This is a genomic window from Bradyrhizobium sp. (assembly GCF_035309285.1).
Lineage (GTDB): Bacteria > Pseudomonadota > Alphaproteobacteria > Rhizobiales > Xanthobacteraceae > Bradyrhizobium.
Genome location: NZ_DATGFH010000108.1, coordinates 1 through 44,166, shown reverse-complemented (window position 1 = coordinate 44,166; position 44,166 = coordinate 1). Strand labels below are relative to the sequence as shown.

Genomic DNA, 44,166 nt, shown 5'->3' with positions numbered 1-44,166 from the left:
AGGCGCGCGATTCCGTGGAGGCCGCTTCGAACGCGGTCGCCGCCGCACGATTATCGGGCTACCGGTGGAAATTGCAGGGGATACCCGCGCGGGTTGCAGAATTGCAGTCGCCATCCCATAGTAGATTGGTCCGGTCGATTCCGTCCGATTATCCCTGACCATTGCAACTTTCAGCGCTCGCGATTGCGTCACCCCCGGTTTACGCCCTCCGCCTCAAGCGGGGCAAACATGTAGAGAATGGCCAATAAGCACCTTCAACCCTCGCCTGCTTTGATGCTCAAGGTCGAGAGTGCATTTCTCGCCCATGGCTACAGCCGCCTGACCATGGAAATGCTGGCCGGGGCCTGCAGTTTCTCGCGACGGGCGCTCTACTTCTACTTCCGTAGCAAGTCGGATGCCTTTCGGGCGGCAATCCGCTTTCGTAACGAGCTTGCGCTGACCACGGGCTTTGAGGCCGGACGCAAACACTGGTCAAGGGGCCGCGACGCGCTCGATATTCTGGCCGCGATCATCGACATTCGCTATGGCGACATATGCCGCGTCGCCAACGCCTCGCCTCATGTCGTCGAACTGAACGCCGAAGCGTTCACGCGGTGCATCGATATTGTCAGGGATGTCGCGCTCTATTTCGAGGCTGAGCTCGCGAAGTTTATTGTCGAGCTGCAAGGCGGCGGCGTGGTGAAGCTTCGCCCGGGCGTGAAAGCCGGACGATTGGCGCGGGCGCTTGCCGACGGCGCCCGCGGCGTCAATCAGCGGCTTCCAGCAGTGCCGTCGCGTGAGCTCGCCACGCGTTATCGCGAGATGTGCCGCTATGTCCTCTATGGCGGTGCGGAAATGCCGGTCACGACCAAGCGGAAGAGGCTTCGGAGAGGCAGGGGCTGAACGACGACCTCGACTTGCGCGTTCGGAGCCGGCGGTGCAGCCGCCGGCGTCACGCCACTTCACGCGCCCGCTTCTTCTCCGGGATGCCATCAAGGAAGCCGACCAGCCGCTGCCGGATGATCGCTTCGGCCTCAAGCATGATGCGATCGATCAGCTCCTTTACCGTCGGAACATCGTGGATCAGGCCGACCACCATGCCACAGCTCCAGGCGCCCGCGTCCATGTCGCCGTCGATCATCACCTTGGGATAGACGCCGGCCACCTGCTCGAGGATGTCCTCGATCTTCAGCGCCCTGCCCTTCTCGCGCTCGATCTCGATCAGGCGCTCGACGGCCTTGTTGGTGAGCACGCGCTCGGTGTTGCGCAGGGCGCGCATCACGAGCCGCGTGTCAAGCTCGGTCGCCGCGACGATCGCCTGCTTGACGTTTTCATTTACGGGCGCTTCCTTCGTTGCGATAAAGCGCGTACCCATGTTGATGCCATCAGCGCCGAGCGTGAGCGCGGCAACGAGGCTCCGCGCATCGGCCATGCCGCCCGAGGCGACGAACGGAATGCTCAGCTCCTCTGCCGCGCGCGGCAGCAGGATCATGTTCGGCATGTCATCCTCGCCGGGATGACCGCCGCATTCGAAGCCATCGACGCTCACGGCGTCGCAGCCGATCCGCTCGGCCTTGAGCGAATGCCGCACCGAGGTGCATTTGTGGATCACCTTGATGCCCGCCGCCTTCAGCGCCGGCATATACTGCTCGGGGCTGCGCCCTGCGGTCTCGACGATCTTGACGCCGCCTTCGCGGATCGCGGCGATATACTCAGGGTAGGGCGGCGAGCTCAGCGTCGGCAGGAAGGTGAGATTGACGCCGAACGGCTTGTCCGTCATGTCGCGGCAGCGCGCGATCTCTTTTGCCAACAGCTCCGGCGTCTTTTGCGTGAGCCCCGTGATGATGCCGAGCCCGCCGGCATTCGACACGGCCGCGGCCAGCTCCGCAAATCCGACATAGTGCATGCCGCCCTGGATGATCGGGTGCTCGATGCCGAACAGTTCGGTGATCGCTGTCTTCACGAAAGACTCCTGTGCCCTGTTGCGCGTGAGACCATGGATGATTTCGCGCTGTCTCTCATTACCACTTCTCGCCAAAGGGGCGGATTTCGAGCTCGAACGTCCAGGCGCTCTTCGGCTGCTGATAGAGCTGCCAGTAGGCTTCCGCGACCGAGGCGGGCGGCATCAGAAGGTCGGGGTTGTCCAGCGCGTTCGACCCGAGCGCCTCCAGCCGCCGCTGACGCACCCATTCGGTGTCGACGCCGGAATCAATGATGAGGTGGGCGACATGGATATTCTTCGGCCCGAGCTCGCGCGCGGTCGCCTGCGCCACGGCGCGCAGGCCGAATTTGGCGCTGGCAAAGGCCGCGTAACCGATGCCGCCGCGCAACGACGCGGTTGCGCCGGTGAAGAAGATGTTGCCCTTGCCGCGCGGCAGCATCAGCCTGGCCGCTTCGCGCCCGGCGAGGAAGCCGGAATAGCAGGCCATTTCCCAGACCTTGCGAAACACACGCTCGGTCGTGTCCAGGATCGGAAAATTGACGTTGGCGCCGATGTTGAAGATGCAGACTTCGAGCGGGGCATGCTTGTCGGCATCGCCCAGGAAGGAGATAACCTCCTCCTCCTTCCGCGCATCGAGCGAACGCGCGTGGATTTCGCCGCCCGCTCCCTCGATCGCCTTCACCAGCGGCTCGAGCTTGGCGCCGTTGCGCCGGCCGGCGAACACCGTAAAGCCCTCGGCAGCGAACTTCTTGGCGATCTCGCTCCCGATAAAGTCACCCGCGCCGATCACGGCAGCGGTTGCATTTCTCCTGGACAAGTCTGTCTCCGTCGTTGGAACCGCGCCTAGGTGAGCGCAGTCATTTTCTCGGGCTGTTTCAGTGATTGAGCAAGCTGATGCTTCAAGATCTTGCCGGTTGATGACGCCGGCAAGGCGGCGAGCAGGATAATTTCCGACGGCCGCTTGTAGGCGGCGAGTTCGAGCCTGAGGAAGTCGGCGAGATCCTCCGGCGTGGTGTTCGATCCCTTGATCAACTGGACGAACGCCACGACTTCCTCGTTGCCCTCGACCGGACGGCCGACCACCGCCGACTGCACGACGTCCTTGTGCGAGCTCAGCACCGCTTCGATCTCTGCCGGGTACACATTGAAGCCGGAGCGGATGATCATCTCCTTGGTACGCCCGACGATGTAGAGGCAATCGCCGTCAAAGCGCGCGAGATCGCCGGTGTTGAACCAGCCCTCGCTGTCGATCACCTTGGCCGTCAGCTCCGGCGCGCGATAGTAGCCGCGCATGACATTGCGCCCGCGCACATGAAGCTCTCCAACCTCGCCATGGCCGAGCGGCAGGCCGTCGAGCGTCCTGACGCGCGCTTCGACGCCGGGCAGCACGGTACCGACCGCATCGTCGGACCGCGGCGCATCGAACCGAACGCCGGAAATTCCCGGCGAGCATTCGGTGATGCCGTAGCCGTTGGAAAGCGGCAGCCCGAATTCGGTTTCAACCCTGGACTTCAACGCGAGATCCAGCGGCGCGCCGGCGACGGCGATCAGCCGCAGCGAACCGCGATCGAGCTGCTTCAGACCCGACAGCGCCTTGTATTCCAGGAGGCGCTGGTAGGTCGCGGGCACGCCGTTGAGGACCGTGACGCCCTCTTTCGCAATCGCCATGGCGAGTGCCGCCGGATCATATTTGCTGACGAGGCGCACCGTGCCTCCGACCATCAGGGTCATGGCAAGGAGCGAGATGCCGACGATGTGCGAGATCGGCAGCACGACGTAGACCTTGTCGCGCGCATCGAGCTCGCGGAAATGCGCCGTCGTCGCGGCGCTGATTAGGAGGTTTTCGTGTGACAGCATCACGCCCTTCGGCGTGCCGGTGGTGCCTGAGGTATAGATCAGGACGGCGATCTGCTTTGCGGGATTGTCGTCGACAGGCTCGGGGGCGGTTGCTTCGTTCAACGCGCTCACGCCGATTTTCTTCAGGGGGCCGATCGGCTGCGTCGCCGCACCGAGGCGCGCAGCATGCGCGGCGGCTTCTTTGGAGACCGCCGCGGTGAAGAACGTCCGCCGCGCCCCGCTGTGATCGCGGATTTGGTCGATCTCGCGGGGGGACAGGCGCGGGTTGGCCACGATCGCCCAGGCATCAAGCCGGCTTGCTGCGAGTAGCAAGGCCGCCAACGCAATGCAGTTCTCGCTGACGATCATCATGCGATCGCCCGCCCTGATGCCAAGCGCGGAAAGCTGGCGCGCGACCTCGCGAACGCGATGATCGAGGTCGCGGTAGCTCCACGCGACACCGTCCTCGGCGACGGCGGCATGATCGGGGGTCTCGGCAACGAAGCGGTCGATCACCGCGTGCAGACGGCGCGGCAGGGAAGCAGCGAGCTCATCGATGTCGATCATTTGCGAGACGTCCGTCACGGCTGACCTCCACGAAAAACATCCCGGCCGCAGCGCCGGCTCATCGGTCCGCATCAAAAGTTCTATTTTAGAACTTGTCAAGCGCGATTCGGGCGCCGCCGCCCGGAGGTCAGCAAAAGGTGATGACGCTGCTGGATAACGCGAGTACGAGGGAAGGAAATTCCTGTTTACAAGTATCGGTCGTCGCTCTATCAATAAGGTATCAAATTAGAACTTATGGGAGTGGCGATGTCCGGCAACCGTGGCGTGGCGATCCTTGTCGGGGCGGGCGACGCGATCGGGGCCGCGGTAGCGCGGCGCTTCGCGAAAGGCGGCTATGCCGTCTGCATCTGCCGCCGCGACGCGGCCAAGTCGCAAACCCTGGTTGATGAGCTGAGAGCCGAGGGCCACGAGATCCACGCCATCAGCGTCGACGCTCGGCAGGAGAAAGAGGTCCAGGACCTCTTCACCCGCGTCGAGAAGGAGATCGGGCCGATCGAGGTCTGCTTGTTCAACGCGGGGTCCAACGTCAACAAGCCGCTGATCGAGACCACCGAAAAGCTGTTCTTCAAGGCATGGGAGCTCGCCTGCTACGCCGGCTTCCTGGTCGGCCGCGAAGCCGCACGCATGATGGTTCCGCGCGGCCACGGCACGATTCTCTTCACCGGCGCCACCGCAAGCCTCCGCGGCGGCAAGGGCTTTGCCGCTTTCGCGGCGGCAAAATTCGGCCTGCGGGCGGTGGCCCAGGCCATGGCGCGCGAGCTCGGGCCGAAGAACATTCACGTCGTGCATCTGATCATCGATGCCGCCGTCGATAGCGACGCCATTCGCGCGCGGCTGAAGGCAGCGAGCGGCATCGAGGCCAAGGACATTGCGCCGAATACACTGACCAGGACGGCCTCCATCGCGGAAGCCTACTGGTTCGCGCACCAGCAATCGAAGGATGGCTGGACTCACGAGCTCGATCTTCGGCCCGCCGTGGAGAAGTGGTGACATGGCCGGGGCTCCCGACCTGACGTTGTGGGGCGTGGGCACCAGTCGCACCATCCGCGCCCATTGGGCCATGCATGAATTGAACCTGCCCTACACAACCAAGCCGATTGGTCCTCGAACCGGCGAGACCAAGACGCCGGAATACACCAGGCTCAATCCCCGCCAGAAAGTGCCGCTGCTGCAAGACGGCGACTTCTGCATCGGCGAGAGTGCCGCGATCGTCGCCTATCTGTCGCGGACCTATGCGAGTCCGGGACGCACATTGATCCCGGAAACGCAGCGCGACTACGCCGCCTGGCTCGAATGGTGCTTCTTCATCGTGACAGAACTGGACTCGACCAGCCTTTACGTGATGCGCCGGCATAGCGCCGATGCGCTCGGTCCGATCTACGGCATCGCCCCCGACGTCGTCGCCAAGGCCGGCGAATATTTCCGCGAGCAGCTCCGGCATGTGGAGCACGCCCTGCGCAATGGCCGTACCTATCTGATGGGCGACCAGTTCACCAGCGCGGACATCCTGCTCACGACCTGCCTCGACTGGGCGATAGCCTACGGTGTCGGCGTCTGCGACAACGCGCATCCCTATCGCGAGCGCATTCACGATCGGCCTGCCTTTAAGCTCGCCGTCGAAGCCAACCGGCCTCTGGCGCCGATCACACCGACGCCATCCAAGACGTGACCCCACAACGTCATTGCGAGCCAACGGGTCCGCGCGAAGCGCGGCCCGATGACAAGCTCCCCGAAGCAATCCATCTCCTTCCACGACTCGGTCTGGATTGCTTCGTCGCTGTCGCTCCTCGAAATGACGGATCTGATTGTGGCGCCATCGCTCGCTCTAGCTCGCCAGCCGCACCGCCTTGTCCTCGACCATCTTGTTGATCGCATTCTCGTCATAACCGAGCTCGACGAGCACGTCGCGGGAATGCTCGCCGATCCGCGGAGCCGGGCCTGCGATAACAGCTTCATTCAGCGCAAAGCGCGCCGCTGGCTTCGGCTGCCGCACCTTGCCAACGGTGGGCTGATCGATCTCCGCGATCAGGCCGCGCGCCACCACCTGCTCGTTATGAATGATCTCCGAGCGGCGCAGGATCGGCGCACAGGGCACGTCTGCAGCATCGAGCCGCTCCAGCCATTCGGCTGTGGTATGCTGGGCGATATACTCTTGCATCTTGTTGATGCGCGCGGTGGCATTGACGCTTCGCGCGCCCGGTGTAGCGAAACGCTCATCCTTGGCGAGATCGCCATCGCCCGTGGCGCGGCAAAATCCCTGCCACTCCGAATCCGAGATCGTGCCGCAGGTGAGATAGCCGTCACTTGTCTTGAACACGAGATCGGGCCGATCATTGGGATCAGCCGCGTTGGCCTCGGAACCGACCACCGTGTACTGCATCATGCCTTCGGGCCAGAGATAGGAGATCATCGTATCCAGCATCGCGACCTGGATGTGATCGCCCTGCCCGGTCTTCTCTCGGGCATAGAGCGCGGCCGCCACCGCCTGTGCGGTCATGACCGCGGTGGTCTTGTCGCAGACGATGGTGCGGATCATCTGCGGCCGGTTGGTCACCGGTTGCGATTGAATGTCGGCAAAGCCCGACAGGCCCTGGATGATCGGATCGTAGACCCGCTTCTTGACGTAGGGGCCGGTGTCGCCGACGCCGGAGATCGAGACATAGATCAGCCGCGGATGGCGCCGGCGCAGTTCCGCGACGCCGAGGCCGAGCCGCTCCATCGTGCCGGGACGGAAATTCTGCACCAGCACGTCCGCCTTCGCGACCAGCTTCGCCAGCACCTCGCGCCCGGCGTCGCTTTTGATATCGATGGCGAGCGATCGTTTGCCGCGGTTGGAGGAGATGAACAGCGCCGAGAACTCGCCCTTCTTGTCGATCGATGCCCGGCTGCGCCGGGTGATATCGCCCGAGATCGGCTCGATCTTGAGCACATCGGCGCCCTGATCAGCCAGGAACATGGTCGCGAACGGACCGGACACGACGCCGGTCAGATCGAGCACGCGGACACCATGGAGTGGACCGGGCATAACGCTCTCCCTATTTTCCTTGTGCTGACCGCCGAGGTTGTCGTCTCACCCGGCTCGTGCCAACCGCCCTTGCTGCGCCGAAATTTCTTCCTCGACGTCGCGGAGCTGGTCCTTGCCGAAGAACATCTCGTTGCCGACAAAAAAGGTCGGCGACCCGAAGGCGCCGCGCGCCACGGCATCGTTGGTGAGCTCGATCAGGCGTTTCTTGACGTCGTCCTGCTGCGCCCGCGCGATCAGGCGCTCGATATCGATTCCGGAGGATTTGAAGGCCGCTTTGAAGATTTCGACATCATCCATCTTCTTCGGCTCCTCCCACATGTGGTGGTAGGCGGCGCGGAAATAGGGCTCGAACAACCCTTCGAACTGGGCCGCGACCGCGCCGCGCATCAGCATCAAGGTGTTGACAGGAAAGAAAGGATTCTGGCGGAACCTCGTGATGGCGTGGCGGCGGATGAAGCGCTGCGTCTCGAGCGCCTGATACTCCGGCTTGTTCTTGATGCCGCGCAGCGATTCGGCCGGCGAGGCGTTGCCGGTCGCCTTGAAGATACCGCCGAGCAGCACCGGCACATAGTCGAACTGCACGCCGGTTCGCCGCTCGATTGACGGGATCACGCATTCGGCCAGATAGGCGTTGGGACTGCCGAAATCGAACAGAAATTCCACTTTTGGGGGATTTGCCACCGGCCTCTCCTGGCGAGCGTGGGTCGCGTCCTGAGCGGGTGACAGCCGCAGGCCTCACCCGCTTATCGCTTCTATAGTTCTAAAAATGAACTGTCAATTCCCATTGGCGCGATCGGGCGATTAGGGCAGCGGTAAATTCCGCGACAAGTGGTTGTTTCATCATGAGTACCTATTTAGAATGCTGTCGCGCGCCCGGATGATGAGCGGCAACTGGAGAGCGGAATGAAGTGGGATGCCCTGGAAGAAGAGCCGTGCTCGGTGGCGCGGACGATCGGCGTGATCGGCGACCGCTGGACGCTTCTGATCCTGCGCGAGTGTTTCTTGCGCACGCGGCGCTTTGAGGGCTTCCAATCGGCGCTCGGCATCACCCGCCATTTGCTCGCCGAACGGCTGAAAAAGCTGGTCCGAACCGGCATCCTGCGCCGCGTCCCCTATCAGGAGTCGCCGAAGCGCCATGAATACATCCTCACCCAGAAGGGGCTCGATCTCTATCCGATCATGATGGCGATCGTGCATTGGGGCGACACGCATATGGTCGACGAGCGTGGGCGGCCGCTGCTGCATGAGCACAAGAAGTGCGGCAAGCTGTTCGATCCTGTGATGGTCTGCTCCGAATGCGGCGAACCGTTGATGGCCAAGGAAGTCGTAACCCACCCCGGCCCCGGCGCGCGCCCGTCCGTTGCCAAGCGTACGACCGAGCGCAACGCCAAGGCCGCCTCGCGCACCGGAGCAGCCTGAGGTCACCGCGCCGGCAACGGAGTTAATGCAGCGCGTCATCGACCGGCGCTGATCATTCGGATGCCGCATCGAGCACCTCACCGAACAGCTCCCAATGCGTGCCGGTCCAGCGCTGCAGCCGCATCTGGGTGTAGTTGGTGTTCACCTTGGCCGATGTGTTGATCCTGATCCCAGGCTGCACCGTCGGCAGCACGACGTCGTGGAAATTCCTGGCCTGCCTGACGACGTTCTCGCGCGACAGGTCGTCGCCACATTGCCTGATGAGCTGCTCGAGCAGCATCCCCTGCGTATAGCCATACAGGTAATTGTTGTCGGCGATGTCGATGCCGGGCATGTATTTGTCAACGAAGGCTTTGAAGCTCCCCATGCCCTCATCCTGCTGCCATTGCGGATCGGTCGCGTCCTTGGTGATCGTGCCGACGACAACGCCGGTTGAAACGTCGAGGCCAGCAGGCTTCAGTGTCGCGCCGACCGAGCTCGATGGATAGTTCAGGATGATCTGCGCATTCCACTTCAGTTCATGCGCCTTGCGGATCGCCTGTGCGGCGAATTTCGGCGTGCCGGCCAGAAGTAGCGCGGCGGCGCCGGTAGCCTTCAGGTTGACCACTTCCGACTCAACCGTCGGCTCGGTCACCTCGTAGGATGCGGTCGCAACCTTCTTGTCGAAATCGCTCTTCAACACCTCCTTGAACGCGTTGACGTAGTCCTTCCCGAGATCGTCGTTCTGATAAAGGATCGCGTATTTCGCATCCGGCAGCGTCCTGGTCAGAAACTTGGCGTAAATCTTTCCTTCGGTGTCGTAGCTCACGAGGCTCGTGGTCGTGAGCGGGAAGTTCGCAACATCGGTGAACTTGCTCGATCCGGAAACGATGGCAATCGTCGGTACGCCCCTCGCCTTCAGGTACTTTGCCGTCGCCGCATTGCCGGGCGTGCCGAGCTGGCTGAACATGAACGCCACCTCGTCGCTTTCGACAAGCTTGCGGGCCTGCTCGACCGACTTCGGCGGACTATAGGCATCGTCATAGGCGATATAGTTGATCTTGCGTCCATTGATGCCGCCGCGGTCGTTGATGGATCGCACATAGGCCAGGATGGCCCGGCCGACCAGGCCGATCGATGACGCCGGCCCGCTGAAGGGAAAGATCCCGCCGATCTTGACCTCGGTCGCGGTCACGCCGGGCGCATCGCCGGCGATGGCCGACGTCGCCAGCGCGAAGATCAACGCGCAGCCGGTCGCGAATGCTCTGAACATTTGGGCCTTCCTCCTCCGCTATGGCGATCGGGGCCCGCTGCCTTGAGGTGCTGTCTGCTTCCCGATGCGGCGGCGATCCTACAGTTCTATTTTTGAACTTGTCAAGCAATAAGCTCTATTTCTCTTGTCATACATTAAGTTCTATTTTAGTATCCGCGACCACTACGAGGTTGACGCCATGACAACACGATCGGTCGACACCGGCACTGACGAACTGCTCTGCGAGATCGAGGAGCGGGTTGCGACCATCACGTTGAACCGCCCCAACGCACGCAACGCGCTCTCGGACCGGCTGACGCCGGCGCTGCGGCGCATGATCACGCAATGCGGCGACGATGCGAGCGTTGGGGCCATCCTGATCACCGGCGCGGGCGCCGCGTTCTGCGCCGGCGGCGACGTCAAGGGCATGGGTGATGCCGCGCCAAAGACGGAGATCTCGTTCGAGGACCGAGTCGCAAACTTGCGAGTCAAGCAGCGGACATTGACAGGCTCGCTAGTCGCGGTCCGGAAGCCGACGATTGCCGCGCTTCCCGGCCCGACGGCCGGCGCCGGCATGGCGATCGCGCTCGCCTGCGACATCAGGATCGCTGCCGAGTCAGCCTTCATGTCGACAGGCTATGCCCGCATTGGCCTCTCCGGCGATTACGGCATCGCCTGGCTGCTGACGCGGCTCGCCGGCCCTTCGCGGGCACGCGAGCTGATGTTCTTCTCCGAACGGCTCGATGCGCGCCGCTGCGAGGCTCTCGGTCTCGTCAATCGGGTCGTGCCGGATTCCGAGCTGCGCGCCACCGCGTCCGCGCTGGCCCGGCAATTGGCGCAGGGGCCGACCTCAGCCTTCAGCCGGATCAAGGACAATCTCGATCATGCGCTGATGTCGGACCTGCTCGCTTCGATGGACCAGGAAGCGGAAAACATGGTGCTGGCCGCGCGCACCAGCGATCACAAAGAAGCTGTGCGGGCGTTCGTGGAGAAACGCCAACCGACCTTCGCGGGCAATTAGGCCGTTAGCCATGTAGCCCGCATGAGCGCAAGCGACATGCGGACCCGAAATCACTAATCACAGGCCGTCGTGATACGCACCTCGGTCGACGATCGTTTCGAACCATAAGTTGCCGGGGGTATGGATTCCGGGCTCAGCCCTTGCGGGCTGCCCCGGAATGACGGCGTGATCGGTTTTTGCCCTCGCGGGGAACATCGCTGCACACAAGCGAGACGACGTGCCTCGAGCCCCGGCACAGGAGCGGCGCATGCACGAGTTGCGCTGGATCATCCCGTTGAAGCGCGGCTGCACCGCCTTCATCTTGCTGTTTGCGCTTGCAACCACCCGCGCCATCGGCGCCGACATATCGCTCGCACCGGCGAACATGCCCCGCATCGGCATCGTCGACGAGCGCTTCCAGTCCTACAACATCGAGATGGTGGAGGTGACGGGCGGCCCATTCTGGAAGCCCTATGCCGCGCCAGCAGACCCCGCGCCTGTCGGGCTTGTTTCGGAGCGGAAGCCGAAAGATCTCGGCAATGCGCGGTTGCGAAAATTGGCGGCGGCGCTGGCGCCCGCCTTTGTCCGCATCAGCGGAACCAGCGCGAACACGACGTACTTTGCGGACTCCGACGACGCACCGTCGGCGCCGCCGCCCGGTTTCAAGAGCGTGCTGACGCGCCGTCAATGGCAGGGCGTCGTCGACTTTTCACGCGCGGTCGGTGCGCCGATCGTGACGTCATTTGCGATTTCTACTGGTGCGCGCGCCACGCACGGCGTCTGGAAGGCGGACCAGGCGAGACGCCTGCTCGCCGCGACAAATTCAATGGGCGGCCGCATCGCGGCAGCTGAGCTCATGAATGAGCCGGACCTTCCCACCATCGGCGGCGCACCCGATCATTACGATGCCGCCGCGTTCGGACGAGACTTTGCGGCCCTTCGCGCTTTCATGAACCGCGAAGCGTCCGGCGTAAAGCTGCTCGGCCCCGGCACGGTCAGCGGTCCATCGACCGCAGCCAGCCACTTCGCCGCCGCGGCGCGCGGTGTCGACGCCGTCTCCTATCACTTCTACGGCGCGCTATCGAAGCGCTGCGGCGGGAAGCAGACGCCTGAGGCGGCGCTGTCGGAAGCGTGGCTGTCGCGAACCGATCGGACGTTTGCTGTCTATCGCAGGCTTCGCGACCGTCTTGCACCAGGAAAGCCGATCTGGCTCACAGAGACGGCGGAAGCCGCCTGCGGCGGCGATTCCTGGAGCGCCACGTTCCTCGATACGTTCCGCTATCTCGATCAGCTCGGGCGATTGGCCAGGGCCGGCGTCCAGATCGTGATGCACAACACGCTCGCCGGCTCCGACTACGGCCTGCTCGACGAAGCGACGTCCATGCCGCGGCCGAACTATTGGGCCGCACTGCTGTGGCGGCAACTCATGGGCAGAACCGTGCTGGATTCCGATGTGCCGATCCAGCCGGGCCTTCACGTTTATGCGCATTGCGAGCGGCAGGTTTCGGGCGGCGTGACCTTGCTTGTGATCAACAACGACCGCACCGCCGCGCGCACACTGGTCCTGCCCGAGCCTTCGGAGCGCTACACGCTGGACGCGGCATCGTTGCAAGACGCGGCAGTTCGCCTGAACGGCGTAACGCTGGTACTCGATGGGGCAGGCGAAATCCCGCACCTCTCCGGCGTCAACACGGCTGCCGGCGCGCTCAACGTCGCACCGGCGACCATCACTTTTCTCATTATCCCCAGCGCCCGCAACGGAGCATGCCGATAAAAGGTAGCGCGTGATCCAAGCGCGATGAGGTGAATCGTCATCGTGTTGAAAGGCGCTGCATGGCGCCCGGCTCAGCCTGAGCCGAGCGCCCGAAGGCACTCAGGCGTTGCCGTAGTTCACCTCGTGCGCAATCTCCTTGTTGGTCTGGTCGGGGAGCAGCAGGGCCGAGCAGATGCTGATCGCCGCGCAGACGCAGACGTAGAGGCCGATCGGGAACGCGGATTTGTACGTCGAGAACAGCCAGGTCGAGATGAACGGCGCCGGTCCGCCCGCAATGATCGAGGCGAGCTGATAGCCGATCGAGGCGCCGCTATAGCGCAGCCGTGGCGTGAACGCCTCGGCGATCAGCGCGGCTTCCGGGCCGTACATTGTCATCACCGGAATGAACGAGAGCGCGATGGCGACGAATATGAGCACCGGCTCCTTGGTGTCCAGCATCGCAAAGTAGACGAACGTGAACGCGGCGACGAATACGCAGCCGGCCATGAAGACATTCCTGCGGCCGACGCGATCCGACAATGCGCCGGCAATCGGGGCCGTGATGAAGCCGAGCCCGGTCATGGCGACCAGTCCGGTGAGCAGCAGATTGCGGGAGGCTCCCACCACCAGCGTGCCGTAGGTGAGCACGAAGGCGTTGAAAATGTATCCGGGCGCCTGCTCGGCCATCCGCACCGTCGCGGTGAGGATGACCTCGCGCGGCTGACGCTTGAGCACTTCGATCACGGGAGCGCGCTCGATCTTGTTCTCGGCGATGAGGCGCTGGAACACCGGCGTCTCGAGGATGCCGAGGCGGATCCATAGCCCGACGGCCACCATGACGATGCTCATGAGAAACGGGATGCGCCAGCCCCAGGTCAGGAACTGATCGCCCGAGTACCAGCTGAAGAACAGCACCGCGAGGTTGGCGAGGAATAGTCCAGCCGGCGCGCCGAATTGCGGCCATGAGGTGAGGAAACCACGGTTCTTGTTGGTCTTGGCCCACTCCATCGCCAGCAGCACCGAGCCGCCCCATTCGCCGCCGACGCCGATGCCCTGGATCAGGCGCAGCACCGTGAGGATGACCGCACCCCAGATGCCGATCGAGGCGTAGCCCGGCACCAGCCCGACCGCAGCGGTCGAAATCCCGGTCATCAGCAAGGTAATGATGAGGGTCGCCTTGCGGCCGACGCGGTCGCCGTAGTGGCCGAAGATGACGGCTCCGATCGGCCTCGCGACGAAGCCGATGAAGTACACGCCGAACGCCTGCAGCGTGCCGATCCAAGGGTCGGAGCCCGGGAAATAGATCTTGTTGAAGACCAGCCCCGTCACCGTGCTGTAGATGAGGAAGTCGTACCATTCGATCGTGGTCCCCACGGTGCTCGCGACTACGGCGCGGCGCAGGGCCGACTGATGCTCGACCTCCGATATTGGATCAAGGGCGATTGTCGTTGCAGTCATGGTGGTGCCTCCCTCGTTTATTGTTCGATGACGTTTCCCCGTATTGTCTTGCTGCTTGTCGAGTTGTGCGGGCATTCCCGGACCCGCGGGAATGCGACAGAACAATGACCGAATTCGGCGCTGCGGGCTAGGCCTTTGATGGACAGCTTGCGAGTCAGGTTCGGATGGCGCGCAAGTTGCGCGTGCGACGATGGATTACCATCGACGCCCTCACATACCGCATCGCAACAGACAGTGCGTTTCGGAAGACGCGTCGCATATTCGACCCGACGATGGTGATGACTTCACTAAGGTCAGCGCGCTCATGCTAGCGCGGCGCAAAGCACGCGCACATAACTTCCTCCAGCGAGCCTCCGCTCCCGGTGCTTGCGACAACGCGTGTGGCGCCAAGCGGCTAGCTCTCTTCGAGCAGTTCGCCGGTGGATTGGTTCACGAAGTGCAGGCGGGCACACGCCGGGCAAACGATCACCTTGTACAGAGTGGCTCCGTCGTCCTGCCGCTGGCCTTCACAATCCACCCATTGAACCTTCAGCGCCTTGACCGGGCATCGAAACAGAATGAGGGGCATGCGAGAACGGGCTCCAACAGGGTTGAGCGGCCGATCACTCGGCTGCTTTTTCTCTGCGAACACAAAGTCCGGCTAAGACAGTGCAGAAGCGGCGACCTGTGTCCTCGGAATCCCGAGCAGACTTCTCTCCCTGAGGTGCATTGGTTTTCCTCCGTCGCGTTTCTTGGTGATGACGGAGACTTGTGTTGGCTCCGTCCTCACAGATGCAATCGTTGTCTTCCGAACGTGGTGACTTTGCGACGCACAAACTTTTTACGGAACGACAGAGCTGGCACACGCCGAAGCTCCGTTTTCGATTGCACCACCCAGATGAACCTGGCTTGCTCACGTCGCGTATCACGGGATAATCGGGGAACAGCGCATCGGTTCGCAGCGAGCGCATCTTTCGATGGAACGCCGAAGGGTTCCTCCGCGATCAGATCCGCAGACTTATCATTACCGCGGATCGCGCGGCTCGAACGCCGCGAGCGCGGCGCGGATGCGATCCACGACCGGCGCATAGTCGCGCGCGGCGTCCTGGCGGAACAGGCGGACGGTCGGATACCACGGGCTGTCGCCGCGATCGAGCAGCCAGCGATAGTCCGGCATGTAGGGCAGCATGATCCAGGTCGGGCGCCCCAGCGCGCCGGCAAGATGAGCGACGCTGGTATCGACGGTGACGACGAGATCGAGGCATGACACCAGAGCCGCGGTTACGGCGAAATCAGTGAGCTGCGCGGTCAGGTCGATGATCTCGTTCCGCTCGGCAAGCACGCTCGTGTCGGCGGGACGCGGGTCCTTTTGCAGGCTGACGAAGGTCGCATCCGTGTCGAGAATGCGCGCGAGCATGTTCAGCGGAATCGAGCGGTTCTGGTCGTTCCGGTGCGCGAGGCTTCCCGACCAGACGAGGCCGACCCGCAGCCGCTTGCGCGGACCTAGCCGCTCTTCCCAGGCTTTGATGCGTTCCGGCGCTGGTTGCTGCAGATAGGATGTCGCGGCTGGAATCGTATCGAGGGTGGTAGCAAAATTCGGCGGCAGGGACGAAAACGGACAGTGCATGTCGAAGTCCGGCAGTCGACCCTCGGATAGCTTGAGGCATTGGACTACGCCTGGGAGTTCAGAGAGCAGCGGCTGCAGCGCGTCCGCCACGACCAGAATGACGCGCGCTCCTCGCGCGCCTAGCATCGGCGCGTAGCGCGCGAACTGGATCGTATCGCCGAGCCCCTCATCGGCGTGAATCAGCATGGTCTTGCCGGCGACGGGCTCTCCGCGCCACATCGGCTGACGGAATTTCGGATAGCCTGCCGACAGCGACGGGATTTTCCAGCGCGCCTCGCGGCCGGCCCAACCCGCGGCAAAGTCGCCGGCCAAGAGCCTGAGCAGCGCCAGATTCCACTCTGCCATCGCGTGGCCGGGTGCGACGCTCCGGACGTGGGAATAGATCGCCATGGCTTCGTCGAGACAGCGACACTGGCTGATCGCCTGGGCCTTGTTGGTGAGGATAGTCGGGTTGTCCGGTAACAAAAGAAGCGCCTTGTCGAACCACGCGATCGCTTCCTCCTCTCTCCCGAGCGACAGCAGAGCGTCGCCGGCATTGTTGCAGCTCTCCGCGTCCGCCGGATCGAGCGCATGCGCGCGGAGGCTATCGGAGAGATAACCCTGATGATCCCCGACGCCGCGATGCGCGATGGCGCGCAGATTCAAGACCGGTGCGTGGTTCGGCCGGAGCGCCTCGCACATGTTGAAGTGGGCCAGTGCTTCCCCCCAGCGGCCTTGCCGATGCAACAGCACGCCGCTCTTCAAGGCGGCATCGAAGTCGCCTGGCGCCAGCTGAAGAGCGCGCTGGTAGCTCAACAGCGCTTCATCCTCGCGATCGAGCTTGAGAAGCACTTCGCCAAGACTGCGCCACAGCTCGGCGCTGTCCGGCTGAAAGGCAATCGCCTTGTCGAAGGCTTTCAGCGCTTCCTCGTAGCGCTTGACGTGCTGCAGCACGCCGCCGAGATGCTTCAGGTACTCGGCTTTCGGGTCTTGCCGGATCGCGCGTGCCATCCACGCAAGCGCAAGGTCGCACTCGCCCTCGTCGAACGAAAGCAGTCCCATCAGATGCAACGCGTCGGCGCGGTTCGGATCGATCGAAAGCGCCTTCCGGCAATAGTGAACGGCATCGAGAGACCGCCCTGCGCTTCTCAGGCGAAAGCCTTCCGCGCAAAGCGCCTGCGGCGTAGACGGCGCCGATCCGTCTGCCTCCGCCGTGCGTTCGCCATCGCTCGATCGTTGCTCGAGCCCGCTCATCAGCCCACCAGATGTCTCGCACGAATCGGCAGATGATACGCCACTCAAGCGGGCATGGGATATGGAGCTTACAGGAGACCTTGCCGACACGGTGGTCGTGCAGACCGGCGTCGACGATGCGCGCGCTAGAACGTCGCCGTCAGCCCCGCGGAGACAGCGCGCTGGCGCTGCGCCAGTGACCCGCTGCCTTCTGCCGCCCTTCCGTCCATGCAATACATTGCAGAGCTGCACTGTCCGGCGCCTGGCTAACAAGGCATCTCCCCGTGGTGCACCTGCTCACAAAACCGGGATATTTTCCCGGTTTTGTCGGGACCTTTTCCAGATGAATTGATCATCTTGAGGCGGGATACAACAAGCACTCTGTTTTCGCGCGTGAGGAGTATAAGAACATGGACAAGGCCCGACCCCAAGTGCGAGACCGAAGACAGCTTAGCCGAGGACTTTTGGCGTCGCGTTTGAAATTGCTGCTCGTCATCGCGGTGTCGCTGATATCTTTCAGCGCTCTTGCCGAACAACCTTCTGTCGGTGCAGAGGGAGCGTCGCGACAACCCGCGGCAGCGGTCGCGGCACCCGTGAGCCCGGCCCCCGCGAGCGATGCTGGCCAGAGCGTTCTTCCTTCGGAGGCCGCAGGAAACCCGCCGCATCCCGAGGCGCAATCGGCACCACCGTCGTCGTCTCCACCCGCATCGACACAAACTCAATCCGCTTCGATTGTGACAAGCACCGTCGGCCCGTTGCCTGACGCGCTGTCGCCTTGGGGGATGTTCGTCCAGGCGGACGTCGTCGTGAAGGCCGTCATGATCGGTCTGGCACTGGCCTCGGTTGCGACCTGGACCGTGCTTCTCGTCAAGACCATCCAGCTGCGAGCGGCAAGACGTCAAGCGCGTCGCGCGCTGGCGGCTGTTCTCTCCTCTCGTTCGCTTTTGGATGCGATCCGGCAGATCGCAGACCAGAGAAACACGGTGGCCCGACTACTTGCCGCAGCCGAAGATGAGGTGGAGAAGTCACGGGGGCTTCCTGCAGAAGGCACCAAGGAGCGTATCGCCTGGCAACTCGAGCGGATCGAGGCTTCAGCCGCGCAACGCATTGGGCGCGGCATTGGTATCCTGGCCACCGTCGGGGCCGTCGCGCCGTTCGTCGGTCTTTTCGGGACGGTGTGGGGCATCATGAACAGCTTCATCGGCATTTCGCGCGCCCACACCACCAACCTCGCAGTCGTCGCTCCGGGCATCGCGGAGGCGCTGTTAGCGACGGCCTTCGGTCTCGCCGCTGCGATCCCTGCTGTGGTGATCTACAACGCGTTCGCGCGCTCCACCGGCACCTATCGTTCAGTGCTTGCTGATTCATCAGCCGCGATTTTGCGCCTGCTAAGCCGCGATCTCGACCGCAGCGCTTTGCCAACCGATGTCAGACGCGGCCCGCGGACGGCGGACCGCACAGTGTTGTCCATCGCAGATTCGGCGGAGTAAGCCATGGCGATCCGTCTCGCCAAGCGCGACGAAGACTATGCGGAGGCCCATGAGATCAATGTGACGCCATTCATCGACGTCATGCTGGTTCTCCTCATCATCTTCATGGTCGCGGCTCCCCTTGCGACAGTCGATGTCCCCGTCAATCTGCCGTCGGCCTCCGCCCAACCGCCACCCCGTCCGGACAAGCCGATCTTCGTCACCTTCAAGGCGGACCATTCGCTCGCGGTCGGCGATGAAACGGTCACGCGGGCCGATCTTGCCGCGGCGCTTGATGCCTTAACCGGAGCCGATCGCACCCAGCGAGTGCTGCTGCGCGCCGATCAAGCCTTGTCCTATGGCGAGGTCATGGAACTGATGAACCTGCTGCGGAACGCGGGTTATGAGAAAGTGGCGCTGGTTGCGCTGGAAATGCGGAGCGGCCCGTGAGCGTGATAACGGTCGATCCGTTCGAACGGGATCCGGGCAAGGACGCGGCGCTGTGGACCGTCGCTGCACTTGTGGTTGCCGCGCTCCATGTCGGCTTGGCCGTGGCCTATCTGCTTTTCAAGCCGGCGCCGGAGGGACAGGCCGAGACGCCGGTGATCGACGTTGCTTTCATGCCGGCGGCAAGCGCGCCCGCCAAGGCTGCACCCGACGCTCCGCCGGCCGAACCAACGCCGCTGGTCGAGCAATCCGACCTCGCGCCGCCCAAGCCTGTCGAGACGCAGGAGGCTGTTACCGCGCCTGAGCCGCCTCCATTGAAGACGGAGCCTGCGCCGCAGCCTCAACCTGCTCCGCCGCCCGTGGCGTTGCAAGTGCCCGAGCCCGCCGTAGAGCTCGCGCATCCCGATCAAGTCACAGTCATGCCTCCTCCGGCCAAGCCCGTAGAGCCGGCGCCTCAAGCAAAGCCCGCGAAGGTCCCCGAGCGGTCTGTGCACAAGCCGGCCGATGAAAAGACCGAGAGAGAAAAGGCCGAGAGAGAGAAGCACAAGACGGCACCGCCGAAACCCGCGGCTGCCCCGGGAAGCAAGCCCACGCGCGTCGCCCTGGCCCCCAATCCCGGCGCAGACAACGAAGGAGCGCGAGCGGGGCGCGCATCCTGGGAGAGTGAACTGGCAGCGCACATTCGCCGCTTTGCTACCTACCCAGCCAATGGCAACAGGGAGAGCGGCACTGTGCGCGTGGGCGTTACCATCGATCGCAACGGGCGGCTTCTGTCGCGGCATCTCGCCGGCAGCTCTGGCTCGGCGATGCTGGATAATGCGGCGATGGCCGTGATCCAGCGCGCGCAACCTTTTCCGCGGTTCCCACCCGGCATGACCCAGGCACAGATCGCGCTAACCATTCCGCTGCATCTGAGACCGCAGTGAGAGCGGCGCGGCCTGGATCATCGACGCCGATACTACGTCGGGAAGCGACTTGGATTACCCAAGCCGGACGGCTTTTCGCATCGGGAAAATCTCCCGACTGCGCTGGGAGTAATCCATGTTGCGGCGATCAGAACAAGCCAATAGCATTGTTAATGTTAGATGGTGCCAATTCGATCGATGTTCGTTGTTCAAGGCTTCGGGGACGAAGGCAAGCCAAGGATAGCGCGGTCGAAGAGTAATTTGGGGAAACGTCTTGACCAAACGCAAGGCACTGAAGAGTGCGCTTCTGTTGAGCTGCGCCATATTCCCTGGCGTCGCGTTGGCGCAAGAGGCCTTGCCGACCATCGAAGTCGTTGGTGTTTCGCCGGTGCCTGGCGGCGAAATTGATGTCCAGAAAGTGCCGTCCAACGTTCAGACGATCGATGCGTCCGATCTTGATTACACCAAGTCGCCGACGCTGCTGGATGGTATGGTGCAGTATATGCCGGGCGTCTCCTTGAGTGATCAGTCCGGCAACCAGTTCCAGCGCAATCTCGACTATCGCGGCTTTACGGCCTCGCCGGTGCCGGGCACCCCGCAGGGGATCGCCGTCTATCAGAATGGGACCCGCATCAACGAAGCGTTCGGCGATGTCGTCAACTGGGACCTGATCCCCGAGATGGCGATTGCGCGCATGACCATGATGCCGAACAACCCGCTGTTCGGACTCAATGCCACCGGCGGCGCCTTGTCGATCGAGATGAAGAACGGCTTCAACTATCATGGAACCGAGGCGCAAGTGAGCGGCGGCTCCTACGGTCGGGCATCGGCAGGTGCGCAGTCCGGATACCAGAACGACACCTGGTCAGCCTACGTCGCGGCCGACACGACCTACGACAGGGGCTGGCGCGACGCCTCATCGTCCTCTCAGGTCCGTCGGATGTACGCCGATTTGGGCGCGCGCGGCGACGACACTGAATTCCACATCTCGTTCACGGGCGCCGACAACAAGCTTGGCGCCGTGGTCGCCACACCGGTGGAATTGCTGAACCAGCGCTGGTCCAGCGTTTACACCTGGCCGCAGAACACGCATCTGCAGCTTGCCTTCCTGCAGGCGAACGCGAAGTGGACGCCTACGGACACATTCTCCGTCCAGGCCAACACCTATTTCCGCGCCTACCGGGCGTCCCATTTCGATGCCAACGGATCCAACGCGCAGCCCTGCGACGACGGCATCAATCTTTGCATCGGCGATGGTCTCACGCCGCTCAATGTCAATGGTCCCACTCCGAACTTCCTGCCTCCCAATTCCGCGATCGGCGAGATCGATCGCAACCAGACGCACTCGAACAGCTTTGGCGGCTCGCTGCAGGCGACGAGCACGGGGCAATTGTTCGGACATGACAATCATTTTGTCGTGGGCACCAGCATCGATCACGGAGATACGAATTTCCGGACCTCGTCCGAGCTAGGCACGGTCGACCAGAATTTCTTCGTGACCGGCACCGGCGTGTTCCTCGATCAACCCGCCGCGGACGTATCCCCGGTCAATCTCGCAGCCAACAACACCTACGTTGGCGTATACGCGACGAACACCTTCGACATCACCTCTCAACTCTCCCTGACCGGCGGCGGGCGCTTCAACTATGCCCAGATCAATCTGGGGGACTTGACCGGCACCAATGCCCGGCTCACCAGCAGCAACAATTTTCAGCGTTTCAATCCTGTCGTCGGCCTGACCTACCGGATTATTCCCAACCTCACGGCTTACGCCGGCTACTCGGAAGCCAATCGCGCGCCCACGCCCCTGGAGCTCGGCTGCTCCGATCCCGCCAATCCTTGTCAGATCGACAACTTCCTGATCTCCGATCCTCCGCTGAAACAGGTGGTTTCACACACCATCGAAGGCGGGCTTCGCGGCGAGTTCTCGGGTGGTGCGGCGGCTGCCGAACCCATTCCGGCCAAGGCGCCCGCCAATGTCGTCGAGAACGGTTGGCGCATGCGGTGGGGTCTCAGCCTGTTCCGCACCGAGAACACTGACGACATCATCAGCATCGCAAGCTCAGTAGTGCCGAATTTCGGCTTCTTCCAGAACGCCGGCACCACGCTTCGGCAGGGCGTCGAGGCGAAGGTCGATCTCACCTGGAATCGCTGGACCGCCTACGCCAACTACACGTTCGTCGACGCGACCTATCGGAGTTTCCTGACGCTCTCTTCTCCGAACAACCCGATGGCGACCGTCGACCCCGTGCTCGGTCGCGTCATCAACGTCGTGCCAGGTGATCATATTCCAGGGATTCCGGCGCATCGCCTCAAGATCGGCGGCGAGTACGCGATCACCGATGCCTGGAAGCTTGGCGCCGACGTCAACTTTATCGGCAGCCAATATCTGATCCACGACGACTCCAACCTCAATCCCAAGGTGCCGGCCTATTGGCTCGTCAACATGCACACGTCCTACCAGATCACGAAGAACGTGCAGGTGTTCGGGCTGGTGCAAAACCTGTTCAACCAGCACTACTATTCCGCGGGAACGTTCTTCAGCACGTCCGGCTTCAACAACTCCACCCTCGGCGGCCCCAACCTGTTGACATTCAACGACCCGCGCACATTCCTGCCCGGGATGCCGCTTGCTGCCTATGCCGGGATAAAGGCTACGTTCTGACATCAGGTGTCATCTCGCCTGCAGCTCACCCTCGATCCGGCATTTCCCAGAAATGCGGCGCTCTTCGCCAGACAACGGATACTCGACCCGCTGCTTGAGGACGCACCCTGCGCGGCGTTGCGCTCATCGGATGGAGAGCAGCCGTAACTACCGCGCACCCGTCGGAACCATCGCCTCGATGGTCACGCCGCCCTCGCCCGAAGCGACCGTAAGCGTGCCGCCCAACGCCAGCAGCCGCTCCCGCATCCCGGTCAGGCCGAGGCCGAACTTGTGATCGAGCGGCAGGCCGTGCCCGTTGTCGCGAACGCGCACCAGGGTGTAAGCGCGATTGCCGTGCGATCCTGCGGGCCGTTCCGCCGGCTCGATGCTGACATTAATCGCGGTGGCGTCGGCGTGGCGGAACACGTTGGTGAGCGCCTCCTGCACGATGCGGTAGATCGTCACATCCGCGGTCTCTCCGGTTTCACCGAGCGCATGCGATATCTCCGTCTCGATGCTCACATCCGGATGGGACTCGTTCCACAGGCGCAGCAAGGCGCCGAGCGCCTCGCGAAGCCCGAGCTCGGCGAGACCGACGGGTCTGAGCTTCTCCAGGATCCTGCGGGTGAACTGCTGCAGCGCGTTGACCTGCTCCAGAATGGCACTGCCGTGCCTGCGCAACGCATCGCCTCCTGATTCCGACGCCTCCGCCAGCCGCGTCAGCGCGCCGGCATGCGCACGCAAGGCAAACAGGTACGGCCCGAATTCGTCATGCAGCTCGCGCGCGATCTCCTTGCGCTCCAGGTCCTGCAGCGACACCGCGCGCTCGGCAAGCCTGCGCTTGTCCTCCACCGCCTCGCCGAGCGTCGCCGCAAGACTGTTCAGCCTGGTGCAGATCGCAGCGAGCTCCGGCGCTCCTCCCGGCTCGACGCGCGCGTCGTAGAAGCCGGCCTCGATACGGCCCATCGCCTGCGAGAGCGCCTCCAACGGCGACAACGCGCGGCCGATGACCATCATCGTGATCAGAAAGAGGGCGATCGCTACCGCCGAGCCGACCTCGAGCTGGGTCATGATCCCATCCCAGATCTCGGCGATCTCGTCCTTGGGAATGGAGGTGATGATAAGCGCCTCCGGCTTGCCGCGCAGCGAAAATGGAACGCGGACCGTGGTCTTCTCGGGATGCACGAGGCCCACGAACCATGCCGGCGCCGCCGCTTGCATCTCATCGATTCCGGCGTGCGCGGATGCGGCATTCCCCTGACCCTGCCGCGTGATGCTGACGTGACGCAAACGGTTGAGATCGCGAACGATCTGGTCGAGCCGAGCATCGGGATCGGACGCCTCGTTGAGGCCGGCGATCATGGTCTCGACAAACTCGCGCGCGAGCCGCGTCACGCTTTGATCTTCGGCCTGCACGCGGGGGCCGGCCTCGAGCACGAGACGCACCACATTGGCGGCAAGCCCGAGCGCCAGCACCAGCGCCAGCAGCAGATTGATGCGGGCACGCAACGATAGTCTTTGCCACATCGCACCTTCCCCATCGCCTCTTAAAGTTCCTCATCAAGAGGAGCGTTGACAGGCAAATCGCTCGTCTGTCTAAATGAAGCGTACCGCATTGTTGCCCAAGGTGCATGGTGGCATTTGCGAGATGCGGTGCAGCAGGAGGCCGACTGTGCGGGACGAATGAGATGCGCGTTCTGATCGTGGATGATCATCCGATCGTGGCGTCGGGCTGCCGCACCGTGCTGGCCGACGAGCCGGAGATCGTCATCGTTGAGGCGCCGGATGCCGAAAGCGCCGAGCGCATCTTCGCGGCTGAACGGCCCGACATCTCCGTGATCGACATCAACCTGCCGACGGTGTCGGGCTTCGAGCTGGCGCGCCGCATGCTGGCGCAAGACGCCTCCGCCCGCATCATCATGTTCAGCATGAACGACGATCCGGTGTTCGTGGCCCGCGCGATCGAGATCGGCGCCAAGGGTTATGTCTCGAAGACCGGCGATCCGCACAATCTGGTCGAGGCCATCCGGGAGGTCGGCAAGGGCGGCGTTTACCTGCCGTCCGCGATGGCATGCAGCATCGCCTTTGCCGGGCCTGCCGTCGCCAAGAGCCCGCTGTCGAAGCTCAACTCGCGCGAGATGGAAATCCTGCGTCTGCTCAGTGCCGGCAAGAGCCTCTCGGAGATCGCCTGGCTGGTTCACTCGCCCTACAAGACCGTGGCCAACACGTCCTCGATCATCCGCCAGAAGCTTGGCGTTCGCACCTCCGCCGAGCTGGTGCGGTTGGCGATTGAAAGCGGCGTTGCCTGATGAGCATGCAAACCGTTTCGGTGAACCGATCCCATGGCGGCACGCAGGGTGTCTATCGGCATGCGAGCCTCCAGACCAACACCGATATGACCTTTTCGGTCTATGTCCCGGCGCATCGCGAAGGCACAAAACTCCCCGTCGTCACCTATCTGTCGGGCCTTACCTGCACCCACGCCAATGTGACCGAGAAGGGTGAGTTCCGCAGTGCCTGCGCAGAGCTCGGGCTCATTTTCGTGGCGCCCGACACCAGCCCGCGCGGCGAAGGCGTGCCCGGTGATCCCGCCAATGCTTACGATTTCGGCCTCGGCGCCGGCTTCTACGTCGATGCCACGCAAGCACCGTTCGACCGCAACTATCGGATGTGGAGCTATGTGACCGACGAGCTGCCGAAGCTTGTCGCGGACCATTTCCCGGTCGATCCAAACCGGCAATCGATCATGGGCCATTCGATGGGCGGTCACGGCGCGCTCACGGTCGCGCTCCGCCATCCTGCGCGCTATCGCGCGGCAAGCGCGTTTGCGCCGATCGTTGCACCGTCGTTCGTGCCCTGGGGGATCAAGGCGCTTGGCGGCTACCTCGGCAACAACAAGGACGCGTGGCGCAAGCATGATACGGTCGCACTGATCGAGGACGGTGCGAAATTCGCCGAGTTTCTTGTCGACTGTGGTGACGCCGACCAGTTCCTGACCGGGCAGCTCAAGCCGGAATTATTGCAGGCCGCCTGCGAAAAAGCCGCGATCCCCCTCACGCTGCGGCGCCAGAGCGGCTACGACCACAGCTATTATTTCATCTCGACCTTCATGGCCGATCACCTGCGCTGGCACGCGCAGCGGCTGAAGGCTTGAATCGCGCCAGCACGATGAGATTGGGTTCAACTGGAGCGGCGTCGGAGGCTTACCTCTCCCTTGGGAGAGGTGAAGCGAACTCGCGGCGAACGATTCGATCAAAACTCATCCCGCTCTAATTCGCCTGCGGCCTCCCGTAGTTCGGCGCCAGCAACCGCTCGCGCACCAGGTAGTGCGTGGTGTGCGACCAGGTTTCATCGGTGTTGCCGGGCATGTCGGCGTTCGCCGCGGTGACGAGACGTCCGGTGTGGGCGTCGCGCAAGAACACACTCATGTTGAGGATGACGTTCGAAACCTTCTGCACCACGCCGGTGATTTCGAGGTCGGCGCCGAGCTGTTGTGCCAGCTTCACGTCGCAACCGCCGCAGCTCTGCAGATTGCTCTGATGCGCTGCAGCATTGACCGGTGAAATGTCAAGGATCTGGAACTTGCCGGACTCGCCCAGCTCCTTGCGCAACTGATCGCCGATCCGCATCAAGCGTTCCTGCTCGTCGGTGCGCTTGGCCGGCATTCGGCCTTCCTGGCTGGTGTCGAGCATCTCGAAATCGAACACCGCGAGCTTTGGCGTGTCGGCCGCGCGTGACGGCGTCGCGCTCGCGACCATCAATATCGACAGGACAAGGAGTGCTCTCATGATCGTGACCTGCAAGCTCTCGCGCCCACGCAACGACAAAAAGTAGGCTTGCAACCTAGGACAATTCGGTCTTGTTTCAAGAGACGAGTCCTCCTCGTCAAGTGAGGACCACCAGGGAGACGTCATGATTCGGTCCTTGATCGGCGCGATCGGCTTGAGCGTCGTGGCGAGCCACGCGCTCGCCGCCGAACCGCTCGAGATCGGGATCGGCTATCTCCGTCATGCCGGTGTCACAGAGACCCTGTCGCTGGTCGAGCAGCCGGCCGACAATGACGGCGTGGCCGGCGCACATCTGGCGATCGAGGACAACAACACCACCGGCAAGTTCCTGAACCAGCATTTCACGCTGGACGAAGTTCGCCTCAAGCAAGGCGAGGACGTCGTCAAGGCGGCCGGCGCGCTTGCCGACCATGACGCTTCGATCATCCTCGATCTATCCGCGGACGAAGTTTTGAAGGTGGCCGACAGTTTGCGCGATCGCGGCACCGTACTGATTGACGCGGGATCGATCGACGACCGGCTGCGTGAGCAGGATTGCCGCGCCAATGTGATTCACATCGCCCCAACCCGCACGATGCTGGCGGATGGGCTTGCCCAATACCTGATATGGAAGCAGTGGAGACGCTGGCTGTTGGTGGTCGGCTCGCACGACAACGACAAGCTTTATGCCGACGCCTACCGCCGCGCGGCGACGCGGTTTGGCGGCAAGATCGTCCAGGAACGCACTTTCCAGGATACCGGCGGCGCGCGCCGCACCGACTCTGGCATAACGCTGATCCAGCGCCAGATGCCGGTGTTCACGCAATCGGCGCCGGCCTATGACGTGCTTATCGCCGCTGACGAGAGCGAGGTCTTTGCGTCCTATCTGCCTTACCGCACCTGGGACCCGCGCCCTGTCGCCGGTTCCGCTGGCCTCAAGCCAACGAGCTGGGACGCCGCGCACAATCAGTGGGGCGCGATCCAGCTCCAGAACCGTTTCGTCAAGCTGAATGCGCGTCACATGACGGCGCTGGATATGCAGGCCTGGACCGCCGCACGCATCGTCGGCGAGGCGGCCTCGCGCATCAATTCGGCCGATCCCAAGAAGCTGTTCGCCTTCATCAAGTCGCCGGATTTCTCGATCGCCGCCTTCAAGGGCCAACGATTGACATTGCGGGACTGGAATCTGCAGCTTCGCCAGCCGATCCTGTTGTCCGATGGACGCATGGTGGTCTCGGTATCGCCGCAGGAAGGCTTTCTGCACCAGACCTCGGAGCTCGATACGCTCGGCGTCGATCGGCCCGAGACCAAATGCAAGCTGCAATGATGGTGGAGTCGCGCATGTGGAGGTGTTGTGTCCTTTCCCTCTCAACGCTGTGGCTGGCGGCGGCGAGCCCGGCGAGCGCCTACATCGCCTATGTGTCGAACGAAAAGGGCAACACAGTTACCGTCATCGACACCGATAAGTGGGCCGTCACCACCACAATCAAGGTCGGCCAGCGGCCGCGCGGCATCGAGTTCACGAAAGACGGCAAGTTCGTGATGGTCGCTGTCGGCGACGACGATACCATCCAGATGATCGACACCAAGACCCAGCAGATCGTGGATACCCTGCCCTCCGGCCCCGATCCGGAACTGTTCACCCAGGATGCCGCCGGCAAGATCCTCTACGTCGCCAATGAGAATGATAACACGGTCACCGTCATCGACGTCGCCAAGCGCACGCGGCTTGGCGACATCCAGGTCGGTGTCGAGCCCGAGGGCATGATGGTCAGCCCGGACGGAACCACCCTGATCTGCACGTCCGAGACCACCAACATGGCGCATTTCATCGACACCAAAAAACGCGAGGTCGTCGCCAATGTGCTTGTGGATTCGCGGCCGCGCTTTGCAGAATTCAAGCACGACGGCTCCGAGCTCTGGGTCTCTTCCGAGGTCGGCGGCACCGTGTCGATCATCGATCCGGCCAAGCACGCGGTGACCGGCAAGGTCACATTCGCGATCCCCGGCCTGCGGAGCGAAGCGATCCAGCCGGTCGGCATCGGCATGACCAAGGACGACAAGACCGCCTTCGTGGCCCTCGGCCCGGCCAATCGCGTCGCCGTCGTGGATGCCAAAACTCATGAAGTGAAAAAATACCTTCTCGTCGGCCAAAGGGTCTGGCACATGGCTTTCGCGCCGGACGAAAAATACCTGATCGTGACCAATGGCATCTCCAACGACGTCTCGGTCATCGACGTCGCCAGCCAAAAGGTCATCAAGACCATCCAGGTCGGCGAGCTTCCGTGGGGTGTGACGATATCGCCATGACGATGTCAGATGCACAAGGCGCAACAGCCAAGACTTTGCCGGACACCGCTGCCCGGCCCGATGCTGCCGTACCCGCGCTGTCGATCGGCAACGTCAGCCATTCCTATGGCCCCCGCCGCGCCTTGATCGATGTCGATTTCGAGGTGCGGCCGGCGAGCTTCAGCGCCCTGCTTGGGCTGAACGGCGCCGGAAAGAGCACGCTGTTCTCGCTGATCACGCGGCTGTTCGGAATTCAGAGCGGCCGTATCAGCATTTTCGGCCATGACATCTCCCGCGAGCCGGGCGAGGCGCTGCGGCTGCTCGGCGTCGTGTTCCAGCCGCGCACGCTCGATCTCGATCTCTCGGTGATGCAGAACCTGCTTTATCACGCCGCCCTGCACGGCATCGGCCGGCGCGATGCGCGGGCGCGAGCCACTGACGTGCTCGCGCAGATCGAGCTCGCCGATCGCGCCGGCAGCAAGGTGCGCGATCTCTCGGGCGGGCAGATGCGGCGCGTCGAGATCGCGCGCGCGCTGCTGCATCGGCCGCGGCTGTTATTGCTCGACGAGGCGACGGTCGGGCTCGATGTCAAGGCCCGCGCCGATATCCTCAAGCACGTTCGAAAGCTCGTCAGCGACGAGGGCATCGGCGTGTTGTGGGCTACGCATCTGTTCGACGAGGTGATCCCGACCGACAATCTCGTCATCCTGCATCAGGGCAAGGTGCTCGCACGCGGCGACGTGGCGCGCGTGCTGAGCGAAGCCGGCGCACAGGATGTCAACGCGGCTTTCATGCGCCTGACCGGCGCGCTTTCCGGGAGCATCGCGCCATGAGCTCCACGGCTCTCGATCATCGCTCGGGCGGCTTCACGCTCGCCGAATATGTCACCTGCCTCACCGGCATCGTGTGGCGCGAGGGCTTGCGCTTTCTGCACCAGCGCGAGCGCTTCGTGTCCGCGCTGGTGCGCCCGCTGGTCTGGCTCTTCATTTTCGCCGCCGGCTTTCGCCAGGTGCTCGGCATCTCGATCATCCCGCCCTACGAGACCTACATCCTCTATGAGGTCTATATCGCGCCAGGATTGATGGCGATGATCCAGCTCTTCAACGGCATGCAGTCCTCGCTCTCGATGGTCTATGACCGCGAGATGGGCAACATGCGCACCCTGCTGGTGAGCCCCCTGCCGCGCGGCTATCTCCTGTTCTGCAAGCTGCTTGCGGGAACCGCGGTCTCGCTGCTGCAGGTCTACGCGTTCCTCTTGATCGCGTGGTTCTGGGACATCACGCCGCCTCCGATCGGCTACCTCACGGTGGTGCCGGCATTGATCCTCTCGGGCCTGATGCTCGGGGCGCTCGGCATGGTGATTTCCTCCGGCATCAAGCAGCTCGAGAATTTTGCCGGCGTCATGAACTTTGTGATCTTCCCGATGTTCTTTGCCTCATCCGCGCTTTACCCGTTGTGGCGGGTGCAGGAAGGCAGCCCGATGCTGTACTACGTCTGCCAGTGGAATCCGTTCACGCATTCGGTCGAGCTGATCCGCTTCGCGCTCTATGGCAAGGTGGACTGGGTCTCGCTCGCCGTGGTTGGCGGCTGCACGGTTGTGTTCATGGCGGGAGCGATCTTCGCCTATGATCCCTCGCGCGGACTTGTCCGGCGCGGGCCTGCGGGAGGCGAGACATGACGCTGCGAATTACCATTGCAGCCCTCGTCGCTGTCGCCGCATCGGCGCCCTGCCTGGCCGCCGACCCGCGCTTTCCGGACTGGCCCTGCGCGCAGGCCAAGGTGCTCGAAATCTCGCTGGCGCAGGTCTGGGCGGGTCCGGCGCTCGACGACGCCTCGAACAAATGGAAGGACGATCCCAAGATCAGCGCAATGGTCGAAAAACTCGCGCCACGCAAGGTCAAGCTTGAGGATGCAGAAAAGACGATCACGGACTTTCTGTCGTCGCCGGGAACCGACAAGGCGGCGGCAGGCAAGCTGCTGTTTGCCGGCCTGTTCGATACGCTCAACGCCGAGCGCTCCTCAGTGATGAGCGGGCTCGAGCGGGTGACGCGAAAGCAGCGTGTCGCAGCGGACAAGATCCGTACCGATACGATCGCGCTGCAGGCGCTGCAGGACGCCACGCCCCCCGATCAGAAAAAGGTGGACGAGCTCGGCAACCAGCTTGTCTGGGAAACGCGGATCTTCGAGGATCGGCGGCGCGTGGTGAAGTTCGTGTGCGAAGTGCCGACCATGATCGACCAGCGCCTGTTTGCGCTCGCCCGCACCATTCAGCAGGAAATGGAGTAGCTGCGCCCGTCATTGCGAGCGAAGCGAAGCAATCCATATCTCCACGTGAAGGCTCTGGATTGCTTCGTCGCTTCGCTCCTCGCAATGACGGAGCTACCCGTTTGCACGGAGATCATGCACCAAAAGGCTGACACGCCGCTATTTCGACGCCGAACCGTGCTCGCCTGGCCGCGGCTCGGGCTGCGATTCAACCATCGGCAGACCGGCGTGCTCCCAGCCGTCCGTCCCCTCGGGATACCAGGCCACGTTGGTGTAGCCATAGGACACAAGCCGCTTGGCGGCATTCCAGGACATCCAGCACTTGGCCTGGCAATACGCCACGATCAACGCCGCATGATTGCCGCCAACAGCGCGTTCAACGCCCCGCCGCAGATAGTCCTCGGTTGCTTTTGCAAGCTGGCCATAGCCCGTATCCGGCAGCCAGATGCTGCCGGGAATATTCTCGCGCGGCCGGTCGCGCCAGATGGTGCCCGCCGGAAGATTCGGCTTTGGCGCACGCGGAAAGACGTCGATGAAAACACCGTTCTTGGCACGCCAGATCGCTTCCGCCTCCGCGGTCGTGATCACGCGTGCACCGGCGAGCGTCTCCGGCACCGGTGCCCGGTACTCATCGGTGCGATAACCTTCCGGCTCGAGCACGACCTCTTGCGCGCGCACGACCGAAGCACATGCGCACATCGCGAGCAGCAGGATGATGGCGGATCGGATCATGGCGACTTCGTCGCCGTCTCCACGCTGATCGGCTTGTTGTTCTCGTCGAGCAAGGGAACGCCGAAATCGAGCAGGATCTTGTTGATATCGGCCTGGTTCTCCTGGATCAGGCGGTTGAGCATTCGCTTCCAGTTCTGGTCCGAATGCCGCACACCCATGCCGATGCGATAGACGAGTTGGGGGCCGGCTTTCTCCTTGACGAGCGGCGTGACATGAAGCGGCGGATTCGACTCCCTGGCATAAAAGCCCGCCATCGGTCCCCACAGGACGCCGGCATCGATATCGCCCTTGTTGAGATCGCTGATCATCGCCCCTGCCGATGAATCGACGCGGGTGTCGATCATCAGCGGATAAGGCTTTGCATCCGCCATCAGCCCATCGGTGGCCATATAGGTGGCTGGCGGCGTGCCGGCGATGATGCCGATGTGCTTGCCTTTCAGGCGCGGATCGCCGAGCTCCGTGACATCTTCCAGCCCGGAGCCTTGCTTTACGACCAGCGTGTAGGCCGTGCGGTAATAGGGATTGGTGCCCTGGACGAGATCATTGCCCTGCGGAAAACCCATGATGACGTCGCAGCGATGCGCGCCGAGCGTCACGCGGACGAAGCCAGTCGCCTGCGGAAAATACATGTAGTCAAGCTTCTTGTTCAGTTTCTTCGCAAACAGCTCAGCAAGCTTGTTCTCGAATCCCTCACCCTTCTCGTTCGAGAAAGGAAGGTTGCGCGGATCGGCGCAGACCCGCAGCACCTTGGGATCGACGAGCTCGATCGAGAGGTCAAGGCCGCCATTGCCGGCTTGGGGCTGCGCGTTGTCACCTTGCGCCCGCGCCACCTGATGGCTTGCAGACGTTGCAGCGATCGCGAGCGCGATCAGCAGGCCGCGATGGATTGAGACATGTTTCATCAGATGCTGCTTTCAGCTCGCGCCGGTCGTCCCCGTGAAAAATGCTATGCTTCGAAACTGGAGCGTGCAACAGGATTATCCAAAGCGCCGCTTTCTGTGCGAATTTCACGATGCGTGCTGCGTCGCAAATTGGAACATCGAGGCGTCGGCCTTATTCGACGAGGGATGAGACCAAAGGATGAGCCGTCGCCTCTTGCTGCTTGCCGCACTCGCGATGCTCTCCGCCGCCTCGGCACGCGCGCAGCAGCAGGCGCTGCCCGTCACTGAAATTGCGCCCGGCCTGTTCGTTCACACTGGCGAGATCGCGCTGATGACGCGCGAGAACGAGGGCGCGATCGCCAACGTCGGGTTCGTCATAGGTGGCGACGCAGTCGCGGTGATCGATACGGGCGGCAGCGTGCGCGAGGGACGTGAGCTGCTGGCTGCCATTCGCGAGCGGACCGACAAGCCGATCCGCTACGTCATCAACACGCATGGACATCCGGATCACGTCTTTGGCAACGCAGCCTTTTCGGCCGAAGGAACCATCTTTGTGGGTCACAAGAATCTGCCGCGAGCCCTGGCCATGCGCGGCCCGTATTATGTCGATGCCTTTCGCAAGATCATGGGCGCTGCGTTGATCGACGAGGTGAAGGTCGTGCCCCCGACGCTGCTCGTCGATGGCACGCTCAAGCTCGATCTCGGTGCCCGCTCGCTCGTCCTTCGCGCATGGCCGGTCGCGCACTCCGACAGCGACCTCACCGTGCTGGACGAGCAAACGAAAACCCTGTTCGCCGGCGATCTCGTCTTCCTTGCCCACATTCCGGTGATGGACGGCAGCATCCGCGGCTGGCAGCGCCTGATGGGCGAGCTGAGTGGGCAGCCCGCGCAGCGCGTGGTTCCGGGTCACGGACCTGTGAGCGCATGGCCGGCGGCGCTTGCCGACGAGCGCCGCTATCTCGACACGCTCGCAACCGATGTACGCGCCCTGGTCAGGCGCGGCGCGCCGATCACGGCCGCCGAGACGGCGGCCGCTTCCGAGCGATCGCGATGGCAATTGTTTGACGACTACAACACGCGCAACGCAACCGCAGCATTTTCAGAGATTGAGTGGGAGTAGCGCAGGCGATAACCTGCGTTCAAATTGTTGCTGCTTCGCTTGTCAGGGAGCACGACCATGCTCGGACCTCGCCTCCGCCTGCTCTGCGCGCTTGCCCTGTTCGGTGCCGCACTGGGCCTGCGCGCTTTTCCGCTACACGCGACCGAGCCCTACGATCCCTGGCCGGGTCTGGTGCAGGACATCTTCGACAATCGCCCGATGCTGGATGGCAGCGATGTGATCGCGATCGAGATGCCTTACCGCGCCGAGGATGCGGCCATCGTCCCGGTGACGCTGCGCTCAAAGCTTTCGCCTGATGACAGCCGGCAGCTCCGGGCGATCACGCTCGTCATCGATCAAAATCCGGCGCCGATGGCCGCCAGGTTCGAGCTCGGAGCGGACGCGCGCGTGTCGGAAATTTCGACGCGCGTCCGCGTCAACAGCTACACCAACGTGCATGCCGTGGCCGAGCTCAGCGACGGCAAGCTCTACATGGTCAAGACCTTTGTGAAGGCCTCCGGCGGCTGCTCGGCGCCGGCCGTCAAGAATCCCGAAGAGGCCAGGAATCATCTGGGCCAGATGAAATACCGGCAGTTCGCCAGGGCTGATCAGGGGTCGAGCAACTCCACGCGAGAAGCCCAGATCATGATCGGGCATCCCAACAATTCCGGGCTGCAGATGGACCAGTTGACCCATCTCTACATTCCGGCCTTCTTCATCGATGAATTGCATGTGTGGCAGGACAACAGCCCGGTGCTGTCGATGGAAGGCGGCATCTCCATCTCCGAAGACCCCAATATCCGCTTCACCTATGTCTCGAACGGCGCCAAGACGTTCCGCGCAGAGGCCAAGGATACATCGGGCCACGTCTTCCAGAAGGAGTGGAAGATCGACGATTCCGGAACGTGACAAGGTCGTAGCCCGCATGAGCGCAAGCGACATGCGGGGCCCTTCCCGGATGTCGCTTCGCTCATCCGGGCTACGACTAGCGCTAGAAGCACCTCACCTCGGCTTCGGCCTGCGCACGTCGCAGATCGTCCAGCGCATTCTTGGCCTGCTCCGACGAGCGGAACTCGCCGCCGAGATTGCCCCGGACCTGGGACATGCTCAGCACCGTTTCCGCGGTGACATAGCGGGCATAAGGAAGGAGCGAAGCGATGATGTCGATGGAGCACGAGCACTGCTCGATCGTTTGCCGGGTCTCGCCGTTGGCCTTCATGCAGCCATAGACATATTCGGCCCGCGCCGATGTCGGGTAATCATTGGCTTCATCGGCCTGGGCGATCATGGCTGTTAGCACGAGGCCGCCAAGCCCGGCGACAATCGGTCGTATCCATCTGACTAATTTCATACCATTTCTCCTGAGAGCAAAAGCTATGCTATCGCTCTTGCACTGAAAAGCAGACATTCGAGGAAACGGCTCACGAAGTCATGAAACACCTTGCCGCTCTGTTGCTCACCACGTTCACCCTCTCCGCATCGACCGCCGTGCGTTGCGATGCGGAGACGATACGGGTTGCGATGCAGAAAACCGGGACATTCGCCTGGGAACTGGCGGTGATCCGCGCCCACGGGCTCGACAAGCAGGCGAACCTTTCGATCGAGCCGATCGAGCTTGCAAGCCCCGAGGCCGGCAAAGTCGCGCTGCGCGCCGGCAGCGCCGACATCATCGTGTCCGACTGGCCCTGGGTTTCGCGCGAACGCTCTCTCGGCGGCAAGCTCACGTTCTATCCCTATTCGAGCGCCCTGGGCGCGGTGATGGTGCGAAACGACTCGACCATTCGAACGCTGGCCGATCTCAAGGGCCACACGCTCGCCGTCGCCGGCGGCCCGATCGACAAGAGCTGGCTTCTGCTGCAAGCTTCGCTGAAACAGGACGGGACCGACCTGAAGGCTACCTCCAACATCATCTATGGTGCGCCGCCGCTCCTGGCCGCGAAAGCACTGAGCGGCGAGACGGATGCCACGCTCGACTACTGGAATTTCTGCGCGGCATTGGAGGCCAAGGGCTTCCGTCGCCTGGCCGGCATCGATGACATTCTTCCAAAGCTTGGCGCCAAGGGCCCGACCGCGATGATCGGTTACGTCTTCGACGAGACATGGGGCAACGCGCACGCGGACCTGCTTGCGCGATTCATCGCGGCAACCCGGCAAGCGAAGGAGATTCTCGCATCCTCGGATGCGGAGTGGAGCCGGATTCAATCCCTCACCGGCGCCACCGACGCGGCCACGCTGCGCGTCTATCGTGACCGTTACCGCGAGGGGATTCCGCGCCGGTCCATAGCCGAGGAAGAAGGCGACGCACGCGTCCTCTATCGCGTGCTGGCGAAGATCGGCGGACCTGACCTCGTCGGGCCGGCGCCGCAGCTTGATCCGGGCACGTTCTATCACGCGATACCAGGGGGCTGACGTGATGCGCCTGCTGTCGGTTGCCGTGTTCTTCGTGACCTGGTGGATTGCGTCTCTGTTCGTGGGCAGCGCCAAGCTGCCGCCTCCGCCGGACGTGCTGCAGGCCATCATCGCCCAAGCCAGAACCGGCGCGCTGTTCCTCAACCTCGGCGCGACGCTGGCGCGCGTCGCCGTCTCCTTCGTACTGGCGATGGCGCTCGGAACGGCCATCGGCTACTGGATGGGACGCCAGCGCGTGGCTGACCGGCTGGGCGATCCCTGGCTGATCGTTCTGCTCAATCTGCCGGCTCTCGTCATCATCGTGCTCGCCTATATCTGGGCGGGTCTGACCGAGACTGCGGCCATCGCCGCGATCGCAATCAACAAGCTTCCGACCGCAGTCGTCACGCTGCGCGAGGGAACGCGCGCCCTCGACCCTTCGCTCGACGAAATGGCGCGCATCTTCGACTTTCCGCGCGGCAAGGCCTTCCGGCACGTCGTCCTGCCGCAGCTTGCGCCCTATATTGCCGCCGCTTCCCGATCGGGCCTTGCCCTGATCTGGAAGATCGTCCTCGTGGCCGAATTTCTCGGCCGACCCAACGGGGTCGGCTTCGAGATTGGCGTGGCCTTCCAGCTCTTCGATATCCCGCTGCTGCTTGCTTATTCGCTGACTTTCGCTGCGATCATCTTCGTGATCGAGACCGCGTTGGTGCAGCCGTTCGAAGCGCGGCTATCCCGGTGGCGGCCTCGTGCGGCTTGAAGTCGATATTGCGAGCAAGGTATTTGCGAACGCGGCCGGAGAACGCCACGAAGTGCTGCGCAATATTGCCTTCACCCTTGCAGCCGGAGAGGTCGGTGTCATCGTCGGCCCCTCGGGTTGCGGCAAGACCACCCTTTTGCGAATCCTCACCGGCCTCGATCACGATTATCAAGGGTCTGTCGATCGCGCGGCGCAGGCGCGGATCGGCATGGTATTTCAGGAACCGCGGCTGCTACCGTGGCGATCGGTCGAGGACAATATCCTGCTCGCCGCACCGAAGGTCGACGCAGCAAGGCTGTCAGCCCTGCTCGCAGTGCTCGAGTTGAGCGCCCACCGCAGTCATTTTCCCGGCGAATTGTCGCTCGGGCTGGCGCGGCGCGTCGCGCTGGCACGGGCGCTCGCCGTCGAGCCCGATTTCCTGATTCTCGATGAGCCGTTCGCTTCGCTGGATCAGGCGCTGGCCGCTCGCCTCCGCGACCAGATCGCGACATTGCTGGAGGACCGCGTCACGACAACGCTGCTCGTGACGCACAATCTTGACGACGCGGTTCGTCTTGGCGACCGCCTGTTCCTGTTGTCGAAGCGACCTGCGACGCTTCTGCACGCGCTGCCACTACGGCCACCACGGTCGGCGCGGAGCGACGCCGACATCACGGCGATCAAACATGAGCTCGCGCGATTGAAGCCGGCCGACGGGTGAGGCACATTTTGCGCTTGCTTGCACCCCTCGGCTCGTTTCAGATTGTCGGTGCAGGAGCTGTCGAGAGGTCACCATGCCGCGTGCGCTGATTGCGATCTGCCTGCTTGCAATGACGCTGCCGGGTCAGCTCACGGCGCAGGGCAAGGGCATCCGGCTGTGGAACCTCACCACCTCGACCATTTCCGGCTTTGAGTTGTCGCCGGCCGGCAAGAACCACTGGGGACCGAACCAGACCTTGAACGACAAGGACAAGGAAGTCGATCACGACGAGCGCTTGCGCATCACCGGCATTGTCCCCGGGCGTTACGATGCCAGGGTGGGCTATCGCGACGACCGGCAGTGCTTTGTCCGCGACATCGAGATCAAGGCGGACGCGGTGTTCTCGATCTCGGACAAGGATCTGAAGGACTGCAACAAGTAGAAGTGGCGAATTGCGAATTTCAGATCTTCTCGTGCATATGCGGGTATTCGCAGCGCCACTTCACCGCGGTCCATTGCGGATGCTGGCCGATCCATTGCGCAATATAGGGCGGCGCCGCCATGGCGCATTGCCGCGGCGAAAAGTTCGCGGAAAAGCTCAAGCTCCTTTCCTCGCACTTGGTTGGCGCGAGCACGGCGCAGACCGTGATAATCAGCTGTATCGTATCCATTCTCGATATCTTCTGACGCAACCGAGTCCGATAACAGCAACAGAGTCCGTAGCAAACGTCTGCCACGACTCGCGGCAGAGAACTACCGGAGCCGGGCAGATCGCTTCGTGTTATTTTCGCGTCGCGCAGACGTACATGTTGATTTCCATGCCCACCTGCACTTCGACGATCTTCGGAGTTTTCCAGGTCATTCGGTTCTCCCAAGTGTTTGGCGCAACACTCAGCGCCGGCTTAAGCGTAAGACCGAGACACGATTGATGCAAGGGCTCGCGCGAATCTTGCGCCGCGGACCCGCTCTCACCTCAAGAAACGCAACAGCGCGCGGCCGGCCCGCGAGTTCAGCTCTTTCGCATCGAGCGTGCCGTCGCCGTCCGCGTCCGCCGCATGGAAGCGCTGCTCGACGACCCCGAGATATTCGTCGAGCGTCAGCGTGCCGTCATGATCGGGATCGGCCGCAGCCAGCTCGCGCGCGCTCAACCTGCCACCCAGCTCGCGGCGGTCGAGCGTCCCTTCATGATCGCGATCGAGCTTAGTAAACAACGCGGTAGCGGCTTTCTTCACCTCCGCCAGATCGAGCGTGCCGTCATTGTCGGTGTCAAACATCCGAACCGGATTGTGGCGCGGCGCGGCGAGTGCCGCGGAGCCCGCTCCCGACAGAAACGCAGCGGATATCAGAAAGATAGATCGGCGCGTAAGCATTGTGATCTTCATTGTTGTCTTGCTCAAATCGGATCGCCCGGCATCGGATTCCGGGTGGCGGCGGCCATTTCGTGTTTGCTAAATCCGGTCTTCCCAGGTCGGACCTTCGAGGAGGTGGCCATGGCATTGCGGCACCGGAAATTCCTGACGATTTCGCTCTCGTTGGCGTTGGCGGGCGCTGCGTCGTTCGCGATGGCCGAGGACGCGAAGCCTGCAGCGGGTGCGGCCAAGGCAACCTCGCCGAAGCTGACCGGCAAGGAGAGGCTCGGCCGGAAATGGACGGACGAGCAACGGATCGACAATTGCAAAGTTCCTCTCGACAAGCGCGGCTCCAAGCCGCGACCAAGCGCCTGCCCTGACGCTCCGCCAAGCTGATGGCCTGTGCTTGGCGCATGATCCGGAAAAAGACTGCCCCGCACGCGATGCGGGGTGTGCAGCGGTTTTCCGAAAGGATCACGCGCAAACAAGGGCTAAAGCGCGACGATGATCATCCGCTAATCATCGCGCTTTAGGTAACGTCCGGCGCAATGCCGCCGACCTGTCCCCTGTGAATGGCCGATGGAGAAACGCCGAAGCACTTCCGGAACACACGGCTGAAGTGCGAGGAGCTCGAGAATCCCCAGGAGAAGGCGACGTCCGTGATCGTCTTGCCTCCATGCGATTCCAGCTCCTGGCGGCAATGCTGCAATCGCGCGCGCCAGATGTAGTCGCTGACCGTCATGCCGCGTTCGCTGAACAGCATGTGCAGATAGCGCTTGGTGCAGCCAAGTGCGGCCGAAATCTGGTCGATAGAAAGCTCCGGATCGCGCAAGTGCTCGCGGATGAAGGCCTGCGCCCGCACATACATCGCCTCGGGGCCGACGCGGTCGAACGCGGTGTCGGCCTCGCGCAGCGGCAACAGCAACAGGTCGATCAACGAATCGGCGACGCCGACCGCACTGTTCGCCGAAAGACGGTTCGCTTCGTCAAAGGCTGCATGCACGAAATCATGCGCGATGCGGCCGGTGCCGTTGCGAGCCGAGAGCTTGCAGGCGTACATCCTGCCGAAATGGAACCCGCGCTCCCGCAGCAATTCTTTCGGCACGATCACCACCTCGTGCCGTGTCAGCGCCGGACTGATGATGGTGTGCGGGCAGGAAACGTCATAGGCGAGACAATCGCCGGGCTTCACCTGGATCTGGAAGCCATTCTGTTCGAAATACGAGATCCCCTGAGTCTGGAACAAAATCTTGACATAGGGATGTTCGCTGCTGTGGCTTTGCGCCGACGAATGTGCGATCCGGTGCTGGCTCGCCTCGATCTGGCAAAGCTTCAATCTCGAAACGGTCGTGTAGTTGATTCGTCCTTCGAGGCTCGAAGCCTCGAGCGGATCCACATTGAACTGGCCGCAGAGATCCGTCAGTGCATCTGACCAACGCTGGATCTGCTTCTTCGGGGCCAGTCCGGCGGTGCTGAGTGAGTGGACTGTGTCGGACATGTTCTGCCACCGATTTGAGATCAACCGTGAAAGGCTCGCGGCAAATCACGGTAAGCGACATTCAGGTTGAGGCATTTTCTCGAAACGGTCAAAACGGGAATGGCCAAGCGTCCCCCTTGCTCTCCCTGAGGTTGATCCTCCGACTAAGTTTCGGCGCCGTCAAGAAAAACCTCTTGGTGGGCAACCTCCCCCGAAACTTTGATGCCCCGCAATATCGAGGCTCGAGCCGTCGGCATCGAAGCGTGGAAATGAAAAATTCCGCGCGGCTTCGCTTCTGAGCAAATGCGTTTCGCTCTTGGGCAAGCTTCGCCCGTCCGGAGCGGCTAGGCGTACCAGTTAATAAATTCGAAATTGGGCCGTGTGTGCGGAACCCAAGGCTACTCAACTGGGAGGACCACGATGCGAAAGGTGCTACTCGCGACGGGCATGAGTGCGATGGCGGTGTTTGCCGCCGGAAGCGCCGCAGCCAACGATGAAGTAAACCGGATGTCGCAAAATCCGGCTGAATGGGTGATGCAGAGCGGAGATTACGCCAATACGCGCTACTCCAAGCTCAAACAGATCAACGCCTCCAACGTCGGCAAGCTTCAGGTCGCCTGGACCTTCTCGACCGGCGTGCTGCGTGGCCATGAGGGCGCTCCGCTCGTCATCGGCAACGTCATGTATCTGCACACGCCGTTCCCCAACAAGGTCTATGCTCTTGACCTTTCAAACGAGAACAAAATTCTCTGGACCTACGAACCGAAGCAGGATCCGAACGTCATTCCGGTGATGTGCTGCGACACGGTCAACCGCGGCCTCGCCTATGCCGACGGCAAGATCTTCCTGCATCAGGCCGACGACAAGCTGGTGGCGCTCAACGCCAAGAACGGCAACGTCGAGTGGACCGCCGTGAACGGCGATCCCAGCAAGGGACAGACCGGAACTTCGGCGCCGCTGGTCGTCAAGGACAAGGTTCTGGTCGGCACCTCCGGCGGCGAATTCGGCGTCCAGTGCAGCATGACCGCCTACAACATCAAGGACGGCAAGCAGGCCTGGAAGGCCTATTCGGAAGGGCCGGATGACCAGCTCCTGATCGACCCCGAGAAGACCACCATGCTCGGCAAGCCGATCGGCAAGGACTCGAGCCTCAAGACCTGGCAAGGCGATCAGTGGAAGATCGGCGGCGGTTGCACGTGGGGCTGGATCGCCTACGACCCGTCGCTCGACCTCGTCTACTACGGCTCGGGCAACCCCTCGACCTGGAACCCGAAACAGCGTCCGGGCGACAACAAGTGGTCAATGACCATCTTCGCGCGCAATCCGGACACCGGCATGGCGAAGTGGGTCTATCAGATGACGCCCCATGACGAGTGGGACTATGACGGCGTCAACGAGATGATCCTCTCCGATCAATCGATCGATGGCAAGCCGCGCAAGCTCCTCACCCATTTCGATCGCAACGGTCTCGGCTACACGCTCGATCGCACCAACGGCGAACTGATCGTGGCGCAGAAGTACGATCCGAAGGTCAACTGGACCACCGGCGTCGACATGAACAAGAGCTCGCCGACCTACGGCCGGCCGAAAGTGGTCGACCAATATTCGACCGAGCACAATGGCGAGGATCACAACAGCAAGGGTATTTGCCCGGCCGCGCTCGGCTCCAAGGACGAGCAGCCTGCAGCATACTCGCCGGAAACCGGGCTGTTCTACGTCCCCACCAACCACGTCTGCATGGACTATGAGCCGTTCAAGGTGAGCTACACCGCCGGCCAGCCCTATGTGGGTGCGACGCTGTCGATGTATCCGCCTCCGGGCGACAGCAACATGGGCAACTTCATCGCCTGGGACAACAAGACCGGCAAGATCGTCTGGTCGGACAAGGAACAGTTCTCGGTCTGGTCGGGCGCACTCGCGACCGCAGGCGGCGTGGTGTTCTACGGAACGCTTGAGGGCTACCTCAAGGCGGTCGATGCCAAGACCGGCAAGGAGCTCTACAAGTTCAAGACTCCGTCGGGCATCATCGGCAACGTCATGACCTATCAACATGGCGGCAGGCAGTACGTCGCCGTGCTGTCCGGTGTCGGTGGTTGGGCAGGTATTGGCCTCGCCGCCGGCTTGACCGATCCGACCGCAGGTCTTGGTGCCGTCGGTGGCTACGCTGCGCTGAGCAACTACACCGCGCTCGGCGGAACACTCACCGTGTTCGCGCTGCCGCAATGAGCTGAAGAACCTCGCTCCGGCGCGTGGGCCCGTCCCACGCGCCGGATCACTTAGCATCGACACTCGAGGACAAGCTCTTGCGTATCATCTGTCTAGTGGCCGCAGCGACTATTCTCTTCGCTGCTGGAGGAATTGCCTTCGCTGATGGCTCCGGCGATCCGACCGCCGTCAAATCCGAAGATGGAAAATATCTCGATAAACAGGGTAATCCGACCTACAAGATTCAGCCGGACGGCACGGTCGACTGGTATACCTATTCAGGCTACCGCCGCTATCACTCGGACTGTCACGTCTGCCACGGCCCCGACGGAATGGGATCGAGTTATGCGCCGGCGCTAAAGGATTCACTCAAGACCATGAGCTACGGCGACTTCCTGGCCACCGTCGCGAGCGGCCGCAAGAACGTCACCACGGCGACGGAGAACGTGATGCCGGCCTTTGGCAACAATCCGAACGTCGCCTGTCACCTGGACGACATCTACGTGTATTTGCGCGCGCGGGCCAACAATGCGCTCGGCCGCGTGCGGCCTGCGAAGCATGAAGACAAGTCCAACGCCTATGCCGACGCCGAGGACTCCTGCATGGGCACGAAATAACGAGCAGACGGGCACGCGAGAAGCGAAACAGGGATAGATCATGAAGACACGCGCTGCTGTCGCCTTCGAGGCAAAGAAGCCGCTGGAAATCGTCGAGCTCGATCTGGACGGGCCGAAAGCCGGTGAGGTTCTGGTCGAGATCAAGGCGACTGGAATCTGCCATACCGATGCCTACACGCTCGATGGCTTCGATAGCGAAGGCATCTTTCCCTCCATCCTCGGCCATGAGGGTGCGGGTATCGTGCGCGAGGTCGGCGCCGGGGTCACCTCGGTGAAGGCGGGCGATCACGTGATTCCGCTCTACACGCCCGAATGCCGCCAGTGCAAAAGCTGCCTCAGCCAGAAGACCAATCTCTGCACGGCGATCCGCGCCACCCAGGGCAAGGGCCTGATGCCGGACGGCACGTCGCGCTTCTCCTACCAGGGCAAGACCATCTACCACTACATGGGCTGCTCGACGTTCTCGAACTACACGGTGCTGCCCGAGATCGCGGTGGCCAAGATCCGTGAGGACGCCCCGTTCGACAAGAGCTGCTATATCGGCTGTGGCGTCACGACCGGCGTCGGCGCGGTGGTGAACACCGCCAAGGTGACGCCGGGTGCGAATGTCGTCGTGTTCGGGCTCGGCGGCATCGGGCTCAACGTCATTCAGGGCGCCAGGATGGTCGGCGCCAACAAGATCATCGGCGTCGATATCAACGATTCGAAAGAAGAATGGGGCCGCAAGTTCGGCATGACCGACTTCGTCAACCCGAAGAAGGTCTCCGGCGACATCGTGGCGCATCTGGTCACGCTCACGGACGGCGGCGCCGACTATACCTTCGACTGCACCGGCAACACCACCGTGATGCGCCAGGCGCTTGAGGCCTGTCACCGCGGCTGGGGCGTATCGGTGGTGATCGGCGTGGCGGAAGCCGGCAAGGAAATCGCCACCCGGCCCTTCCAGCTCGTCACCGGCCGTGTCTGGAAGGGCACGGCGTTCGGCGGCGCTCGCGGCCGCACCGACGTGCCCAGGATCGTCGACTGGTACATGGACAAGAAGATTCAGATCGATCCGATGATCACCCACGTTCTCAAGCTGGAGGAGATCAACAAGGGGTTCGACCTGATGCACGAAGGCAAGTCGATCCGTTCGGTTGTCGTTTACTAGCGCATGATCCGGAAA

At 62.7% G+C, this 44,166-nt stretch carries 45 protein-coding genes; 27 read left to right on the top strand and 18 right to left on the bottom strand.

The features are described from left to right. The first annotated feature begins 237 nt into the window (after positions 1 to 237). Positions 238 to 882, top strand: a complete 645-nt coding sequence (locus tag VKR55_RS21780; RefSeq protein ID WP_324406530.1) for a TetR/AcrR family transcriptional regulator — start codon at positions 238 to 240, stop codon at positions 880 to 882. Positions 883 to 931: 49 nt separating this feature from the next. Here VKR55_RS21780 and VKR55_RS21775 read toward each other — a convergent pair whose 3' ends face one another. The 3 genes from VKR55_RS21775 to VKR55_RS21765 are packed head-to-tail and all read right to left on the bottom strand — an operon-like array spanning position 932 to position 4,342. After that, positions 932 to 1,942 carry an NAD(P)H-dependent flavin oxidoreductase gene (locus VKR55_RS21775; RefSeq protein WP_324406529.1) on the bottom strand — a complete coding sequence of 337 codons (1,011 nt, stop codon included), beginning with the start codon at positions 1,940 to 1,942 and terminating at the stop codon, positions 932 to 934. A gap of 58 nt (positions 1,943 to 2,000) precedes the next feature. Continuing rightward, on the bottom strand, positions 2,001 to 2,738 hold the full coding sequence (locus tag VKR55_RS21770; RefSeq protein ID WP_324406528.1) for an SDR family oxidoreductase: 738 nt from the start codon (positions 2,736 to 2,738) through the stop codon (positions 2,001 to 2,003). Between the two features lie 26 nt (positions 2,739 to 2,764). Next, positions 2,765 to 4,342 (bottom strand): class I adenylate-forming enzyme family protein, encoded by a 1,578-nt coding sequence (locus tag VKR55_RS21765; RefSeq protein ID WP_324406527.1) that lies wholly within the window; start codon positions 4,340 to 4,342, stop codon positions 2,765 to 2,767. Positions 4,343 to 4,570: 228 nt separating this feature from the next. On the opposite strand from VKR55_RS21765, the gene VKR55_RS21760 reads away from it, so the two are divergent. Together VKR55_RS21760 and VKR55_RS21755 are read left to right on the top strand one after the other, a co-directional pair. Further along, positions 4,571 to 5,314, top strand: coding sequence for an SDR family NAD(P)-dependent oxidoreductase (locus VKR55_RS21760; protein WP_324406525.1), 744 nt, complete (start codon positions 4,571 to 4,573; stop codon positions 5,312 to 5,314). A gap of 1 nt (position 5,315) precedes the next feature. Next, complete coding sequence (locus tag VKR55_RS21755; protein WP_324406523.1) at positions 5,316 to 5,993, top strand: glutathione S-transferase family protein; 678 nt, start codon at positions 5,316 to 5,318, stop codon at positions 5,991 to 5,993. A gap of 156 nt (positions 5,994 to 6,149) precedes the next feature. On the opposite strand, the gene VKR55_RS21750 is transcribed toward VKR55_RS21755, so the two are convergent. Together VKR55_RS21750 and VKR55_RS21745 are read right to left on the bottom strand one after the other, a co-directional pair. Next, positions 6,150 to 7,349 (bottom strand): CaiB/BaiF CoA transferase family protein, encoded by a 1,200-nt coding sequence (locus VKR55_RS21750; protein WP_324406521.1) that lies wholly within the window; start codon positions 7,347 to 7,349, stop codon positions 6,150 to 6,152. Positions 7,350 to 7,394: 45 nt separating this feature from the next. After that, the gene (locus VKR55_RS21745) at positions 7,395 to 8,030 is read right to left on the bottom strand and encodes a 2-hydroxychromene-2-carboxylate isomerase (protein ID WP_324406520.1); all 636 of its coding nucleotides are present in this window, start codon (positions 8,028 to 8,030) and stop codon (positions 7,395 to 7,397) included. A gap of 222 nt (positions 8,031 to 8,252) precedes the next feature. On the opposite strand from VKR55_RS21745, the gene VKR55_RS21740 reads away from it, so the two are divergent. Further along, positions 8,253 to 8,768 (top strand): winged helix-turn-helix transcriptional regulator, encoded by a 516-nt coding sequence (locus VKR55_RS21740; protein ID WP_324406518.1) that lies wholly within the window; start codon positions 8,253 to 8,255, stop codon positions 8,766 to 8,768. A gap of 52 nt (positions 8,769 to 8,820) precedes the next feature. On the opposite strand, the gene VKR55_RS21735 is transcribed toward VKR55_RS21740, so the two are convergent. Beyond that, entirely contained in the window at positions 8,821 to 10,020 is a 1,200-nt protein-coding gene (locus tag VKR55_RS21735) for an ABC transporter substrate-binding protein (RefSeq protein ID WP_324406517.1), read from the bottom strand. 178 nt (positions 10,021 to 10,198) lie between these two features. Between VKR55_RS21735 and VKR55_RS21730 the strand changes: the two genes are divergently transcribed. Together VKR55_RS21730 and VKR55_RS21725 are read left to right on the top strand one after the other, a co-directional pair. Further along, a complete protein-coding gene (locus VKR55_RS21730) occupies positions 10,199 to 11,020 on the top strand; it encodes an enoyl-CoA hydratase (RefSeq protein WP_324406516.1) in 822 nt (273 codons plus the stop codon). A 247-nt stretch (positions 11,021 to 11,267) separates the two neighbouring features. Further along, positions 11,268 to 12,773: a glycosyl hydrolase family 79 N-terminal domain-containing protein gene (locus tag VKR55_RS21725; protein WP_324406515.1), complete on the top strand. Its 1,506-nt coding sequence runs from the start codon at positions 11,268 to 11,270 to the stop codon at positions 12,771 to 12,773. A gap of 99 nt (positions 12,774 to 12,872) precedes the next feature. Here VKR55_RS21725 and VKR55_RS21720 read toward each other — a convergent pair whose 3' ends face one another. The 3 genes from VKR55_RS21720 to VKR55_RS21710 all read right to left on the bottom strand — a co-directional run bounded on the left by VKR55_RS21720 (position 12,873) and on the right by VKR55_RS21710 (position 17,049). Further along, positions 12,873 to 14,210, bottom strand: coding sequence for an MFS transporter (locus tag VKR55_RS21720; RefSeq protein WP_324406514.1), 1,338 nt, complete (start codon positions 14,208 to 14,210; stop codon positions 12,873 to 12,875). Positions 14,211 to 14,604: 394 nt separating this feature from the next. Continuing rightward, positions 14,605 to 14,778, bottom strand: a complete 174-nt coding sequence (locus VKR55_RS21715) for a hypothetical protein (RefSeq protein ID WP_324406513.1) — start codon at positions 14,776 to 14,778, stop codon at positions 14,605 to 14,607. 435 nt (positions 14,779 to 15,213) lie between these two features. Beyond that, positions 15,214 to 17,049, bottom strand: a complete 1,836-nt coding sequence (locus VKR55_RS21710) for a tetratricopeptide repeat protein (RefSeq protein ID WP_324406511.1) — start codon at positions 17,047 to 17,049, stop codon at positions 15,214 to 15,216. A gap of 455 nt (positions 17,050 to 17,504) precedes the next feature. On the opposite strand from VKR55_RS21710, the gene exbB reads away from it, so the two are divergent. The 4 genes from exbB (at position 17,505) to VKR55_RS21690 (ending at position 22,514) form a co-directional block, all read left to right on the top strand. Further along, complete coding sequence (gene exbB / locus VKR55_RS21705) at positions 17,505 to 18,518, top strand: tonB-system energizer ExbB (protein WP_324406510.1); 1,014 nt, start codon at positions 17,505 to 17,507, stop codon at positions 18,516 to 18,518. A gap of 3 nt (positions 18,519 to 18,521) precedes the next feature. Beyond that, positions 18,522 to 18,947, top strand: coding sequence for a TonB system transport protein ExbD (gene exbD / locus VKR55_RS21700; RefSeq protein ID WP_324406509.1), 426 nt, complete (start codon positions 18,522 to 18,524; stop codon positions 18,945 to 18,947). Further along, positions 18,944 to 19,870 carry an energy transducer TonB family protein gene (locus VKR55_RS21695; protein ID WP_324406508.1) on the top strand — a complete coding sequence of 309 codons (927 nt, stop codon included), beginning with the start codon at positions 18,944 to 18,946 and terminating at the stop codon, positions 19,868 to 19,870. Before exbD ends, VKR55_RS21695 begins: the two co-directional genes overlap by 4 nt. Positions 19,871 to 20,123: 253 nt before the next feature. Beyond that, complete coding sequence (locus VKR55_RS21690; RefSeq protein WP_324406506.1) at positions 20,124 to 22,514, top strand: TonB-dependent receptor; 2,391 nt, start codon at positions 20,124 to 20,126, stop codon at positions 22,512 to 22,514. 147 nt (positions 22,515 to 22,661) lie between these two features. On the opposite strand, the gene VKR55_RS21685 is transcribed toward VKR55_RS21690, so the two are convergent. Next, positions 22,662 to 24,020, bottom strand: coding sequence for a histidine kinase (locus VKR55_RS21685; protein WP_324406504.1), 1,359 nt, complete (start codon positions 24,018 to 24,020; stop codon positions 22,662 to 22,664). A 161-nt stretch (positions 24,021 to 24,181) separates the two neighbouring features. On the opposite strand from VKR55_RS21685, the gene VKR55_RS21680 reads away from it, so the two are divergent. Together VKR55_RS21680 and fghA are read left to right on the top strand one after the other, a co-directional pair. Further along, entirely contained in the window at positions 24,182 to 24,802 is a 621-nt protein-coding gene (locus tag VKR55_RS21680) for a response regulator transcription factor (RefSeq protein WP_324406503.1), read from the top strand. Further along, positions 24,802 to 25,647 (top strand): S-formylglutathione hydrolase, encoded by an 846-nt coding sequence (gene fghA / locus VKR55_RS21675; RefSeq protein WP_324406501.1) that lies wholly within the window; start codon positions 24,802 to 24,804, stop codon positions 25,645 to 25,647. The genes VKR55_RS21680 and fghA overlap by 1 nt, the downstream gene beginning before the upstream one ends. Before the next feature lie 115 nt (positions 25,648 to 25,762). On the opposite strand, the gene VKR55_RS21670 is transcribed toward fghA, so the two are convergent. Next, the gene (locus VKR55_RS21670; RefSeq protein ID WP_324406500.1) at positions 25,763 to 26,281 is read right to left on the bottom strand and encodes a DUF3280 domain-containing protein; all 519 of its coding nucleotides are present in this window, start codon (positions 26,279 to 26,281) and stop codon (positions 25,763 to 25,765) included. Positions 26,282 to 26,405: 124 nt separating this feature from the next. Here VKR55_RS21670 and VKR55_RS21665 point away from each other — a divergent pair, with 124 nt between their 5' ends. From VKR55_RS21665 to VKR55_RS21645, 5 genes are read left to right on the top strand one after another with little or no spacing between them, the layout of a single operon-like run. Beyond that, positions 26,406 to 27,587 (top strand): ABC transporter substrate-binding protein, encoded by a 1,182-nt coding sequence (locus tag VKR55_RS21665; protein ID WP_324406499.1) that lies wholly within the window; start codon positions 26,406 to 26,408, stop codon positions 27,585 to 27,587. 14 nt (positions 27,588 to 27,601) lie between these two features. After that, on the top strand, positions 27,602 to 28,570 hold the full coding sequence (locus VKR55_RS21660) for a YVTN family beta-propeller repeat protein (RefSeq protein WP_324406497.1): 969 nt from the start codon (positions 27,602 to 27,604) through the stop codon (positions 28,568 to 28,570). 2 nt (positions 28,571 to 28,572) lie between these two features. Beyond that, a complete protein-coding gene (locus tag VKR55_RS21655) occupies positions 28,573 to 29,382 on the top strand; it encodes an ABC transporter ATP-binding protein (protein ID WP_414642408.1) in 810 nt (269 codons plus the stop codon). Then, positions 29,379 to 30,227 carry an ABC transporter permease gene (locus VKR55_RS21650; protein ID WP_324406494.1) on the top strand — a complete coding sequence of 283 codons (849 nt, stop codon included), beginning with the start codon at positions 29,379 to 29,381 and terminating at the stop codon, positions 30,225 to 30,227. Before VKR55_RS21655 ends, VKR55_RS21650 begins: the two co-directional genes overlap by 4 nt. Next, positions 30,224 to 30,835 carry a hypothetical protein gene (locus VKR55_RS21645; RefSeq protein WP_324406493.1) on the top strand — a complete coding sequence of 204 codons (612 nt, stop codon included), beginning with the start codon at positions 30,224 to 30,226 and terminating at the stop codon, positions 30,833 to 30,835. Before VKR55_RS21650 ends, VKR55_RS21645 begins: the two co-directional genes overlap by 4 nt. Before the next feature lie 138 nt (positions 30,836 to 30,973). Here the strand turns inward: VKR55_RS21645 and VKR55_RS21640 are convergent, their stop codons facing one another. Then, positions 30,974 to 31,513 (bottom strand): PQQ-dependent catabolism-associated CXXCW motif protein, encoded by a 540-nt coding sequence (locus VKR55_RS21640; protein ID WP_324406535.1) that lies wholly within the window; start codon positions 31,511 to 31,513, stop codon positions 30,974 to 30,976. A 29-nt stretch (positions 31,514 to 31,542) separates the two neighbouring features. Beyond that, a complete protein-coding gene (locus tag VKR55_RS21635; RefSeq protein ID WP_324406492.1) occupies positions 31,543 to 32,448 on the bottom strand; it encodes a substrate-binding domain-containing protein in 906 nt (301 codons plus the stop codon). Between the two features lie 178 nt (positions 32,449 to 32,626). On the opposite strand from VKR55_RS21635, the gene VKR55_RS21630 reads away from it, so the two are divergent. Both VKR55_RS21630 and VKR55_RS21625 read left to right on the top strand, forming a co-directional pair. Continuing rightward, positions 32,627 to 33,547, top strand: coding sequence for a quinoprotein relay system zinc metallohydrolase 2 (locus VKR55_RS21630; protein WP_324406491.1), 921 nt, complete (start codon positions 32,627 to 32,629; stop codon positions 33,545 to 33,547). 57 nt (positions 33,548 to 33,604) lie between these two features. Beyond that, on the top strand, positions 33,605 to 34,435 hold the full coding sequence (locus tag VKR55_RS21625; protein WP_324406489.1) for a quinoprotein dehydrogenase-associated SoxYZ-like carrier: 831 nt from the start codon (positions 33,605 to 33,607) through the stop codon (positions 34,433 to 34,435). Positions 34,436 to 34,517: 82 nt separating this feature from the next. Here VKR55_RS21625 and VKR55_RS21620 read toward each other — a convergent pair whose 3' ends face one another. Continuing rightward, complete coding sequence (locus tag VKR55_RS21620; protein ID WP_324406488.1) at positions 34,518 to 34,877, bottom strand: hypothetical protein; 360 nt, start codon at positions 34,875 to 34,877, stop codon at positions 34,518 to 34,520. Between the two features lie 80 nt (positions 34,878 to 34,957). Here VKR55_RS21620 and VKR55_RS21615 point away from each other — a divergent pair, with 80 nt between their 5' ends. From VKR55_RS21615 to VKR55_RS21600, 4 genes are all read left to right on the top strand, one after another. Next, the gene (locus tag VKR55_RS21615) at positions 34,958 to 35,935 is read left to right on the top strand and encodes an ABC transporter substrate-binding protein (RefSeq protein WP_414642407.1); all 978 of its coding nucleotides are present in this window, start codon (positions 34,958 to 34,960) and stop codon (positions 35,933 to 35,935) included. Between the two features lies 1 nt (position 35,936). Further along, positions 35,937 to 36,674 carry an ABC transporter permease gene (locus VKR55_RS21610; protein WP_324406487.1) on the top strand — a complete coding sequence of 246 codons (738 nt, stop codon included), beginning with the start codon at positions 35,937 to 35,939 and terminating at the stop codon, positions 36,672 to 36,674. Further along, entirely contained in the window at positions 36,664 to 37,374 is a 711-nt protein-coding gene (locus VKR55_RS21605; RefSeq protein ID WP_324406485.1) for an ABC transporter ATP-binding protein, read from the top strand. Before VKR55_RS21610 ends, VKR55_RS21605 begins: the two co-directional genes overlap by 11 nt. Before the next feature lie 73 nt (positions 37,375 to 37,447). After that, positions 37,448 to 37,795, top strand: a complete 348-nt coding sequence (locus VKR55_RS21600) for a hypothetical protein (RefSeq protein WP_324406484.1) — start codon at positions 37,448 to 37,450, stop codon at positions 37,793 to 37,795. A gap of 19 nt (positions 37,796 to 37,814) precedes the next feature. Here VKR55_RS21600 and VKR55_RS21595 read toward each other — a convergent pair whose 3' ends face one another. The 3 genes from VKR55_RS21595 to VKR55_RS21585 all read right to left on the bottom strand — a co-directional run bounded on the left by VKR55_RS21595 (position 37,815) and on the right by VKR55_RS21585 (position 38,723). Beyond that, complete coding sequence (locus VKR55_RS21595; RefSeq protein ID WP_324406482.1) at positions 37,815 to 38,024, bottom strand: hypothetical protein; 210 nt, start codon at positions 38,022 to 38,024, stop codon at positions 37,815 to 37,817. 110 nt (positions 38,025 to 38,134) lie between these two features. Continuing rightward, the gene (gene pqqA, locus VKR55_RS21590) at positions 38,135 to 38,215 is read right to left on the bottom strand and encodes a pyrroloquinoline quinone precursor peptide PqqA (RefSeq protein ID WP_324406531.1); all 81 of its coding nucleotides are present in this window, start codon (positions 38,213 to 38,215) and stop codon (positions 38,135 to 38,137) included. Positions 38,216 to 38,321: 106 nt separating this feature from the next. After that, positions 38,322 to 38,723: an EF-hand domain-containing protein gene (locus VKR55_RS21585; protein WP_324406481.1), complete on the bottom strand. Its 402-nt coding sequence runs from the start codon at positions 38,721 to 38,723 to the stop codon at positions 38,322 to 38,324. 120 nt (positions 38,724 to 38,843) lie between these two features. Between VKR55_RS21585 and VKR55_RS21580 the strand changes: the two genes are divergently transcribed. Beyond that, positions 38,844 to 39,098, top strand: a complete 255-nt coding sequence (locus VKR55_RS21580; RefSeq protein WP_324406480.1) for a hypothetical protein — start codon at positions 38,844 to 38,846, stop codon at positions 39,096 to 39,098. A 133-nt stretch (positions 39,099 to 39,231) separates the two neighbouring features. Here the strand turns inward: VKR55_RS21580 and VKR55_RS21575 are convergent, their stop codons facing one another. Then, positions 39,232 to 40,200: a helix-turn-helix domain-containing protein gene (locus tag VKR55_RS21575; protein ID WP_324406478.1), complete on the bottom strand. Its 969-nt coding sequence runs from the start codon at positions 40,198 to 40,200 to the stop codon at positions 39,232 to 39,234. A 399-nt stretch (positions 40,201 to 40,599) separates the two neighbouring features. On the opposite strand from VKR55_RS21575, the gene xoxF5 reads away from it, so the two are divergent. From xoxF5 to VKR55_RS21560, 3 genes are all read left to right on the top strand, one after another. Then, positions 40,600 to 42,405 carry a lanthanide-dependent methanol dehydrogenase XoxF5 gene (gene xoxF5 / locus VKR55_RS21570; RefSeq protein WP_324406476.1) on the top strand — a complete coding sequence of 602 codons (1,806 nt, stop codon included), beginning with the start codon at positions 40,600 to 40,602 and terminating at the stop codon, positions 42,403 to 42,405. Between the two features lie 77 nt (positions 42,406 to 42,482). Next, a complete protein-coding gene (locus VKR55_RS21565) occupies positions 42,483 to 43,001 on the top strand; it encodes a c-type cytochrome, methanol metabolism-related (protein WP_324406474.1) in 519 nt (172 codons plus the stop codon). A gap of 40 nt (positions 43,002 to 43,041) precedes the next feature. Beyond that, positions 43,042 to 44,151 (top strand): S-(hydroxymethyl)glutathione dehydrogenase/class III alcohol dehydrogenase, encoded by a 1,110-nt coding sequence (locus tag VKR55_RS21560; protein WP_324406473.1) that lies wholly within the window; start codon positions 43,042 to 43,044, stop codon positions 44,149 to 44,151. The last annotated feature ends 15 nt before the right edge of the window (positions 44,152 to 44,166 follow it).

What these genes read in the sequence shown, in the direction of transcription:
- VKR55_RS21650 (WP_324406494.1), top strand. Translation starts at nt 29,379, where the DNA reads ATGAGCTCCACGGCTCTCGATCATCGCTCGGGCGGCTTCACGCTCGCC.
- VKR55_RS21760 (WP_324406525.1), top strand. Translation starts at nt 4,571, where the DNA reads ATGTCCGGCAACCGTGGCGTGGCGATCCTTGTCGGGGCGGGCGACGCG.
- VKR55_RS21660 (WP_324406497.1), top strand. Translation starts at nt 27,602, where the DNA reads ATGTGGAGGTGTTGTGTCCTTTCCCTCTCAACGCTGTGGCTGGCGGCG.
- VKR55_RS21750 (WP_324406521.1), bottom strand. Translation starts at nt 7,349, where the DNA reads ATGCCCGGTCCACTCCATGGTGTCCGCGTGCTCGATCTGACCGGCGTC.
- VKR55_RS21600 (WP_324406484.1), top strand. Translation starts at nt 37,448, where the DNA reads ATGCCGCGTGCGCTGATTGCGATCTGCCTGCTTGCAATGACGCTGCCG.
- VKR55_RS21735 (WP_324406517.1), bottom strand. Translation starts at nt 10,020, where the DNA reads ATGTTCAGAGCATTCGCGACCGGCTGCGCGTTGATCTTCGCGCTGGCG.
- VKR55_RS21655 (WP_414642408.1), top strand. Translation starts at nt 28,573, where the DNA reads ATGTCAGATGCACAAGGCGCAACAGCCAAGACTTTGCCGGACACCGCT.
- pqqA (WP_324406531.1), bottom strand. Translation starts at nt 38,215, where the DNA reads ATGACCTGGAAAACTCCGAAGATCGTCGAAGTGCAGGTGGGCATGGAA.
- VKR55_RS21585 (WP_324406481.1), bottom strand. Translation starts at nt 38,723, where the DNA reads ATGCTTACGCGCCGATCTATCTTTCTGATATCCGCTGCGTTTCTGTCG.
- VKR55_RS21580 (WP_324406480.1), top strand. Translation starts at nt 38,844, where the DNA reads ATGGCATTGCGGCACCGGAAATTCCTGACGATTTCGCTCTCGTTGGCG.
- VKR55_RS21615 (WP_414642407.1), top strand. Translation starts at nt 34,958, where the DNA reads ATGAAACACCTTGCCGCTCTGTTGCTCACCACGTTCACCCTCTCCGCA.
- VKR55_RS21645 (WP_324406493.1), top strand. Translation starts at nt 30,224, where the DNA reads ATGACGCTGCGAATTACCATTGCAGCCCTCGTCGCTGTCGCCGCATCG.
- VKR55_RS21670 (WP_324406500.1), bottom strand. Translation starts at nt 26,281, where the DNA reads ATGAGAGCACTCCTTGTCCTGTCGATATTGATGGTCGCGAGCGCGACG.
- VKR55_RS21625 (WP_324406489.1), top strand. Translation starts at nt 33,605, where the DNA reads ATGCTCGGACCTCGCCTCCGCCTGCTCTGCGCGCTTGCCCTGTTCGGT.
- VKR55_RS21595 (WP_324406482.1), bottom strand. Translation starts at nt 38,024, where the DNA reads ATGGATACGATACAGCTGATTATCACGGTCTGCGCCGTGCTCGCGCCA.
- VKR55_RS21725 (WP_324406515.1), top strand. Translation starts at nt 11,268, where the DNA reads ATGCACGAGTTGCGCTGGATCATCCCGTTGAAGCGCGGCTGCACCGCC.
- VKR55_RS21560 (WP_324406473.1), top strand. Translation starts at nt 43,042, where the DNA reads ATGAAGACACGCGCTGCTGTCGCCTTCGAGGCAAAGAAGCCGCTGGAA.
- exbD (WP_324406509.1), top strand. Translation starts at nt 18,522, where the DNA reads ATGGCGATCCGTCTCGCCAAGCGCGACGAAGACTATGCGGAGGCCCAT.
- fghA (WP_324406501.1), top strand. Translation starts at nt 24,802, where the DNA reads ATGAGCATGCAAACCGTTTCGGTGAACCGATCCCATGGCGGCACGCAG.
- VKR55_RS21710 (WP_324406511.1), bottom strand. Translation starts at nt 17,049, where the DNA reads ATGAGCGGGCTCGAGCAACGATCGAGCGATGGCGAACGCACGGCGGAG.
- VKR55_RS21640 (WP_324406535.1), bottom strand. Translation starts at nt 31,513, where the DNA reads ATGTGCGCATGTGCTTCGGTCGTGCGCGCGCAAGAGGTCGTGCTCGAG.
- VKR55_RS21715 (WP_324406513.1), bottom strand. Translation starts at nt 14,778, where the DNA reads ATGCCCCTCATTCTGTTTCGATGCCCGGTCAAGGCGCTGAAGGTTCAA.
- VKR55_RS21630 (WP_324406491.1), top strand. Translation starts at nt 32,627, where the DNA reads ATGAGCCGTCGCCTCTTGCTGCTTGCCGCACTCGCGATGCTCTCCGCC.
- VKR55_RS21685 (WP_324406504.1), bottom strand. Translation starts at nt 24,020, where the DNA reads ATGTGGCAAAGACTATCGTTGCGTGCCCGCATCAATCTGCTGCTGGCG.
- VKR55_RS21680 (WP_324406503.1), top strand. Translation starts at nt 24,182, where the DNA reads ATGCGCGTTCTGATCGTGGATGATCATCCGATCGTGGCGTCGGGCTGC.
- VKR55_RS21665 (WP_324406499.1), top strand. Translation starts at nt 26,406, where the DNA reads ATGATTCGGTCCTTGATCGGCGCGATCGGCTTGAGCGTCGTGGCGAGC.
- VKR55_RS21720 (WP_324406514.1), bottom strand. Translation starts at nt 14,210, where the DNA reads ATGACTGCAACGACAATCGCCCTTGATCCAATATCGGAGGTCGAGCAT.
- VKR55_RS21730 (WP_324406516.1), top strand. Translation starts at nt 10,199, where the DNA reads ATGACAACACGATCGGTCGACACCGGCACTGACGAACTGCTCTGCGAG.
- xoxF5 (WP_324406476.1), top strand. Translation starts at nt 40,600, where the DNA reads ATGCGAAAGGTGCTACTCGCGACGGGCATGAGTGCGATGGCGGTGTTT.
- VKR55_RS21575 (WP_324406478.1), bottom strand. Translation starts at nt 40,200, where the DNA reads ATGTCCGACACAGTCCACTCACTCAGCACCGCCGGACTGGCCCCGAAG.
- VKR55_RS21780 (WP_324406530.1), top strand. Translation starts at nt 238, where the DNA reads ATGGCCAATAAGCACCTTCAACCCTCGCCTGCTTTGATGCTCAAGGTC.
- VKR55_RS21755 (WP_324406523.1), top strand. Translation starts at nt 5,316, where the DNA reads ATGGCCGGGGCTCCCGACCTGACGTTGTGGGGCGTGGGCACCAGTCGC.
- VKR55_RS21620 (WP_324406488.1), bottom strand. Translation starts at nt 34,877, where the DNA reads ATGAAATTAGTCAGATGGATACGACCGATTGTCGCCGGGCTTGGCGGC.
- VKR55_RS21740 (WP_324406518.1), top strand. Translation starts at nt 8,253, where the DNA reads ATGAAGTGGGATGCCCTGGAAGAAGAGCCGTGCTCGGTGGCGCGGACG.
- VKR55_RS21635 (WP_324406492.1), bottom strand. Translation starts at nt 32,448, where the DNA reads ATGAAACATGTCTCAATCCATCGCGGCCTGCTGATCGCGCTCGCGATC.